The sequence below is a fragment of the Psychromonas arctica genome, assembly GCF_036697365.1.
GTDB lineage: Bacteria > Pseudomonadota > Gammaproteobacteria > Enterobacterales > Psychromonadaceae > Psychromonas > Psychromonas arctica_A.
In genome coordinates this window covers 57672-115342 of record NZ_JBAHZA010000001.1, presented here as the reverse complement: position 1 = coordinate 115342, position 57671 = coordinate 57672, and the positions used below count along the sequence as shown (strand labels likewise).

Genomic DNA, 57671 nt, shown 5'->3' with positions numbered 1-57671 from the left:
CACGTTAAGGCAATTAACCACTGGGTGGCTGTATGTCTATAACGACATTGATGCTTCATTGCATGAGTATTTGGTGGAAGGTAGTCAATTCAAAAAGTATAAATTTGGTAAGGATGAAAATAAGAAATCCGCAGAAGAACGTGGAACTCTTGAGTCAACAGGTAAGCACCATCTTGAATATAAAAAAGGTGACAAACTTTATCTTATGTTCTCTAAAGTTCGTTGGAGCTGGCAATTATTAGAAGCCTTTAGAAGAAAAACACCTACAGCTAAAAATCGTCGTGATAAGTGGGCAACAAAAGTAACTTGCTCAACATTAACCGAGCGTCATACTGGTTTAGCGACTGAAGTTTTGCACTCTGTAGCTGATATTGTGTTAGATGCTGATTTTGTTAAAGAAAACGATGCTGAGTCTAAGGATAATGAAAAATCTAAGGCTAATGCGATATTTCCGCTGGCTGTGCCATCTATACAAAAGCGAGAAATTCAGACCGAAGACGGAGTCGAAAGTATTGATGGACAACCACTCAAACCTGTTTCGGACTATTTAAACCCACTAAAATTTAAAGAGACTGCAAGAGTGGTCGCGGTAAGTGATGTTTGGTCTGATATCAATGATATGGTGTCCCAAATTGGGTATTTATCAGGTCTTTTATATGAGCATGACGAAGAAGAAATGGCTAAGCGCGGTGTCGCACAAGCAGTTGTTTCGTTGTGTAGTGGTATAAAAGAAGAAAGTTACCCTGATAATGTAGGAGCAGATGCAATATCAAAAGCTTTGTATAAAGACAAACTTACTGATTTCTACGAGGCTCATGAACAACATATCGAAAGATATATAAAAGGTAACGGCCAATTTAGCGTTGATGTTAGCTACCTTACAGGTGGTTTTATTGATAAATACAATAAAATGCTTAAAGAATTCATTAGCGATTATAACGTAGACCCAAGAGGTGAAGGTTTTAGAGAATGGCAGTCTAGGCAATATAACAGACGTCGCGAACAAGCCGATGCACAAAAAGCTGAAGATTTTGTTCTATCTCACTTAAGTCATGATAAAGAAATTATTAAGTTAATTGAGCCAAGAGTTAAAGAACTTTTAACTTGCCATTATAAAATAGAAGCGGATCCTGCATTTGTTGGAGCTGATAATACCAAACCAAGTAGCCATGAAGCTTTAATGGGATGGATGGGTAACTCTTTGCAAGTGATGCTGCCTTATCTTGACGACAGCCAACGGGAAAAACTACGCGACTCATTATTTGTTAAAACAAAAAGTGATTCTCTAATCTCTTTGACTTTCTTTGCTTTTAATCCAGATTTTCGAACAGACTTTCAAGGTTTAATCAATCAATTACCTGAAGATAAACCATTAAGTGAATATTTAAATGAAGATGGAAGCATATCAAGAGCTAATGCAGTTGCGCTTGCAGGTGGTATACAAGGAAGAATTCAAGACATATTAGCTTTATTTGGTAGTCTCCACCTTATTGAGAACGAGTGGGTTGGGAAAATAGATGCAATAGCCCAATCTAGCTTAAAGGCAATGAAGGACGCCATCTCTGGTGGAGCGGCAGATTCTTGGGCTTATTTGTTGAAATGTGCATTACCGCTTTACAGTAAAGTGCCAGGCAAGTCAGCTTCTAGCCGTTTATTAATTGGCAGTGCTTTGATTAATTCATTTGTTGATCCACTTCATTCTGCAGGGTTAAAAACGAATCCAAATTACCTAAATGATTATGAAGAATGGATAAAAGATTACGAAAAAGCATTACATTACAGCAAAGTTAAAAACCCTGCCGCAGCAAAGAAGGCAAATGCAGAGTTATTAGCGTTAAAAGCGAATAAACCTTGGGTTATTTTGTTAAATAGTGATGATACAATGTCAACGTATCGCATCAAACAAGTTGAGCAAATAAATCATTTGTTAAATAAAACCGGAGAGGTAGTGAAAACCGGTATTGTGTGGGGAGGCGTTGCTCTAAACCTTTGGAATGTGCTTGAAACTGAAGTTCCAAATGAATTTAGTTTTAGTTTTGAAGATGGAGAAGAGACTGCTAAAAAAACGTATGCTTATGTATCAAATATGGCCTATTTAGCTCAATCTATTACAGGCCTTTTTTCGAGCGCTGAAGACAGTCTTATTAAAATGGTTACTGAAACTGAAAGTATAAATAAAGGTAAAAGTTTTTATAATGTTACAGCTAAATTTGATAAGGAAGAAAAAATATTATTAAAACTGACATTAGCAGAAGCTGAGCTAGCGTATGGAAAAAAAACGGGTACTGCTCTTCTTAAACTGATAAAGAACTTTCGCTTCTTTATTGGGGTGTTAGGCGTATTCACTGTTATCGCAACTGCGCTTGAAGTAGTCCCTTTATACCATCAATTAACAGGCCCAAATAAACAACGTTTAAATAATATTGAATATGGTTTAACCACAATTAAAGCAGCTTCTGTTGGTGTTATGCTGCTAGGTGGCGTGTATCAGGGATTATTATATTTTAAAGTTTTTGCTGGTTTTGCTTGGGCAGGACCTGTTTTAGCGATTGCAGGGATTGTTTATTTGGCGGTGACTCTCGCTTTATTTTATTACTCTCGTACTGATATAGACTTATGGCTTAATAACTGTCGGTTTGGTAATGAACCTAACAGTAACTGGGTAAACGCCCCTTTATTAGAGTTACAAAAATTACAAGATGCTTTATTAGTGCCCAGTGTCTATGCAAAATCTCTCGTTGTATTAGATGCCCCTGAGAAAATAGACAAAAATACAAAGTCTGAAGATTTTAAGATGGATACAACGGGAACTTGGTTAGTCTTATATCTCCCTGGTGATGATTGGTCAATTGATATAGCAGAATTTAATAATGAAAAATTTGTCCTTAATAGAAAAATTATTAATAGTTTCCCTCGTTATCTAACCAAAGCACAATATGAGTCAATTCAAGAGAATGGCCTTCCTCAATCGTTTTCTGAGCCCATTCCTGGCGGAAGTAGTTCAGAGAATTCTGGGTTGTATTTATTTGGTTTACCCTTTGAAAAAAATAACAGTAAATTGTTAATTAAATTACAACAATTGAGTAGTGATAAATCTCGAGTTTATGAAGTTAAGATGAATTTAACTGGGAAAGTATTGACTGAAACAAAGATACCTTTTCCAGAAGGGGCGGGACCTATTAGTATGAATTTGATCCCAATCTCAGACAATCATAGTTAATCAATAATTAGATAAAAGAATTAATATAGGTAAAAATAATGTCCCATTTAATACAGCGACCAGATTACATTCAATATAGCCAAGTAGGTTTAGATGAAGGGTGGTACTCCGTTGAAGATAGAGAAAAACTGGAAAAAGAGCCTGCAGTATTTCAATGGGAGGTTCCTTATGCTTTTAAGTCTGAAATAGGACCTTGGAAACTACATTTAAAAGCTCTAAGTATTATGTGTGTGCCTTATTTACTTTGTTTTCTATATTCTATCTATAATTCTATCAATCATAATAGAAGCCCGTGGGAAGATAACGGTATATTTGTTTTTTTTGGTGTTTTTATTGTTTTTGCTTACAGCCTTTTTTGGTATATTTCACGCACTCAATATTACCATGTTGTATATAAAATAACGGAGTCTGGTGTTTTAAGGGATGAATTGAAACGTTATCCAAAGTTTCGTTACCGCAAACAAGATCCAGTTAAACTGATGTATTTTCTTCGTTTTTTGTCGATTCCTCTAATAATAATGGCCCTCATCATTGACCCTCTATTGTTAGCAGGGGCCGCAGGTGCTGTATTTTTATCCTTCATACGTTTTCCTGCAGATCCAGGAGAGAAAGCTAATTATATACCAGTATTCTGGGAGGAAAATGGGGCTCCTGAAGACATAATTTGTATTATCAATATTGTTTCTAAACGCAGAATTATCCATATTCTTAGTAGTAATGGTTCTAATGGAGCCCCGATATTTTGTACTGAAGAAAATTTTGAGGAAGTTAAAGCCTACATATTTAGTAAGCTACCAAATGCTCAACACGAAGTATGCCCTATTTATAGGTAATATGTGTTACTTTTATATATTGATAAAGGAAGTTCAATGGGTAAGCCTGCAGCAACAATTTCAAGTTATCACATGTGCCCCGACAAAACGGCTAAAAAACCTCACGTTGGTGGGCCGATTGTTGCTGGTGCAGCTAATGTTTTAATTGGCGGTTTACCGGTGGCGTTAATTGGTGATAAATGTTTATGTGAAGGACCGCCTGATGCGATTGCTTCAGGATCTGCAACAGTGACTGTTAATGGTAAAGGCATTGCGCGTTTAGGTGATGCTACTGTACATGGTGGTAAAATCATGGAAGGTGATCCCACCGTATTGGTAGGTTAAGCTAAATGATGACTACTGATACCTCCCAACATACCTCTATTTGTTGGAGCCCTGTTGTTTGGGTGTGCTTTCAATGAGCTTATTAACGGATTTGCTTGCGCAACGCGAGCAATTCATTAACGCTGATTATGCATATAAAAGTAACGTTGATAAAAACCGATTACAGTTATTAGCCTGTGCGCGTTTACTTGCTAAAAAAAATCATCCTTTCTTTGCTGAGGCTCAACCAAAAACGGTATTGTTAGCACTACAACAAGATAAATCGTTTTCTCCTAACCAACAATTTTTACTGTTGCAGTTGAATGCGACTATTCATGATAACGCAGGGATAATTCTTGAGCGGCTATATCAAGATAAAGAAAGTGAATTACACCCATTAGCCTCTAAGTTAGCATTGATAATGAAAGTGGATGATCTGCCTTTAAGTGTTAAATATTCACAGGCTACATTTAATAATCAATTGCTGACTTGTTATTACCGACAACAGTGGTCAACACTTCATCGTGTTCAAATGTCTAATCATAATGTATCTTCGCTTACCCAGCTTTATATCGCAGTGTTGCAGGAAAGTTTGCCAAGTGAAAGTGAACTGACGACTGACTTTATTACCTTAGATTACATAAACAGCGAGTTATTTGAATTATATGTGGTGCGTTTGCCTTTTGAACAGGTTAATAAAGTCATTGAGTTATTATCCATTGATAAACAAAATACTAAATTGATCATTAAAGTGATGGCATTGAGTGGTTATAGTCAGTTTATTCCGTTGTTGGCTCGTTATTTACAAGATAAAAATCATACAGTTGATGCTTATAATAGTTTGAATATTTTATTAGGAGATCAATTAGCCTTGATTATTCCTGACAAAGTGCAATCTAATAGCGACCAATCTGAGCGAATTGAAGATTTAACTTATTATGGTGCTAAAATACTTCATCTTTATGAATCATCGCTCATTGATTCACTGGCTCCTCGTATTTTGATGGGAAAAAATATTATAAAAGGTCAGTTAGTGCATGTGTTTCAATTTGGTAGCCAAAGTCATCGCCGAGTTGCATCATTACACTTCACGCACTGTAAAACGCGACTTCAATCGCAAAATACAACTCAATCTCCATTAAGTCATGTTGATGTTGAATATTACGCTCAACCGGAGATAGTGCTGTGAGTTTCATACTATCTGACTCAATTTTAAAGCTTGGTATAACAGCAGACCTTGATAGTGCGCTTGCTATTGATTTGTTACCTATTAATTTACCCATTCATACAACCGATAATGGTTTACAAATTCCAGCTGCGTTCAATGAGCTACAAAGTAATAGTAAAATTGACCGTATCATTCAACTTCTCAAACCTGTTATTAAACAAACGTTAGCAGAAGGATCTGTGGATTTTAATACCACACCTGTGTTCTGGTTACTGCCTGAGCTTGCCATTGAAGACAATCAAGTATTAATTGATTGGGCTAGCCAATTGAAAACTCAATTTCCTGAACTGTTTAGTCATGCTAAAACGCAGTTTTTTCCCTTTGGCAGTAGTGCCATTGTCATGGCGCTTTCTGCAGTGCAAGCGTTAACGACATCATCGGATATGACTAAAGTATGCCTAATAGCAGTAGACAGTTACTATCATGCCCTAGATAACTTGTTAGAAAATAATGCGTGTATTACGCCTGAAACGGGGAGAGGAATGATGCCTTCTGAGGGCGTAGCGTTGACTTGTGTTAATTCATCTAGAGAAGGGCTTAATATTGAATATGCAAAAACCGACCGCGCCACTGAATGGCAACTAAATAAATCGGTAGATGCATTACTTTATGATGTTGCTGGCTACTTAAAATCTAATATGAAAAGTAGCAACATTGATCAATTTTATACACCTTCTAATGGTTTAGATAATACATCAGACGCATGGATTGAAGCCTACGGTCGACTTTCAGGTCATCTTTCACGGACAACACAATTAAAGCAAATTGGATTACTTTCTGGAGAGGTTGGTTGTGTTTCAGGGCTTTATCATTTTATGCACCTCTATCATGCTTATCAGCATGGTTATATCACTGGTAATACATTGCAGCTTGCAATCTCTGAGAGATTGTATCAAGGCGTTCACTTGTATTCATGGACAGGTAAGGATTAAACGTTAATGGCTCAAATGCATATTTTTAATGTCGTAGGCAAGGGTAACTACCTTTTAAATTTAAAAGGCAGTGCAATTCCTAATGGATATGTAGTTTTATCATTAAGCAATGATAATGATATAAAAATGTTTGTTGAGATGCTGATAGCACCGCTTTATAAATCAGCTAATTTACTGGGTTATGCTAAGTCATTAGTTGGTATCAACTATCCCGTTGATATGAAAGTGTTAGCGGTTGCACTACAAAGCGCCATTAAGCAAAAAAACGTTGCTGTGTTTAAAGAGATAGCAAACGATAATACCCCTGAATCAGCCGATACTTGGAGCCAAATAGTTGGAGCCGCTATGGTGGTAGCTGCAGGTACATCCAGTGAAGGTAAAGAAACAGAAGAGAAAAAAGTTACGGGTAGTGCAGTAAGTGAAGAAAAGTCAGCAGTGCCGACAGATGCGCAAGCCAAATGTGGCGACCCTGTGTCTATGTTATCAGGCGAAGAAATACTATCCTTACAAGATTTTGAGTTACCTGGCTTATTACCATTAGTATGGCGCCGAATTTATCGTTCATCAAAAACAACGTTAAATACAGGGCTTGGTTACGGTTGGCGACATAGCTTTAGTTTGCAGTTAATTGATTGTTATCAAGCACCCCCTAAAGTAGGGCCGAAACAACAAGGTACTCATTGGTTTGAATTGATTGATGAAGAGGGAACTACTCATCATTTTAATAAAGTACAACGAGGGCAAACTAGCTATCAACCTAGTGCTGGCCTTGCACTGTTAAATGATGGTGAATCAAAGCAGATATTAATTCGTCCTGATGGCACTCATTGGTGTTTTACCAAAGAAGAAGATGTATGGCTGCTAACGAGCATCAATAATGAGTTGGGGCACGGTTTTAGCCTTATTTACGATCATAAAAACCGCTTAGTTAGTATCATGGTCACCTCTAAAAGAGGAGTCATGATTAGGTATAATAGCGATAATAATATAAGCAAAATTATCCCTTACCTAATGAATGAGGAAGAGATATTAACAGTCCAAACACAGATTTTAGCGAGCTATCAATATAATGAACAACAATCGCTAATATCAGCCACTGATAGCAAAGGGGCTACTGAAGCATACCAATATCACAAAGGTTCATTACTTAAACAACGAACACGTGCTTCAGGCTTTAATCATTATTTTGAATGGTCTGGCGAGGGTGAAACGGCTAGATGTTCTCGTCAATGGGGGGATGACGATACTTATGATTATCGTTTTACATTTGAAGGTAATAAAAGTACCAGTACCGATAGCCTAGGAAATACTGAGCAGTATTTTCATAATGAGCAAGATTTATTAACGTTGTTCATTGATGCTAATGGCAATAAAACAGCGCACCAATATGACGATTTTGGCAGAAAGGTAAGTACTACTGATGCCATGGGGCAGACAACGGCATTTAACTACAATGAAGTGGGCCAATTAATACAAGAAACTGCACCTGACAATAGTACTACCCGTTATGTTTATAATGCCTTTGGCAAGCGTGTTGTGACCATTGATGCACTGGGACGTCAATTCAAACGTCAGTTCAATGCAACAGGGCGTTTACTCACTGAAACAACGCCTGATGGGCAAGTTACTGAGTACAAATACAACAGTAAAGGGCAGCTTACTGAAAAAATAATGCCTGATGGTCAACGTACTTTATACCAATGGAATGATAGTGGTGAGTTATTAGCCGAGAAAACAGGCGAAGCTTTAACACGTTATAGCTATGATAAATTAGGGCACCTCAATGCCATTTGTGATGCACAAAATTTAATTACAGAATACCAACGTAATGAGCAAGGGCAAGTCACGCAACAAGTGTCTTACCCACAAGCAGAAGCAACAGCAGACAAAACCTTTCCTGAGAGTGCTGTTATTACCCGTTATGTTTACGATAAGGCAGGTCGTTTAACCAATATTGTGAGCCCAAATGGTGACAGTACTCACTATGGTTACGGTGGCCTTGCTCAACCGACTAAAAAGACCTTTGCTGATGGGAGTTGGTTAAACTATCAATACGATAAAGAGCGTAACTTAATCGGCATTGAACGCAGCGATGAAGCGACTTACAAAATTGAATATAGTCCAACAGAGAAACCGACCAAACTTATTGGTTTTGATGGACGCGTGCAAACTTATCAGTATGATAATAACGATAAACTGATTGCAGTGAATGATGCTGACGAACGCATGATTCAGCTTAAGCGTGATAGCTTAGGCAACATTGTTGACCAACATAGCTTTACCACGCATAGTAACAAGCAACTCAACTTCAATAGTCATAACCTTTATCAATATGATGCCATCGGGTGTGTTACGTTAGCACATAACAGTGACCGCGTTGTCCAGCAGCAATATCACCTTAATGGGCAGATTAATCAAAGCAAGCAGGGTGATTGGACGCTTAATTATCAGTTTAATAATAAAGGGCAACGTAGCCAATTAACCTTACCTGATGGTAAGCAGCTTGATTATCAATATAACGAGTTAGGACAACTCAGCCGTTTAAATTTACAAAGTGAGTCTGAGGAAACAACGTTACTTGCATTACAGTATAGTGTAGTGGGGCAAATAACCGAACAAGCGCTAGGTAATGGCATTACTCTTGAGCAAGATTATGATGTACAGTCGCGATTAACACGACAGTCTTGGGTTGGTAAAAAAGGATATCATCAACATTGTGATTATCAATACGATAAACAAAATCAGCTCATTAAATGTAATGAAAGTACGCAGTCTGATGAAAGCGCACAACATACCCAGGCTGAGCAGCTGGCTAATACAGAGCAGAAAAATGCACAGCAAACCGAACGTACGTTTACTTATAATAAATTAAGTCAACTAGTCGGTAGTGTGTGTGAATTCTCACAGCCTTCAAAACACCAAACAGAGTACTATAACTGGGATGCTTTTGGTAACCCAGAAGTAGACTACAGCGTTGCAAAAGCCGATCGTGACACGCGCATAGAAAATGATCGCCTATTATGTTCTGGCGGTGTTGATTATCGCTATGATAAATCAGGCAATCAGATTAGTAGTATTGCTACTGGGCTGATTCAAAAACGTAGTTTTGATGGATTGAACCAACTACGTCAAATTAATAATAATGGTAAGGTCTACCAGTACCAATACGATGCACTAGGCAGACGCAGCGCTAAAATAACAGAGACAGGCCGTACTGATTTTATTTGGGATGGTAATCAACTCATCGGTGAAGTCAGTCACGGTGAATATACGTGGTATATCTATTTACCTGATAGTTTCGAACCAATTGCACTGATTAAAGACAATCAAATTTATTACTACCACCTTGACCAACTTGGCACACCGATTTGCTTAACGGACGTTGAACAGAAAATTGTTTGGGAAAACCAAGGCGATTTGTTTGGTTGTGAAGATAAAAAAGAGCAAGATAGCCTTGAACCAGAAAAGAAAAATAACATAGAAAACCCATTACGCTTTCAAGGTCAATATTTTGATGGTGAATCAGGCTTACATTACAACCGTTTTAGATATTACTGCCCAAAACAAGGTCGTTTTATTCATCAAGATCCTATAGGGTTAAATGGTGGCATTAATCACTATCAATATGCTCCTAATCCGGTTAATTGGATTGATCCTTTTGGGTTGTGTGCTAAAGAGGATGTTACTGCAGGTGATAGGTTATACGCATCGTTTGGATATATTGGAGGCGTCACTAAAAAAGCGGGTGATACTATTACGGGAGCAGTTGAATATTCAATTGCTAACCCTCAACAAGCTTTATATGCGGTAGACAGTGCAATAGGAAGTGCATTTGATGTGGTTGTTGATGCTGTTAACTACTTTCCAGATGCATTAATACTAAAACCACTTGGTATAAGTGTAGGCTCAGCAGATCAAATGAATGCTCGGCTTAATGGGATAGCAGACGGAGTAAGTAGCGATTGGGCTCAACATAATGAATTATTATCAAATGCATGGGAAACTGCAGATGTTCAGAAATTTGTTGAAGCAGGAGAGGTTGGTAGTGATTATGTCTTAGCTGGGGTTGGTGGTGTTGCTTCAATTCCCATGAAAGCTAGATCAATGACCACCAAAGCGTTTCATGTAGTGGATGAAGGATGGAAGGCAGATAGTATTCTCGAGGGGATTAATCCTAAATATTTTAACCCTGATAGCAGATTTGGTGGCGGGTTCTATATTGGTAATGATGGAACAACAGTGGTTAAAGAATTGGCTGAACATGGTTTTGATGCAAAATATGCGATTAGATATGATGTAGATTTTACTGGAAGTAAAGTGTTAGATTTAACGGATCCTCATATAGCTAACAATTGGGGATTTATTCCAAAAGGTACATCAACAGAAGCTTCACAAGTAATTGGTCAATTAGCACGAGATAATGGATATGATGCGATTACTTTTTCATCGTATAGAGGTTCAGGTACCAATACGGTTATTTTCGATAAATTTGATGAAATATTAACGCCAATGATGGTCACTCCAATAAAATAATGAGGTTCAATTGGAAAATTTAATAACTTTAAAGGTAAGAGCTGCTGAAGGAATGTGCAGGGTATGTGGTACAATAAGAGAAGTTTATTATTTAAATGACAGCTCTTATGGTGAAAGATTACTACTTACGTCTGATGGTAAGTATTACGCTTATGTAAACTTGTTTAAAGATGAAGTTTATGATGAAGTCGAATTAATTATTAAAGATATATTTTGTGTTAAAGGTAAAAAATTATCTTTGAAAGAAAGTGCAGATTATTTAAATTTAACCTTTGGTGTTGCATGTGATGATATTAATTATCAAGTTATTGATGCCTCAAAGAATATTAAAAGCTGTCTAAATTGTGGATCGAAGGATTTAGATTTTGAAATAAGTAACAATGAATATGTGAAGCAAGTTGAAGTACCATTGATCACTCATTTTAAATGGAAAGAGTTAGAAAAAGAGGAAAAAAAGAAATTGATAGCGAAAAAATTAAATCTTTAATGTTTTGATGTGCAAAGTAATGAACAGCCATAAACTTTGACGACTAATATTTTCAGTTCTATCTTTTAATTATGTAGTTTTTTACATACTAAAAGGTGATTGTTATGGCGCAATCTCGCCAATCACAAGTATCATTATCTGATACCCCTTATTACCACTGTATTTCGCGTTGTGTTCGTCGAGCTTATTTGTGCGGCGAACAAAAAAAGATCTGGACACCCAACAATTTGAATAATTGCCATCGTTAAACTATCTTTTATAAATGCGTGTTTTTGCATTTAGGAGGTAGTTTATTATGACTCAATCTCGCCAATCACAAGTCTCGCTATCAGATACACCTTATTACCACTGTATTTCGCGTTGTGTTCGCAGAGCTTACTTGTGTGGTGAAGATAAATACACCGAAAAATCCTTTGAACATCGCCGCCAGTGGGTTGTTGAGCGAATGCATTACCTCGCTTCTCTTTTTAATATTGATATCTGCGCTTACGCTATCATGTCCAACCATTATCACCTCGTACTGCACATAGACGAGCGACCTAATGAAAGCTTAACGCATGAAGAAGTTTGTGAGCGTTGGTGTCTGCTTTATTCAAAACCTGTATTAGTTGAGCGTTGGCAATCCGAGCCAACCACCTCAGAAGCAGAAAATAAAGCCGCATTAACTATTATTAATGGGTGGAGAGGACGATTAGCTGATATCTCATGGTTTATGCGCTGTTTAAATGAATTCATTGCGCGCAAAGCGAATAAAGAAGATAACTGCTCAGGAAGGTTCTGGGAAGGACGCTTTAAATCGCAAGCGCTATTAGATGAAGATGCACTATTAACCTGCATGGCTTATGTCGACCTAAATCCAATCCGCGCTAAAATGGCAGCTAGCGTTGAAAGCTCAGAATACACATCAGCTTATGAACGCCTATTACCTTGCAAAAATGTTGGTGTTGCTCAACCACAAGAAAAACCGTCAGATTTATATCATAAGAAACCATTGTTTGGCTTTATTGGTGATGACAATCAAAATGAGACGCAGGGTATTCCATTTTCACTATTAGATTACATCGAGCTTGTCGATTGGAGTGGCCGTATTATTCGAGAAGATAAACGGGGGGCTATTTCAAGCCAGCGGCCTAGGTTATTATCAACATTAGGCTTAGAAAATGATATTTGGTTATCACTGGCGAGTCGTTTTGGAAAAGATTATCACGGTGCAGTGGGCTCTTTAGAAGCATTAGCGGCTTACGCAGGTAATACCGGCAAACGTTGGATAGCCAGTAAAAACCAATTACGGCTGCATTAAGCCGTATATTTATTATTTAATACAAAATCAACACATTATTAGCAGCGGCTAACATCAGTCATACCTGAAAAAGCCATTATTTGCGTAAAACCCCTCTTAATTTATGATTTTCTACTATCAAAATTTTTAGATTACCGTTTTAATAATGGGAATAGGGTTATGTTTGATGATTTAAGTCGGTGGATGTCCGCTTTTTGTTTTTTAGCTTTTTGTTTTTTTCTTGAATTAATTTAATACGAGCTGGTTACGAAGCCATTTTTAAAACGTAAACTATTACTTTCAGTACTCCATAATATGAGGGTTGTATTAAATCAATATAACCCTCATTCGTTTTCTTTCGGTACTTTTGACTACCAGCTTCCGCCGCCGCCTCCTCCTGAGCCGCCGCCAGAAGAACCACCTGATGAAGAGCTGCCACTTGATCCACCTGAGCTAATCGATGAACTTGTTATGGTGGATATCATAGATGAATGCATCGTCGAAAAGCTATTGCTCAGCGAATCATTAAAGGTTGTTGAGTTGAATGTATTTGAGTGGTTATTACCATACCAATTAGGTGGATTAACGGCTAGGTCATTGAAATGGGCTGACCATTTAGAGCTTAGATCTAATACCATTGCGTAGGGTAGTATTTTGTAATAATAAGTTGGATTTGAATCCAACATCATTTGTATTTTGTCTTTTTCTGCGGTCATTATAAACTCGCGAAACCCAAGTACTTTACTAAGCATTTTATCGCCATTGACAGTACGTTTCGACATCACATGAGTAAAAATACAAGCAACTAAGCTAGTCATAAGTGCAATAGAATACTGGAAAATTGAAATGTCAGCTTGAACAGCCATGAAACCAAACATAGTTGTACTTACGCCCCCAACAACAAGAGCAGCTAATATTGATTTAATATCCAACTTACTCCCTGATATGCTTTTATATTTGATTATTAAAGAACCAAAGTAATGAATAGGTAAAAATATAAATAATCCAAATAATGAGGCTATAAATAATGGAATAATCATTGTTTTATCAACTAACACAAAGAGCACGTTTGTAATAACGGCAACAATTGGTAGATAAGCAAGCAACCCTGTTAATAGCTGGTATTTGGTGTTGCCTTTGGTATATATCCTTTGTTCAGGATTGTCTGTAAAGTTTTTTGTCAGTTCTGATTGTGCTGAATCAACATCTACATGAAATTTATAGCGTAGATCTTTGGTTGAAACAGTATCGCCATCTCCATAAGAAAATAATTTATCGAATAATTTAACTTCATAAGATTTAGCATTATCATCAAGATTTTTTAATTTGGCCAGTATTAGGTATTCATGTTTGAAAAATAGAGTCGTTTCTTCTACTTCTTCAATGGCCAATGCACCTTGATCTGCCCAATAGATAATAAGTGACGTGATATCTAAGTTATCAACAGTCCCATCAATAATGTAACCTAGTTCTGACGGTGTCATACCCTCAGGTGGATTGAATTCAACTGAAGTAAATAGTTTATTATCACGGCCTTTAAAGTACCAAATACTTGCTACAATAATCAGAGTTAATAGATAGAAAGGGTAACCAAACAGTAAAAAGTATAACCAGCCATCTTGTCTATGGCGTTGTGGGTTAACCCAGTAACCTTCAGGTAAAGGAAGTGCGGCAGTTAGACCTTGGTAGTTTTCCAATGGAGATAATGTATGACCAGTTATTGTTGTGCCATTAACCTGCCATTCAACATTGCTGTTATCTGTTGAGCCTCTATTGCCTGACGTGAAGTTAACGTCTTCTGGTTTAAATGGCTTTGGAAGGGTGATTGTAAAGTCAACACGCTTAATAACGGTGTCCCATTGAGTACCAATTAAATTATGGTTAAATTCATCCATGTTATCTAAGAGGTCTGCCCCTACGTCAAATGTATAATTTATTTTATATTTTACTTTTCCATTAACTAACTTATCTTCTTCCCCGATTTGTATTGTGACGCTATCACGATTAGTAAACAAAGAACCATTGCTTCCCGGTATTTGAATATCACTAATTTTAATTAACTGTTGATCAAATTTGAGGGGGATTTTTCGATAAATACCATGGCGAGGCTTACTGAAGTCCACGTCGATGACTTCTTTGATGTGGTAAACATTATTATCCATCACATCAATATTGACTTGGTAATGGTCAATAACAAAAGCTTCATCTGCGAATGCATTAAATGCAGTACTTACTGTTAATAATAAAAACGTTAAAATATAACTACATTTTTTCATTAGAGTTTAACCTTAATATTTTTTCGCTCTGATGCGTCAATGTCAAAATAATCTTTCTTCTTGAGTTTCATCATGTTAGCAATGATCGACGAAGGGAAAAGCTCACGTTTAGTATTGAAGGTTTTCACTACGGCATTAAAGTATTTACGTGCTTGAAGAATATCGTTTTCTACCGCTTCTAATTGTTTTTGAAGAGTGATGAAATTATTATTCGCTTTAAGGTCTGGGTAAGCTTCGCTCAAAGCAAACAGGCTTTTTAAGCTAGAAGTAAGGGCATTTTCATTATTTTTAAGTTCTGATATTCCGCCAGAATTCATCGCCATATTGCGGGCTTGAATAACTCTATCAAGTGTTTCTTGTTCATGGGTTGCATAACCTTTAACGATTTCAACAAGATTTGGGATGAGGTCCCAGCGCTTCTTGAGGTAAACATCCATTGTCGAAAACGATTCTTCTACTTTGTTGCGCAATCTGATGAATGCATTGTAGGTTGAAACAAAATAACACAACGCTAGCACAGCGCTAACGAGCAAAATAATTTCGATCGGGGTCATGGAGTAGTTATCCTTGTAATTTTCATCTATTAATAAATTATATTTAAATGATGCTACCATCTAAAACTAAAACCTTAACGTAATAAGTATTTTAAATACTCTCATAACTTATTACGCTATATGGTGATTTTAGCGATTGAGATTATAACGGTTGTTGTGATTTTTGTTTTTATTTTTTTTTGATTAAATGGGTGGTAATGTAATAATTATAAAAATAAACAGGATAATTTCTGCTTGTTGGCATCCCGATCTCAATCGAAAGTTAGTTTTTATTAATTTTATTTAATGGCGCTCAATGGAGTAAATCTTAAGATTGGAATTATGATGAATCTGTTTTGATTACATAAATTTTAATTAAGTTGTGGTATGTGTATTTAAAAACGAATTAAAAGGTAAGAGTTAATGGCTCAAGATAAAAATTTAGAACTGCTCGAAGTGATGCACTCAATTCAAGAAGATCCAACTGAGATAGAAACACAGTGGGACATTGCGTTACCTTTACTAAACCAACTAGTTGATACTGCTCCGGATGGCTTTGAAGGTATGGTGAATATGATCAATACACATTTCAATAATGCGCTTAAGTTTGACAGTGTGAAAGTACAACAGTTTGAACTAGAGTCAGGTTTAATTAAATTGAAAGCTTATTTACAAAAACTAAGCACATTGGGGGAGCCCTACTAAATAACGTCTCACAACTCAGGAATTATTTCAATAATTGTAAAATATCCCTTTTGGTTTGTTACCTCTGTTTCTGCAGGCTAATTGGAACTATTTTGTAAAAGATCCGGACAGGCATCTATTTTAATGATTACCAAAGTTATACTACCTTCTATCGATCTGTATTTTTACATTAGCCTAGAAAGCTCCTTATATTTTTAAATATGCAATTAAATATGAAAATAGATACATTAATTTGGAACTCGAAATTAGGGCAAGAAGCAGAATTAACTATTAATGATGGTGAATTTACATGTATCGCTTTCAGTTAACCCTGTAGTTATAGTGAAGAGGAAGTCACCTATGAAGTACTTCATTGCTTTTATGTCGAAAATTATTATGTTGTCTTATAATGAAAGCATGAATATCAAGCCCTTGATTGATAAAACCTTAGCACATAAGTTTACTGCTATCGTTGAAAATTTTTTGGAAGGAGCTGTACGTGTCGGTTCAATTTTGATTGAACTTGATTCATTAATTCCTGCAGGTATCGAGGATGGTATGTTAATTGATTTTGAATGCTCAAGGTTAGACTTGTGGTAATAATAAACTATGGCAAGAAAGAATTTGGTTGTTCAAGTGTTTGGATTTCCAGAGTCAGAAAAAGTCAAATTTTATAATCTAATTCTTGATCGACTTAGGGCTGAATTATAGGAGGTATATTTTGATTAACGAAAGTAATGGTCAATTCTCAGTATCAATCAATAATGTAGATATTAATTTAATAAAAGTATGCCCTGGAAAATTTGAGATGGGCTCTGAATTTGGTTTACCTCTTGAGTTACCTGTACATAATGCGGTAATAGATAAAACTTTGTATATTTCATCATATTTGGTGACTCAAAAACTATGGGAAACATTAATTGGGTCAAGTCCTTCATTTAACCAGACTTTAGAAGATAACCCTGTGGAAAGTATTAGCTGGTATGAAGCTAAAGAGTTTTGTAAAAAGTTAAGCGATAGCCTGGGAGTTTTAGTTCGTTTGCCAACAGAAACTGAGTGGGAATATTATTGTAGAGCGGGTACGAACAGTGAGTATTTTTTTGGGGATACATCTAAACAGCTTAGGAATTATGCTTGGTATGACCTAAATGCAATGGGTAAAAGTCAGCCTGTTGGCATGAAGTCTCCAAACCCTTGGGGACTTTATGATGTGGTTGGTAATGTATGGGAATGGTGCGAGAGTAATTGGGCTGACTCTTATGAGCATAAGTTAGATGAAAGTTTTAGGGGGATAGCAAGCTCAAAAAATAGAAATATTAGAAAAGTTATACGAGGTGGCTCTTATGATTTGGATGATTACCGGTGCCGTTCGTCATATCGCAGTTATGAACATGCAGATTTTCCATCACGAAAGATTGGTTTTAGATTCGTAATTGAAATATAAAGTAGTGAGTCGATATAAGCTTTGATGACTAATACTTTCAGTTCTAAATTTTAGGCATGTAGCTTTTTGATTCTAACAGCTAATTGTCATTTGACAGTCTTGCCAGTCACAAGTTTCAATATTAGATATCTCTTATCATCATTGTTTTTTGAGATGTTTTCGCCAGAGCTTATCTATGGGAGCGAAGGCATATACAATGAAAAATTCTTTAAATACTGTTATCAGTAGATTATTAGACGAATGCAATAGCTCGCTTCTTTTTTTAATATTGATATCTGCGCTTACGCTATCATGTCGAACCATTATCTTCAGGTATTACACCTATATGAACAACGTAAAGAGTGTGCATATAGGTCATAGTTTTTATTTTTAAATAAAATGAATAACCTTATCCCGAAAATTGCCTCTTAAGGGTTGGTTAAAGTTTTCCCATTTTCCATTTGGTAATGCTTCGCAAGCATCTCGCTTTGAAGGCATATCTCTTAATTTAGTAAATGAGAAAAATGAAAAAATTTACAGGTGCTAAAACTTAGTTATTTGGAAATAGATTTAGTGATTATAAAAGTGAGTAACACCATTTTTATTATTGGTTGTATTGGGGGGTAGGAAAAATTAAATAGTGAGTTGGTTTTTAAATTAGTCATTTTCTTCATGCTTAGTAATATAAGGCGGGTACTTTGCCTATTCTTTAAATTCAGTTAACCAATATAAAAAGGCAATTGCGCCAAAAGATCCGCCTAACAGCGAAACACCTATCCATCCAGCTATTTCAAACATATATCCAGCAGACGCTGAGCCCACTACGCCACCGAAGAAAAAACTGGTCATATAAGCTGTTGTAATGCGACTTCTTGCCGCGGGATTCAACGTGTAAATAACACTTTGATTTAATATATGCGACCCTTGTTGCCCGATATCTAATAGTATGACTCCAATCATGACCGCAAATATGTGATTACTAAATAAGCCCATTACTGTGAATGAAATAATAATTAGCGACAGTAATAAGCCGGTTCCAATACGGGTATGTCCTTTATCATGAAGTTTACCTGCAAAACTCGCACTGAGCGCACCTGCTGCGCCAAGCAACCCAAATAGTCCAATTACTGAGTCACTATAATTATAGGGTGGGCGAGCAAGTAAAAACGCTAAAGAGGTCCAAAATACACTAAAGGACGCAAACCCGAGCGTTCCATAAACAATTCTACGTCTTAATAAAGGTTCATCGCGTAATAAGTGCAGTATTGAGCCAATTAATGCTGGATAAGATAAACGCATTTCACCACGGCTTTGCGGGAGCATTTTCCATAGTACGGCTGTTTGAACCAGCATACTAAATGTTGCAAACCAAAAGACGGCCTGCCAACCATAAGCATCTGCAATTAACCCTGATACTGTTCTTGCTAATAAAATCCCTAGTAATAAACCTGACATTACGCGTCCAATGACTGCGCCTCGTTGTCCTTCTTCTGCTAAAACAGCTGCAAAAGGGACTAATATTTGTGCAGCAACAGCAGTTAAGCCAATCGCTAAACAGGAGAATAGAAATATCCCAATGCTACTCGACATTGCTGCACCTGCTAGACCAATCGCTGTACCAGCGGTCACAATGGTAATTAAGCGTCGGCGTTCAAGTAAATCACCCAATGGGACAATCAAAACCAATCCCAATACATATCCGAATTGGGTCATGGTAATAATTAACCCTGTGGTGCCGATTGAAGTGCCAAATACATTGGCTAAGGTATGCAGTAAAGGTTGTGCATAATAAAGGTTTGCTACTGCCATGCCACAAGCAATGGCCATGACATAGACCAATAAATTATTTGGCTTTAATGATGGTAAACTCTTTGAAGATTGATCATTGCTAGCATTTAATGGATTAGACAAACTCAGTTAACCTCAATGTATTTTGATGAAATTGTAATTAAAGCTGGGAGTCAATAATTAACATAGGAGTATTATCTGACCATCATAACGTGCCAGTTTATAAAGTAAACCTGCTGTTAGTTGCCTCTCTCTATATTTTTAGGCTGACACATTGGATTCGATAGGGCATATGATTAGAGCAGTCATGCTAATTAACCTCTTTCTGTTAATTTTCCGATAAGTTATCACGAAGTTAATTGTGAAAGGCTTAGATTACGTCTTGTACCTATTAACTTAGCTACTCAAAAATTTAGGTTACTTATTAAATGTAATTGGTATTATTTCGATCTCATAAAGTGTTTGTTTCGTAGGTAGAAATATTAATTTATATTTTACTTACCCATTTTCAATAGGATTTTAATTTGATTTCTTCTTTCTTACGTCATGCTATTCTCAGTTCAGTTGTGTTACTTACGGCATGTAGCCAAGCGAACCTTGACGCTAATTATCAAGTTGCAGAGTCTTTACCTAGTTATTCTCAAGATAACTTTGAACAATATATCGATGAAACTAGAGAATGGTTATTGGCCAATCGAGTTTTTAAGACTGACGATATAGAAAAAGAGCTACAAGCAAATCTACCTTTTGAGTTAACACCAAAAAATCCGAATGGTGATGCAGTACTTTTAGTACATGGTTTGGGAGATTCTCCTTATTCATTTATTGATATTGCTGAGCATTTGGCATCGCAAGGCTATTTGGTGAGAACGGTTTTGTTGCCTGGGCACGGTAGTAAATCTGGCGATTTAATGTTGCCTAGTTTAGAAGATTGGCAAGGTGTGGTGCATCACCATATTGAGTTATTAAAAGTTAAGTCTAATAAATTGTGGTTAGGAGGGTATTCTACCGGAGCAAATTTGGTGACATCGGAAGCATTAAATGATCAAAGTATTGCTGGTTTATTGTTGTTTTCACCAGCCTTTAAGCCTGAAAAGTCGGTCGTAAAGTGGGCTGGTTTAGCGAGTTATTTTGTGACATGGGCAGATCAAGATCCTGAAGTTAACTATATTCGTTATAACTCATTACCCATGCATGGCGCTGCTGTTTATTACGATACAGCTGCAGCAGTACAAAAAGATCTGAAAGATATCACTTATAACAAACCTGTGTTTATGATGATGAGTGAAGGTGATCGAGTTATCGATAGAGCTTTTCCTACCGCTGTTTTCGAGCAGCAATTTGTTAATTCACGTAACCATTTAGTGTGGCTAGGGGAGGAGGATTTATCTTCTTCAAAAAGTACTCGCTTTAGTATGGATCGTCCTGATTTACATATCGTTAATGGTTCTCACATGGGGCTGTTATATTCCCCCGATAATGCTGAGTATGGTGAAAAGGCCAATATCACTATTTGTAACAATGGGCAGTCTGAAGAACAAGAAAAAGCTTGTGAGGCTGGTGAAGATATTTGGTTTTCTTCTTACGGTTGGCGAGTTGAAGGTAAAACTTTAGCGCGCCTAACTTATAATCCTTATTTTAAGGAAAGTATGACAGAACTTGATCGTGTGATGGCTTCTCAATAAATTAATACAGCTCTGAGCCATATTTTCTAGCTTAGCGCTGTTATTATTTTCATGAATATCAACTAAATATATTTTATTACATCATTTAATGAAATAATAAGGTATTTAAATAACTTATGTTTTTAAGGATTGATAATGAAAAGACTTATTTTAGTGACCTCTCCGCCAGCAAGTGGCAAAACCTATATTTCTAAAAAGCTAGCTAAAGCACTTAAGCATGTTGTGTATTTAGATAAAGATACATTGATTGTTTTATCACATCAGATTTTTAAAGTGATGAATGAGGAGGTTAATCGAAGTTCTGAATTCTTCGAAGAACATATTCGTAACTATGAATACGACGCTGTGCTAGCGTTAGCAATGGAAGCCCTAGAATACGACGATATAGTATTAATCAATGCACCGTTCACCCGTGAAATTAGAGATACTGCTTTTATTGATAATCTAAAGAATCAACTCATTGAAAAAGATGCCCGCTTAACGGTTGTTTGGGTAATGACTGACGTCAATGTCGTTAAAGAGCGTATGGTCGAAAGAAACTCGCCAAGAGATACCTGGAAGTTGGAAAATTGGGATGAATATATTAAAGATGTGGATTTCTCTATTCCAGTAAGTATTGATAATCCAGATATCGTTGATGATTTATTACTCTTTAAGAATTCTAATCAAGAGGAATATGAAACTTCATTAAAAGAGCTTGTTTCAGTCTTAGAAAAAATGGACTAACTAAATACTTAACAATTTAGTATTGGTCTTAATTATTTTTTTGAATATTAAAAATTATAAAGTAATTATTATTATTTGATATTATACTCCGCAATAAATGATGCTTTTAATTTCACTGAACCTTCCAAGGTCATAATACCCATAAGCAACACATAATTTTTTGTAACTTGTACATTTAGTTATGTGTTTTTTGAACCAGTAATAAATGCTGCGGCAATTTAAATTGGGTATTTCAACGTACTTATATAATCGATAATATTTTTTGAATTAGTGTGATTCGCTTCTATTGGATTTTAATTCATGAGTGGGTCTATTACTGTATTTAAATAAAAAGCGAGGGAAGGCGTATTAAAATTATTCATTCATAACGATAGCCAAATAAATAATGAATTAATAGAGGCTGGTATTGAGATTAGTGCATTATTAAATATTCAAGGGAAGTAAAATGCAAAACTGTCCAAGTTGTAATAGTAATTCAATACTTAAACATGAGTTTCACCGACAAGAAGTCGAAAAGTGCCAAGATTGCCACGGCATCTGGCTGGAGTTGGGTGAGCTCGATGGTGCATTATCCATTGCTGATAACGGTCATTCACAAGTTTACATGGAAGAGACTTTAGGTGAGTGCCTTGGTAAATCTGATCGTCACTGTCATGTTTGTGATACGAAGTTGCTTAGATATCATTTAATGTCAGGTTTTGAAGTCGAAGTGGATACTTGCCCTAGTTGTTTCGGCGTATGGTTAGATCACGATGAGTTAGATAAAGTCGTGCAATCACCAGCTATCGCTAAGGCTTTATTAGAGTTAGATAAACCTACACATAAACGCACTTGGTTATTTCAATTTTTATCGCAAATGCCGGTTGAATACAATTTAAAGCCGAAAAGAACACCCTGGGCAATGTACTCTTTGCTACTTTTAAATATCATTTTCTTTATGAGTTATAGTGTGGGAATAGTTGATGAGTCATTTGTTTTTAATAACTTTGCTTTGCACTCAGACCAAGTTAGCCATGGCCAACAATTGTGGACACTATTAACACATATGTATATGCATGGTGGACTGATGCATTTAGTCGGCAATATGTATTTCTTGTATATTATTGGCGATAACTTAGAAGACACGCTAGGTCGCGGTAAGTTTCTACTTTATTACACTTTGTGTGGACTTGGTGCAGCAGCTGCACAAATTATAGCTGATCCAAATTCATACATCCCAATGGTAGGAGCAAGTGGTGCAATTGCTGGCTTATTTGGAATGTATTTGTTGTGGTTTAGACATGCTAGTTTGACACTAATGATTATTGTATATCAGAAAAAAGTGAGTCCAATGATCTTTTTTGGCTTTTGGATTATAACTAATATTGTGGGCTTATATTTAGCAAATGAAAGCGGTGGAGGGGTTGCTTATTGGGCTCATATTGGCGGTTTTATTGTGGGAATTGTCATTGGTTTGTTGGTTAAAAAGCAAGTGTTTACTGCAAATCCTTTGTTGGCGATGCTTAATAGCGCCGAAGTGAAAGTTAAACGTTAAATCTAGTTTATACCGACACCTTTTCATAAGGTGCCGGTATAAATTGTCCTATTGTTACGCAGCACTTTAATAAAGCTGTAAGATAAGTAAACCAATAATATCTTATGCTTTTTCTATAAAACTCTTTCCTTAAATTGCACTGTTTTGATCCATTATTTATTCGCTATTATTTTATTTTTAAACACCAAATAGGCTTAGATTGTCTTGATCTTAGAGTTAACAGTGTTCTTTCTCTAGCCTTACTTATTGCTGCTCTATGAAGTTATGAGTTTTATTTGTGTTTAAGCTATTATTTAATCCATTAAAATATGGACGTATTGTATAAAGTTGGGAAGAAAATCTAATGCCGAGTAACAAACATAGTTTTATTGAAGATGTGCAAGCTATTATTATTGCCACTTTATTAGCCTCATTAGGTGTCATGCTGTTTAAAACAACTGGACTATTAATTGGTGGTACGGCTGGGTTGTCTTTTTTAGGTCAATACGCAACTCAGTTTAGTTTTAGTGAGATATTTTTTATTATTAATCTGCCATTTTATATTCTTTCTTATAAACAATTAGGCTGGAAGTTTACATTAAAGACTTTTGCGGCTGTTCTGTTGTTATCCGTCTTTGTTGAATTTACACCTAGCTTTATCACTGTGAGCTTTTTAGAGCCTGTCTACTCAGCTGTAGTGGGAGGATTATTAATTGGCTTTGGTTTACTGATGTTATTTAGACACGGTGCAAGCCTAGGAGGCTTGATGATCCTAGCGCAATTTTTAAACCAAAAATACAATATTTCTATTGGTAAGTTTCAAATGTCAGTGGATTTTGTTGTATTGTTATTGGCTATTTTTATTGTAGATTGGCGAGCTATTCTGCTATCAATTATTGGTGCAACAGCTTGTAATTTAATATTAGTGATAAACCATAAACCAGGGCGTTATAGTGGTAAGTAGTTCGGGGCTCAGTCAGTTACTTAAAAGCCTAAACATTAAACAATGTAGTTTTAAAATTTATTATTGTGATGCTGGGGGAGATATTATTTCAGCTCGTTAAGCTGATGCTGGAGGGCTTTGTATTATACGTGCAGCAAATTCAAGTTATAAGCCACTTTGAAAATGGGTTATACAGTGATCGTGTTGTATTAGATCCACAATATTAATATTGCATTGATAAAAATGTAAATGATTTAAATGGCTTTGGCTTTTATTAATTTTTAGGATTTATATTAATAAAAAGCCACTTGTTAAAGTGGCTTTTCCGAGAGAAATAAGCAGCTATTCTCCTTTCGCTACCCCCTCACGACGAGGATCTGCACCACCAACTAAGTTTTCACCATCAACCACGATGGTAGCAATCCCACTTGTTTTAGAAGAAACGTCAACAACATGGTTCATTGCCTCAAGTTCACTAACGATAGTTGCTTCATCAGTTAATCTTTCTGATTCTATGAATGTAGAGCCGTTAGTTGAACCAAAGTTAGTTAATGATGTTGCTTGTTGAGCATCAAGTCCCCAATCAATCACACCTACCAATGTTTTAGCAACATAGGTAATAATAGTAGAGCCACCTGGCGAACCAGTTGCCATGAAGAATTTTCCATCTTCATCCAATACAATTGTTGGTGCCATTGAACTACGTGGCCTCTTACCCCCTTGTACACGGTTCGCAATCAGCGTTCCGTCATCATTTTGGTATTCAGTTGAGAAATCAGTCAATTGGTTATTTAATAGGTAACCATCAACCATTTGGTGAGATCCAAAACCTGTTTCAACTGAACTTGTCATAGATACAACATTACCGTCTTTATCAGTAATGGTTATCTGTGTCGTTGATGGTAAGTTTGGCGATTGATCTGGTGACCAGGTTTCAGCACCTTCTGGTGTACCTGCTTCTGCTATACCCATACTACTTTGTGGATCAATTAGACTAAATCTTTCTGCTAAGTAAGTTTTATCGATCATGCTATCCCAGCTACCGCCTGGTAGAGCAACAAAGTTGGTATCTGCAATGTACAGGCCGCGATCTGCATAGGCGAGTCTAGCCGCTTCAGAAAACCAATGAATACCTTGGGAAGTTAGCTGTCCACCATTAAGGTCAATATCAGTTGGAGCCCATTGGCTAAGATTAGTATTTTCTAAAATCCCTAACATTTGAGCAACGGTGATACCACCTGAAGAGGGTGGTGGTGTACCACAAACAGTATAATCGCGATATGTGCTACATACTGGTTCATTCATATAAGCTTGGTAGTCGGCAATATCAGCTGTTGTTAAAATACCTGGAATCGGGTTTTGAGAAAGTTTTTCAACAATATTTTCTGCATATTTTCCTGTATAAAATAGCTCAACGTCACTTGCTACATCTTTTAACGTGTCTGCTAACGCTTGATTTTTTAGCAGGTAACCACTAGGCAAAGGAATGGTATATTCGCCGTTATCATCAGTTAAACAAAAATAACTATTAGCATCAGGATCTGCATAAAAACCGGATGAATTATCATCACTTTTACAAAATACTGAATCACCTGAAATCGATGAAGATAAACGGTCAGATACTTCAAATCCCTCTTCTGCTAGTGATATTGCTGGTTCAAATAAATCTCCCCACTCTTCAGTCCCGAATTCATCATGTGCTTTTTTTAACATTTTTAATACGCCGGGAACTCCTGTCGATTTCCCACCAAGAACACTTTGAAAAAAGCCGTTATAACCAGATGGTGCTACACCATCTACATAAAACATATCTCCAGTTGCAGCTGATGGTGCGGTTTCACGACCATCAAAGTGCGTAACTTCTTTGGTTTCTGCATCATAATAAAGTAGGAAAGCGCCACCACCGATACCTGATGATTGCGGCTCAACAAGCGTTAGTACCATCTGAGCAGCTATAGCTGCATCAATGGCACTGCCGCCAGCTTTTAAAACGTTGTATGCAGCGTCAGTCGCTAACGGATTATTAGTTACTGCCATATAATCGCTGGTTACAACAGCTGATTTTTCTTCAAAGCCTGAAGCACATTCTGGATTAGCTTGATCAATCTCGCAGTTGATTGTTAGATCTGTGGTTTCTTCATTATCATCATTGCACCCAACTAAAGCGAGTGCGATTGAGGTCGCTAAAAACATTCTGGAGAAGTTTTTTTTCATTTTATTTCCTTATAAAAAATAGTAAGTTAGTCGTTAATGCTTGATTAACTTACTACTTGTTATCAACTAAATGCAACAAATTTATCAATTAAATGGAGTTTAATGTTGTTATAAAGTTTATGTTAGTTTTGATTTGGTTATGAATTTATCTTGAAATATTAACTTCTTAAAGGAAAGAATTAATGAGTTAAGCATTGTTTATTAATCATCATGTTAATGTTTGAAGCACTATTAATGAATAAATTAATTTATAGAAAATTTTGTTGTTATGTATGCTATTTAATACCAATCACACTAAGTAACTGATCTATTTTACTTGTTAAAATAACTTATTTCTTCGTTGTAACTTTCGTAAATAGAACAACTATTTAACTTAAGTTACGCCTTAAACTAAGTCATTTTTCCTGCGCAAAATTTAGATCACTTATTTAATGCAATTGGTATAACCTCAACAATATCGAAGAATCACTTTATTATTGGGCATGTTATATTTGAAATGGGGTTTGTATAATTCCTATATTTTAATCATTTAAGGAGTACTGGTGGATAACAAAAATGAATTTGACCTAGATATAGGGCAGCGCCACATCGTAATACAACGTCGATATGAAGCCTTAGGCGCACTTAACGATCTGTTTATTGCTATTTGGTTTCTAATCGGTAGTTTCTTCTTTCTCAATGATGCGTTAGTGGAAAGTGGCACTTGGTTATTTATTGTGGGAAGCGCTCAATTAATCATTAAACCTTTACTTAAATTATTGAGCTTAATTCACGTTAGTAAGGCCTTTCAAGAATCTGAAAGTTAAGTGTGATGAGCTTTATAAAATAATTTCTCGACGACAATCAAGGACTTCAACACCCAAAAATAATCCCAGTAAATGTCCATCATGCATTAATTGGATGAGGTCGTTATGATTTAAAATATTAATTCGTCGCCCATGTTCCGTCAATAGGTTTAATTCATAGCAAGCATAACTAATGGTATGTTTTCGTTGAATCATTTTGTTATTGATTTGCAAAGAGACAATATGATGTAATTTTACGTTGCGGTCTTTATGGTTGTTAAAAACACCTGTGACTCTATTGAAGGTCGCACGACTTAAAAAGGGTTGAATAAGTGAAATACCAAAGGTTCCTATCGCCACTCCAAACCCACCAACAAAAATAGCAAGGTCATACTTAGTTGAAATAATCAGTTGGTATGTCGCTAATCCTATTAAGAAAATACCTACCACGATGTAAACGACACAGAATAACATTGCCGTGACAGTGGGGCGTAAATAAGCGATATCACCATTTACAATGATTTTATGAGATAAAAATTTTGGTCCATCTTTGAGCAGAGTACGCGTCAAATCGATGGTGAACGTGTCGTTAGGGGTCATATACTATCCTTGTATATTCTACAAATTACTATAAATAGTTTATCTACTTTATCCCGATCACACTAATTAACTGATCTATTTTACTTGTTAAAATAACTTATTTCTTCGTTGCAATTTTTCGAAAATAGAACAACTATTAAACAATTAACATCTTATTGTTAATTCTCCGATAGACTATTAACGAAGTTAATCGACGAAAGGCTTAAATTACGCCTTGAACTCAGTCATTTTTCCTGCGTAAAATTTAGATCTCTTATTTAATGTATTTGGTATCATTCTCAATCCTTGAATTAACCATCATATACAAAAAAACTCACCGAAGTGAGTTTTTTATTAAGCGCGACGAGTTTGTCGCACATTTAGTTTATGTAATAATTATTTTGTATCGTAAGTTTTTATCTCACCTGACTTAACTCGTGCAATAAATGATTGTAATTCTTTCTTAACAACTGGCATTAAGAAGTATAAGCCGATGATATTAAAGATAGACATTGCGAAAATAGCTGCATCTGAGAAATCGATTACCGCACCAAATTGAATCGTCGCACCAATTACTACAAATACACAGAACATAACTTTAAATACTAATTCAGTGCCTTTACCTTCGCCGAATAAGTAAGTCCATGCTTTTAGACCGTAGTATGACCATGAGATCATAGTAGAGAAAGCAAACATAACTACAGCTAATGCTAGTAGGTATTTAAATACACCTGCTGTTTCAGTAAATGAAGCCGCTGTTAGTGTTACACCTGTTAAGCCACTACCGTCAAATGGTGCCACGTTTAGGCCTGCAATAGTGATAACTAATGCTGTCATAGTACAAATAACAACAGTGTCAACAAATGGTTCTAATAATGATACTAGTCCCTCAGTAACAGGCTCTTTAGTTTTTACTGCTGAATGGGCAATTGCGGCAGAACCTACACCTGCTTCATTAGAGAAGGTCGCACGTTTTAAACCTTGGATTAACGCACCAACAAAACCACCAACAACACCAGCGCCAGTGAATGCACCTTCAAAGATAGCGGCGAATGCTGGACCAACTTGACCGATGTTTACACCAATAACGATTAAAGCCATACCAACGTATAACGCTGCCATCCAAGGAACAACTTTTTCAGTAACAGAAGCGATTGAAGGCATACCACCTACGATTACAGAGAATACTAATGCTGCTAATACTACACCTGTAATAATGCCGTATTCACTTGGCACATCAAATGCGTAAGTTAACATTGCGTGTGCTTGGTTAGCTTGGAACATGTTACCGCCACCAAGTGAGCCTAAAATACACATTAATGCAAAACCAATTGCTAATGCTTTTCCTAAACCACCTAATCCTTTCTCACCTAAACCTTGACTCAAGTAGTACATTGGACCACCTGAAACTGCGCCTGATGGTAAGATAGTTCTGTATTTTACACCTAATGTACATTCACAGAATTTAGAAGCCATACCTAGCAGGCCACATAAAATCATCCAGAATGTTGCACCAGGTCCACCGATAGCAAGTGCAGCACCTACACCAGCAATGTTACCAAGACCAACAGTACCTGATAATGCCGTTGTTAATGCTTGGAAGTGAGATACTTCACCTTCTTCTTTTGAATTAGGATCTGTATATTTACCTTTAACAATATCGATGGCCATACCAGCTTTTCTAAACTGTATAAAACCAAAATAAAGAGTAAAAATGATAGCTGCAATTAATAACCAGCCTACGATAAGAGGAAAGTTTGCGTCGCCAACTGGAACGCTTTTAAAAATTAAGCCGACAAACCAGCCTGTATAATCATTAAAAAATCCATCAACTGATTCGCTAAAGCTAGCAATGGATTGTCCAAATGAACTAACTTCTTCAGCAAAAGCGGTAGTGCTAAATGCTAATAAAAAGGTAGATAAAAGATTACGTGTTTTTTTCATATTTACTTCCTTGTGGTTTTATTGTTTTAAAACAAATCCTTATACATCTAAATAGTGTATGTGCTTTTGTTTAGTTTCATTAACTAAAATTAACGTTTTTTAATTAGCTATTAAGTGGATTATATTGTTTATCACCGTAAAACAGTATAAAAAACTAAATTATTAAAAGTGCTAAGTGAAACTGACTTAAATCAACTTGCTATAAAGTAGATCATATTTATATGTTATAAATTTTCGTCTTTTTCATCATACGAGTTTTTATTGAATATTATGTGATGTAGATCACGTGAATGTATTAGAGGTTGTTGATATTTCTTCAGGCTGGTTGTTATTTATTCGAAATACTTTTTATTTTTAATTGTTGCCTATTAATTCGCCACTATAAACTTTTTAAGTAATTTGTTCGTATTGCCAGGTGATGTGTGAACGTTTGTGTCTCAGATTGAATCTATCAATGTTTAATTTAAATCGGTATTTACCTTAAAGGTTTAAGTGCGAATGAACTTCACATTTACACTTATGTGTTAAGGGGGATAAAAATTCAGAATTACAAAGCTCAAATTAACTAGCCAATTTCAAAGGGAATATCATGAATATTAAAATACAAAAGCGTATTACATTACCATTAATATTGGGCTTAAGTATCCAACTTTCGGGGTGTGGGACAATCCTAAAGCCAGAAAGAAAAGGGCAGAGTGCCGGCCAGCTTGATGCCAGTATAGTTGCGTTAAATGCTGTTGGTTTATTGTTTTTTCTAGTACCTGGAGTGATTGCCTTTGCTGTTGACTTTAATAACGGCACTATTTATCTTCCGGGTGGCTCAGCTTCTAATGGGCTAGATAAAAACAATTTAGTTAAAATTGAAGGTGAAGTGACTAATGAAAAGATCCAACAAGCTATTTTTGAACATACAGGCAATAAGGTCGATTTAAATGATGATGGTGTTCAAACGATTGCTAGTACAGGTGACGATGTAAAAAACCAATTAGTTTTAATGTAACGGTGTAAACAAAACACCAATCGGACATTTAATTTGTGTGATTGGTGTTGATTGATGCAGGTTATTAACCTTGATTTTTCTTTCTTAGTTTAACTAACCCAAGTAAACCTAACCCTAATAAGCCAATTTGTAACGGCTCTGGTACGGAAGTCGTTTCCGTGAAAGAAATACTGCCAGATAATTGGTTAATAGTACCGCAACAATTGACGCTTGAACTTGCATCAAAAGAGAAGTCTAGAAAACCATCACTGATTAGCGATGAGAAAATAGATTCAGAGATTGTAGCGATACCTGTTGAAGTTGACTGTGATTGGTTACCTGTATCACCAGTAAAATTAAATAGATCATTACTGCTATTACCATCCAGGATACGACCTAAACTAAAACCATCTAACAGTAAGTCCGCATACTCATAGCTTGAATTAAAGTCTCCATTTACATTTAACGTGAAAATAGCATCACCAGTAATTGTCGTCGGTGTGACTACATCATCATAAGAAATTAGTGCGCCACTATTACTTGCACTCGTAGTTTCAAAGGTAATTAGTGCAGCATTACAGTTAACTGCAAATAATAAAGAGGCTAATCCAAGAATTTTTTTCATTTTAAAGTCCTTTTTAAATCGATATTGATTTTATTTACTATTACTCATAGCGCTTTGCTAAAGCAAATAATATACCAGTTTATAAGTCATTGTTATTCAATGTATTGTTTTTGGATAAAACCAGTGTGTAAATTTAATCGACATTAAAATTTGTAATTTATTTTTGCTTTAAATTTTATAAAAACACCCCTGAATGGTTATATCTATAGGCAGAGTTAAATGCAGTTTTTGTTAATCTAATTTATTGATTAAATTGAACAATGTTATTTAGTGTAAACTTATTCGACACAAGGTGTTTGTCATCTAACTAAATATAAAATTATACTTTGATTAATTATATAAATTTTTTGCTCTACTTTAGTGCGATTTTCTATTTCATTGGTATTAAAGTGCCTAATTTACACTTTAAATTGTCCTGTAATTTAACAAATCCATTATAAATCAATGACTTATACATTGGCATTCTTTGTGCTTTCACTTAATGTAAGTGTTTGTTTTTAAATTAATCTAAGGAAGGATAATTATGTCGTATTTAGAGCCAAGTGAATTTGTTACTAAAATGGTTGATGCTGGTGAGTCTAAAGTTTATATGTCAACGAAGGATACGTTAATTAGGGCTTTTATGGCGGGAGCTATTTTAGCGTTAGCTGCAGTTTTTGCGATAACTGTCGCTACCAAAACAGGCAGTGCAATATTAGGTGCTTGTCTTTTCCCGGTTGGGTTTATCATGTTGTACCTCATGAAGTTTGATCTATTAACCGGGGTATTTACTTTAGTACCTTTGTCATTACTCGATAAACGTCCAGGGGTTACTTTTTCTGGCGTCATGCGTAACTGGGGGCTAGTCTTTATAGGTAATTTTTTTGGGGCAATTACCGTTGCTTTTTTAATGTCATTTATTTTAACGCTTGGTTACGGTACAGACGGTGGCGTCATTGCTGCAAAAGTTGCAACTATTGGTGAATCAAGAACTTTGGGTTACCAAGAACATGGTGCTGGTGGTTGGTTCACTATTTTCATTCGTGGAATGTTATGTAACTGGATGGTATCAATGGGGGTAGTGGGGGCAATGATTTCTACTTCAGCTGGCAGTAAAATGGCTGCGATGTGGATGCCTATCATGTTGTTCTTTTACATGGGGTTCGAGCATTCTATTGTGAATATGTTCCTATTCCCTTTTTCAATGATCATGGGTGGGGATTTTACAGTCACTGATTATCTTTTATGGAACGAATTACCGACAGTATTAGGTAATTTAGTTGGCGGATTATGTCTAGTGGGCTTACCGCTTTATTACACACATGTTAAAACTTCAGCTGCGCGTACACTTCGTTAATTAATGAGTACTTTGGGACGTCTAATTCGGGAGATCTTGTGAGTTTACCATTAAGTGTTTCTATTGGTAGTACAACCAATAAAGGTATTAAACCAATCAATCAAGATTATATTGATTATTGCGTACCCAAAGAACCATTATTAAGTACAAAAGGGATTGTACTTGCTATTGCTGATGGCATCAGCTCAAGTCAAGTAAGTCAAATAGCCAGTGAAACTGCGGTAACCAACTTTTTAACTGACTACTACTGCACTGCAGATACCTGGTCAGTGAAAAGTGCAGGCCAAACAGTCCTTAAATCTATTAACTCATGGTTACATGCACAAACTTTAGATAGCCCTAATCGTTTTGATAAAAATAAGGGTTATGTATGCACCTTTAGTGCATTAATATTGAAGTCTAATACTGCGCATATATTCCATTCTGGTGATAGCCGGATATATCGTCTGGTCGGTGATAGTCTAGAGCAGTTAACGGAGGATCATCGTTTACATGTATCTGATGATGTTAGCTATTTGACTCGTGCTTTAGGTATTGATAAAACCTTGCCGATTGATTATTCAACCGTCGCTGTAGAACAAGGAGATTTGTTTATTCTTGCAACAGATGGCGTGTTTGAATTCATTGATGGACGCAGAATATCAACTATTGTTAGCAATAAGGAAACGTTAAATGAAGCTGCAGCAGACATCGTTGTTGAAGCGATGGCTGCTGGAAGTGACGATAATTTAAGTATTCAGCTTGTTAGTGTTAATAGTATACCCGATTATCAATTAGATGAAGTTCATCAATTAACACAGCTACCAATGCCACCACTTTTAGCGCCAAGAATGCACTTTGATGGATATGAAATTTTACGTGAATTATATGTCAGTAGTCGAAGCCATGTTTTTCTTGCAAAAGATCTCGTTAGTCATTCAAATGTAGTGATTAAAACACCTTCTATGGATATGCGTAATGATGAGCAATATCTTGAACATTTTATGTTAGAGCAATGGGTTGCAAAGCGTATTAATAATCCGCATGTAGCCAAAGCAATTACTCCTAATCGTAAACAAAATTTTGTCTACTTAGTGAGTGAATATATAGAAGGAGTTTCACTCAATCAGTGGATGTTTGATAACCCTAATCCAAGTTTAGAGCAAGTGCGTACTGTTATTGAGCAAGTCGTTAAAGGTGTGCAGGCATTTCACCGACAGGAGATGATTCATCAAGATTTACGCCCACAAAATATTATGATTGATAGCAACAATACCGTGAAAATTATTGATTTTGGCTCTACTTATATTGCTGGTGTTAGTTATGTTGAGCATGAGCAAGTACTTCGCGGCACGATGCGTTATTCAGCTCCTGAATATTTTTTAGGTGAGTGGGGAACGTCTGCCTCTGATATTTTTTCTATTGCTGTTATCACCTACCAGATGTTGTCAGGAGAATTTCCTTACAAAACAGACATTGCTCAAGCTAGGAGTATATCGGCTCAAAGAAAATTAACTTACCGAAGTATTATCAATGCAGACTCAGAATTACCATTATGGGTTGATGACACTCTACAACGGGCATTACAAGTTGAGCCCAAAAATCGTTATAAGGTACTTTCTGAATTTATATACGATTTAAGACATCCCAGTAAACAATTTTTGGCTAAAGGAAGAGCTCCTTTAATAGAGCGTAAGCCAGTTGTATTTTGGCAGGGCGTTAGCGCATTGTTAATGTGTATTATTATTGGTTTATTGTTAAGTCGATGAATAGAAACTATATTTTTAATGATGCTTGTGAACCATTTTTATACAAGTATATATGAACTTAAAAAGTGAAAATTATTATGCGATTTTTAATATTGTTAGTAGTTATGTTAACAACGACTAGTTACGCTTCAGAAGTAGAAAAGTTAAATGATATTAATGAGTTGAGATGGAAAAATCGAGTGATTCTATTGCTATCAACTGAAGATGATAAACGTAATAAAGCGTTGTTATCTGAATTTGATGAAGCGGTTATTGATCGGGATCTTGTGTGGTTTATTGTCAACGATAAACAAGTTTTCAGTAATTATGCTGGTGGAGTCTCTGAGCAGTTTACTACTAATATAAATAAAGCTTTCTCACTTGAAGAATACCCGGTTTTACTGATCGGCAAGGATGGTGGCATTAAAAATAAGGCACAAAAGTTCGAATTAGAATTGTTATTCTCAAGCATTGACCGAATGCCAATGAGACAACAAGAAATGCTTCAAAAAAATGAAAAATAATTACAGGTGGATAAATATCTAGTTATTGTTAATGCAATAGGGAGCACTATGCAATTGAAAGGAAAACCTAATATTATTGATATAGAAGCCTCTGGTTTTGGAGGTGAAAGCTACCCCATAGAGGTTGGCTTAGTGTTAAGTGATGACACTAAGTTTTGTACCTTGATTTTACCTTCAAAAGACTGGGATTATTGGAATGATGAAGCAGAGCAAATTCATCATATTTCAAGGGAAACATTAAAGCGTCACGGTAAGCCTGTTGTTGAGGTCGCTCATGAACTTAATAAAATTTTAGCTGGAATGACATTGTATTCAGATGGATGGGTAGTTGATAAGCCTTGGTTAATTCGTTTGTTTCATGCATCAGGTATTGATATGAAGTTTGACGTTAGCCCATTGGAACTGATTTTATCTGAGCAACAAATGAAAATTTGGCATGAAACAAAAGATAAAATTCTTTTTCAAACTAACATTCAACGACATAGAGCAACCAATGATGCTTGGGTAATTCAAGAAACTTATCGTCAAACAAATGCGTTAATAAAAGAGGCTAATCATAGTTAAAAAATGAGCGTTTAAATAAACATTCGAGTTTTAAGCTAATTTAGGAGGAATGTCTGTTAGTAATGGTTATGTTTATCTATTGAAACACCCAATACGGAAATACCGTATCGGATGCTTTTAGGTATATTATAATTTAGATTATTTTGCGTCAGCTTCTAACTGTTTTGCAATTTCAATTAAATCTTTACCTGTTAAGTCTGGTTTATCCGCCAATGGGTATAACGCTTTTCCTGGACGAAGAATATAAGCTGTTTTCCAACCAACTTTATCTGCACCAGCAATATCCCAAGCATGAGCAGCGATTAACATTGCATCTTCAGGTGCAACTTTCATCTCTTTTTCCGCCCATTGATATACCTTTAAATCAGGTTTAAACGTTTGTAGATTTTGTACCGTTAAAGAACCATCAAAATATTGTGCTAAATTTGAGTTTTTAAGTTGTGCTGCAATACCTGCATCTGATGAATTAGTTAATGTAATCATCTTATAACCTAATGCTCGGATCCTTTTTAAACCTTCAACTACATCAGAGTGCGGTGCTAAATCTCTAAATGGAGTTAATACTGCGGTTTTTGCTTGCTCAGGTGTTAAGTCGATATTCTGTTGTTTTGCTATCATTTCTAATGAAGCAATTCCGATCTCAGCGAAACTATGGTATTCGCCTGTTTCATTACTTACTAGAGAATAGTGCAGCATAGTTGTGAACCAGAATGGTACTAATTCATCTCTGCCACCAAGGGCTTTAGAAACAGATTTTCCAACGTTATCTAAATTTAATAGTGTTTCATTAACATCAAAGAAAATAACTTTAGGTGTAATTTTTTCGTGCGTCTCTGTTGACGAAGCATGCACTAGTGGAGAAATGAAACTGGTCGAAATGACCAAGCTGAGTATAAAGGACTTAAGTTTTATCATTAAATAATTACCTATTAGGTTGAAAGTTTTAAAAAAGCAGTGAGCGATTAAATTGATTACTTTAAATATGTAGCCTGTACTTTAAGGTGCAGAGCGTCGATTTAAATATGTATCTAAACAATAGAGAAATACTCACTACCCAATAAAGACCGTAAAATATTTTATAAATTTCATTAATAAAGGAAACTTGGTAAAAATTTCAGGTAAACAGGTAATTTATGAACAATATTCATGTTCATTTCATGATTTAAGTTGAATGATTAATATCGGCTACTTAATAGGGTGAGTTCTATTAAATAGCCATATGTAAGTTATTTTAAAACGATAGTTAGCTATTGTGTTTTTACTGTTGAAAATCTCGCTGTTCACGTGCTTCTTTTATTGCTTCTGAACGTTTCTTTTTGCGAACAAGTGCAGCTGCAAAACGAGCTTGCTCCCGATCAGATTCACAAATGATTTTAGGGATGTGACGCGGTTTCCCATCAGGGCCTAAAGAGACAAACGTTAAATAAGCGGAAGCTGTGTGACGAACTTCACCGGTTAATACGGCTTCAGCTTCAACGCGAGCACCAATTTCCATTGATGTTGAGCCTACATAATTGACGCTTGCTTTGATACGTAAAATATCGCCTACATAGACAGGAGAGTGGAAATCAAGACGGTCTAAAGAAGCTGTTACAGCGTTACCGCCTGTATGACGCATTCCCACCATACAAGCCGTGTTATCAACCAATTTCATGATTGACCCACCATGAACATTTCCTGCAATATTAGCATCGGCATCCATCATTTGTTGCACCACCGTGATGCTGCTGAAGGCGATTGATTTTGGCTCCATATTGTCTTCAACGTAAGCATCTGTAGGTCTGACTTGTTTTCTATTAATGGGTTTGACTGACTTCATCGTAATCTCCAAGTGAGAATACACCATTCATGAATTTATCCTGTGATGAATGATATTAGTTGAGTGATAAAATATCCCTATCAATATCAAGTGAATTATAAATAAAAATATAATTTTAGAATATCTTACAGAACTGAAATGTATTCTGCTATTGGGGTTACGTAAATAGCCAAAATAATTAAGTTAGTATGTAATTTTATTTACAATATTTGTAAGTTAAATCGATAGTAGAATGTTTACTTGTTGATTGGATCTAACCTGGTTAATAAGCCGTCAGCTAGTCTCTATATGATTCTCAGAGGTTGATTTCACATTTTATTAACACTACCATAGTTGTATGTTTGTAATTTATTGTTTTTCTGTGCGATGTTTGTTTAAGTTTTCTATTTGATCACTTCCTTTTTACAACAAACATTGAAAACATTAATGGCTAATGTGCGGTATTTCTGGACAAAATATCGATAACATTATTGCTGTCTTACAAAGCCAAACAGGGAGAGTGCGCTTGAAAATTAACTCCTTATCACTATCAAATTCAAAAAAAGGCTGTGCATTATGTTGAAACGCATCGTAGTAGGTGTATGCGGCGTATCACTCGTGGGTCTGGGCTTATTCAGTTTATACGCTTGGAATCCATCAATTGATCCGGTTAATCCCTCCCTAACTAAGGATTATTCCCCAGAAGTAATCGCTCAAGGTAAAATGCTTGCTTCAGCCGGGTATTGTAGTACTTGTCATACACCTCCTGGTGGAGAAGAGTATGCAGGAAATTATGAAATGCATACTGAATTTGGCACCATTTATTCGAGTAATATTACACCTGATGCTAAAACTGGTATTGGTAGCTGGTCCGAAGAGGCATTTATGCGTGCGATGCGTACTGGTGTGAGTCGTGATGGGCATCATCTATTACCTGCTTTCCCTTATGAACACTTCAACAAAATGAGTGATCAAGATATCAATGCTATTTATGCATATATCATGACCTCAATACCTGGTGTAGAACAAGTCAAAAAAGAGAATGGCATTCCATTTCCGTTAAATATCCGTGCATTACAAGCTGGCTGGAAATTACTATTTGCTGATACTGAGCCATTTGTTGAGGACAGTGCTCAGTCTGAACAATGGAATCGAGGCGCTTATCTTGCTGAAGGAGTTGCACACTGTGGTGCTTGCCATACGCCTCGTAACGCATTAGGCGGCGAAAAATATGATGAAATGTATCAAGGCGCTGCTATTGATGGGTGGATTGCACCATCTTTAACTGACACGAGTACTTCGCCGATCCCTTGGCGAGCACAAGATTTTTACGAATATCTCACGACGGGTAATTCACGTTATCATGGTAGCGCTGCAGGACCAATGGCTCCTGTGATGCATAAAGGATTATCTGCTTTACCTGAGAGTGATATTGAGGCAATAAGTGTCTATTTTGCTGCTAAAAATGGAACCGATCAAAATATTGACCCAAGTACTAGTGAAGCATTAAAGTCCGCCATTGCCGCACAGCATGAACAAGCAGATCTCCGTATTAATGAAGGCGCTCGACTATACGCAACAACCTGTCAGGCTTGTCATTACAGTAGTGAAACCGTTGTTAAAGGTCGTCCTTTAATTACATTGGGATCATCTACTCACCTCGATGAACCTAATAATTTAGTGAATATTATGTTAGATGGCGTACGCAGTGATCAAGGTATCCATGGAGTCGTTATGCCCGGTTTCAGAGAGGCGTTAAGTGATCAAGATATAGCATCAATAGCGGCTTATCTACGTCAAGCAGCAGGGGAAGAGAGTTGGCCTAAATTGCTTGAGCAAGTAGGTGACATTCGTAATCAACCTCGATTTGAGCATTAATTCACTGGAGAAGTCATCATGGCAAAATTTATATTAAACGGCGAAGTAAAAAGCGCCGATGTTGAAAGCGATACTCCTCTATTGTGGGTTATACGTGACGAATTAGAGATGACCGGCACTAAGTTCGGTTGTGGTATTGGTACCTGTGGTGCCTGTACGGTACATGTGGGCGGACGTGCAACACGCTCTTGTATTACACCAGTTTCTTCTGTTGAAGGTGCAGAAATCACGACTATCGAAGGGTTAGCTGAAAAAGATGATCATCCATTACAAATATCTTGGAAGAAAATTCAAGTGCCACAGTGTGGCTATTGTCAATCTGGGCAAATCATGCAGGCAGCCGCTTTATTAAAGGATATTCCAAATCCATCGGATAAAGATATCGATGCGGTGATGGGCGGTAATTTATGTCGCTGTATGACCTATATTCGTATCCGCGATGCGATTCATGAAGCAGCAAATACAATTAAGGAGCATAGTGATGAGCAGAATATCTAGAGGTAAATCTGGAGGTATTACTCGTCGTGGTTTTTTAATTGCGATGACTTCCGTGGGAATGAGTTTTGGTTTTCCGCGTCATTTATTAGCTGCGATGAACCCTGCGTCTCCTGACGGTAAAGTATTGCCTAGTGAAGGTGATGTTTACGAGCCATCTTTATGGTATTCCATTGATACTGCAGGCAAAATCAAAGTAAACATTATCCGTTCTGAAATGGGACAGCATGTCGGGACTGCTATCGCGCGTATTTTAGCTGATGAGCTTGAAGCGCCATGGGATGATATTGAAATTATTCATGTTGATAGTGATCCTCGCTGGGGCTTTATGGCGACTGGTGGAAGTTGGTCAGTGTCGCAAAGTTGGCCTGTCTATCGTAAAGCGGGCGCGGCAGGGCGTATTGCCTTGATCGAATCCGCAGCTAAAAAATGGGGAATTCCTGCAGCACAATGTAAAGCAATAGACGGTAAAATTGTTTCTAACAAAGGTGAAATAAGTTACGGAAAATTAGTCGAGCTAGGTTTAACAAGACAATTCACTGAAGATGAATTAAAAACTTTGCCACTTAAACCTAACCAAGATCTTAAATTGGTTGGTAAGCAAGTTACCTCATTAGATATTGCCAACAAAACCAATGGTAAATCTATTTATGGTATTGACGCAAAAGTTGAAGGAATGGTTTATGCCAATCCTATTTTGCCACCTACGCGATACGGCTCTAAAGTCGTAAATGTAGATGATACAGATGCACAACAAGTTAAAGGTTATCAAAAGACTATTACTTTAGATGATCCTAGTGACAGTGTTACAGGTTGGTTGATGGTTATTGCAAGTAGCTTTGTCGCTGCTCAAAAAGCATCAAAGCTTGTTAAAGTGACTTGGGATGCAGGTGCTTCAACGAAGGTTTCAGAAGCAGATATTATTAACCATGGTAAAGCTTTGATTGAAGATCAAAGCAAAGGCAGTATTTTAGATACTGGCAATGTAGATACCGACAGCGCGTTTGCTAATGCTAGTAGTGATATCTCAGAGGAATATATCACTGATACAGTGTTGCATGCGCAAATGGAACCTCTCAACGCTTTAGTCTTTAAAAATCCAGATGGTATTTGGGAAGTACATTCAGGTTGTCAATGGCAGTCATTAACTTTACCCGTTTTGGCTAAAGCTTTAGCTGAAGATGAAGCAAATATTGTGCTTCGTTCTTATATGTTAGGCGGTGGCTTTGGACGTCGCTTAAATGGTGACTATACCGTACCTGCTGCATTAGCTTCAAAGGCAATGGGCGGAGCGCCAGTTAAAATGGTATTAACTCGTGCACAAGATACGCAATTTGATAGTGCACGTTCAGCATCAGTACAGCAATTGAAAATGGCTTTCGATGATAGTAAATCTGTGATTGGTATGGAGCACCATGCTGCTGCAGGTTGGCCAACTCAGGCTTTAGCACCAGGGTTTATGCCTAAAGGTGTTAATGATGAACCTTATGATCCTTTCTCGATTGCGGGGGCAGACCATTGGTATAAAGTGGGGGCTCAAAAAGTACGTGCTATTTCTAATGACTTAGCCATGTCAACATTTCGACCTGGTTGGCTACGTTCAGTAGGTCCAGGTTGGACTGGCTGGGCAGTTGAAAGCTTTATGGATGAAGCTGCACATCATGCAGGTAGAGATCCATTACAATTTCGTTTAGATATGTTAATTGCAGAAGGTCGAAATGCTGGCTCAACACCCGTCGCAGAAGGTGGTGCAGCTCGACAAGCAGCTGTATTGAAAAAAGCTGGTGAGATGATTGGCTGGGGAACTAAACAACCTGAAAATAGTGGTTTAGGTATTGCTTCTACATTTGGGCAAGAGCGAGATATGCCTACTTGGGTGGCTTGCGGAGTACAAGTTAAAGTTGATAAAACAAATGGTTTAGTCGATGTACAAAAGTTAGTTATTGCAATCGATGCAGGTATTATTGTTGATCCAAATGGTGCTGAAGCACAATGTCAAGGCGCTGCTTTATGGGGCCTTTCAATGGCTTTATATGAAGGCACTGAGCTACTCAATGGACAATATAAAGATGCTAACTTTGATACCTATACTCCATTACGTTTAGCTCAAGCTCCAGAAGTGAAGATTGAGTTTATTGTTAATCAATATCCGCCTTCAGGCTTAGGTGAGCCAGCAGTAACGCCTGTTGCTCCGGCAATTGCTAATGCTATTTATAATGCAGTTGGGGTGCGATTACGCAAACTACCAATGAAGCCTAAAGATTTAAGAACTGCTTTAACTCAAGCTTAAAACAAAGATTAATACGTTATTAACTATTATCACTATATAGTTAATAACGTATATTTTAAACTTCTCAATTTTTAAGTTTTGCATTGATAGATGAAAATGCCTGTTGCCATGCTATCAGATCTTCTTTTGTATCAATGTCATAAACTCCATTCACTAACGTTAACGTTTTTAATTGTTTAGTTTTAGCCAACTCTAGTAATAGAGGCTTAGCACCTTGATCTCCTTGTAATTTATTTAATTTATTAAAGTGTATCTGATTAAAAATAGCCGGTGCAGCGAGTTGATTTTGGTAATACGAGCAAACATTAACTTGAGTTTGTAACCAAAGTTCGACCAACTGTTGGTAATCATCAATATCTACTCCTATATGATCACCCAAGGTCAGTAACATATCAGTTGCAGCAATTTTATGAGTTGCTTTAACGGCAACTTTAATCGATGACGATAAGCCTTCACTACTGTTTTCATTGATTATTACCTCCGTTGAGCTAGGTAATAACCTCTGTATTTGTGTTTGATTAGTGCCTAAAACAACAATAACTTGGCTTTCAACGTTTAAATTGCACAGGTATTTAGAGAGGGCATTGAGTTTATCTAGCCCATGTAATAATAATGGTTGAGTAACTTGTTTTCCATTTGGATTTGTTGCAGTAATCGGCTGAATCAGTTTGATACCATTGAAGCGGCGACTTTGACCTGCTGCCAACAATATTAGACTGATTTTTTTATTCGTTTGGTCATTCATCTTTTTTAGTTAGCTTTCCATGTAACACCGCATGGGACTCCGCTAAGATACTTAACGCAATGGACTCGGGTAACTCACCGCCGATATCAAAACCAGCAGGAGCGGAAAAGAAACCTGAAAAGTTTGATAAATCAACTTGTGCTCTAGTAAATACTTGGTCTCTTCGATGGCATGGTCCAAGCAAAGCAACGTAGGCTGGATTATTACTTGCGATTAATTTCAATGCTGATGCATCTAACTCTAAGTTATGTTGCATCACAACAACTGCATCGACTTTATCAAGATGAGTTGATTGCAATGATGAAATAAGGTCTTTGTTTATTGTTGTACCAACAAAATTAATCGGGTGTGCATAGCTACTTCGTTGGTCAAATACAGATACCCTCCACCCCAATTGCAACGCTAATTTAGCGAGAGGTTGAGCATCTAATCCACCGCCAAAAATAGCTAAGTGAAAACGCGGTCTAAAGACTATTTGAATTTCCTTACATGTTGATTTTGTGACGTTATTGAAAGAATGTTTCGATTGGCTTTGTTTCATGTGAATAGTTGAAACTTGCGTATTGATCGTAGTAGCAGGTGTGCCTGTCTCAACAAGAGGAATACGATATTCACAATGATTATTTTGTATTTGCTGTCGAAGTGTTTCTAAATGTAAGTAGTTATTATCTGATGTCACTGGAATTAATAATAAATCAACAATGCCACCACAGCCTAATTGATGACTCGCATCGGTTTCATCACTTGCGTCATAAGTGACATTAATGGCTTGATCTTGTTGAATTGAACGCTGTGCATGGCGGAGTAAATCACCTTCTAGGCAGCCTCCACTGACGAGACCAATACTTTTGCCTAACCCATGAAACAGCATCATTGCACCTTCCTTACGGTAGGACGAGCCTTGGATATTTGTGATCACTGCAAGTACCCAATTATCATTAGGAAACTGTTTCCATTGTGTTAATAAATCTTCAATATGATGCGCCATTAAACCCCAGTACAATATTACTTTTGATGTTATTTTGTTAGATACCTATCGGTTATAGCCAGTAGAGTAGGTTATTTTATGCTACCTATTCGTTAATCTTATGAAAAACTTACATTGTGACTAAATACGCTTAGTAATTGTTAATGCTACGGTAATTTGGCATTTTATCATGCTTTTTAATATAGTAATTAAACATCTTATTATTCATTATGTTTACATGTTGGATATGATTAATGGAGATTTTTATGTGAATACTAGTTAAACATTTATAGGTGATACGTAACAAATTTTTTATTGTTTTTTATAATAGGAATTACTTTCATATATAATATTTAATACTACTATTTATATAGAAAATGTTAATTAAGTAGGATTCTAAAAGACAATCAGGAAGGGTACTATTATTTATACTTTATATTGGGATAAAGGCGGAGCCAATATGGCTAGTCACGCCATTTTTGAAGAATTAAATATTGACTACAAAATGGTCGAAATAGACTTATCAAAAAAAATGCAAAAGTCAGCGGAGTATTTAGCCATTAACCCTAATGGTAAAGTGCCTACCTTAATACATGATGGGCAAATTATTTATGAGTCTGCGGCCATCTTAATGTACATATTGGATCAACATCCAGAAGGAAACCTAGCACCTCAGTTTAGTTCTCCGTTACGTGGTGCTTTTTATCAATATATGTCTTGGATGTCTAATACGTTACAAGAGGCAGCTAATCGCTGGTCTCACCCTGAAAATTATACAAGTGATATAAGCTCTCACCAATCAATCGTTGATAAAGCGGCAATTGATTTGTCTTTCTGTTGGGAGGTTATCGATAAAGAATTAGCAGACAATGGGCCTTGGATATTGGGTGATACATTAAGTGGTGTAGATTTTCATTTGTTTATGATCGCATATTGGAGTCGACGTTATACTAGCTCAGCCCAAAATTGGCCAAACCTAAATAAGCATTATCAAACAATGTTAAAGCGAGAGTCTGTGAAGACGATGATGTCGCAGGAAGGCCTTTAATACTTTGTTGAGATACCTCTAATAATAGGTTTCATTTATTGTACACAGTTTCTATTTAATGGCATTTTTAGTCCTACCGATAACATGGAACAGTTAATCGTAAGCTTAGTAATTAAGGTATATTTATGGATGATGATAAAAAAAATGATGGGTATAAAGGCTCATCTAATAGGTTTGATTTCAAATCAAATGTGTTGCAGCTGACTTTATTAACTGAAATGTTTGATAGTTTTTCTGAAGCGGTCGTAGTTGCAAATATAGACAGAAAAATCATCTATATGAATGACACCTTTGCAGAGTTGTTTGGTTACCAAAAACAAGAATTATATGGTCAGCAAACAAAGATACTTTATGCTAATGAGGTGGATTTTTCAGAGCAAGGTAACAAACGCTTTAACATAAACGCAAAATCAACGCCTGATTCTTACAGAGTAAGTTACCAGCGCAAGGGAGGAGCCCAGTTCTTAGGGGTTACTTCTGGAACGACAATGCGCAACGCTTCAGGGGAAGTTGTCGGGTATATTGCATTTATTCGCTCTGCAAGGTCTGCCGAGCAGTCTCTAGATACATTACAACACATTCATAATATAACCTCTAATGTAGGTTTAACTTATGATCAACGAGTACAAGATCTTCTGCAAGTTGGTTTAAATCACTTTGGTTTTGAAATCGCAATTATCTCCCATATCACTGGTAGTGATTATGTTGTCGAAAGTTGCGTTGATATAAACAGCGAATTAAAACCTGCGACTTGTTTTGATATTTCGGGTACTTATTGCGTCCATACGCTAAAAGCCAATAAAACATTAGGATTTCACTTTACCGGTAAAAGTGAAATTAAAAACCATCCTTGTTATCAGAATTTTAAGCTTGAGTCTTATATTGGAACGCCTATTAAAGTAGATGGGAAGTTATATGGTACGGTCAATTTTTCTAGCCATTTTCCTACAGAGCCTTTTTGTAAAGATGATTATACTTTAATGGGAATATTAGCTGATACATTAAGCTTTATAATTTACAAAAAAATCTCAGAGCAAGAGCTGTTGTTATTAGCAACTACCGATGAATTAACTGGGTTATTGAATAGAAGGGCGACTTTAGAAAGGCTTGATGAGCAAATGTTGATGTCCAAGCGAGTAAATTATAGTTTGTGTATTATTTCTATTGATATCGACCATTTTAAACAAATAAATGATATGTGGGGCCATGCAGCAGGCGATAAAGCATTAGTTGAATTTTCCAGAATAATGAGCACGCTGGGCAGAAAAACCGACTTTTGTGGACGAATAGGAGGTGAGGAGTTTATCTTTGTAATGCCTGGCTCCGACGAGACTGGTGCTATCCACATTGCCAACAGTTTGCGAGAAAAACTGCAAGAAAATAATATTAAATTAAATGAAGAAGATGCTGTTAAGTTGACATTTAGTGCTGGTTTAGCTGTTTATGAAAATAAAGAGTCTGTTGAAACTTTGTTAATGCGGGCGGATCAGGCTATGTATCAAGCAAAAAAACAGGGAAGAGACCAAGTTTGTTTAGCGGAGATTATCGAGAAATAACGCTATAAAGCTTAACCGAATATAAACCTCGTTTATATTATGGTTTCTTTTTTTATTCACTGCTCAGGTACTATATATGCAAAGAAATCTAACATTTTTATCTAGTATTGTTTTATTAAGTTTAGTTTTTGGTTGTACTGATGAGGACAAAAAAAGTCAACAAACAAGTTACACTGATGAAAAGCTTATCAATGCCTCTGTCGATCCTAGCTTGTTTGCTAACGGCGCCATTGTTGGCGACGTTGAAACCGTTCAATGCACGTTAAGTGGTGGTACTAAAACTAGCTGTTATCGTATTACCATTGCAGGAGCGCCAGCGGATCCAAAATCCTCTCCTGAAGGTCCATATTGTCCACCTACAATCGAGTCTAATGCTGAAGAAGGAGGCACATGGATTGATGGTGAAGGCACTGTATATAAAGTGGATGGTGAATTTATTAAAAATTTATCGACACTTTATAAAGATAAAAAATGGCAAATGTATGATATTAAAACCGGTGAAGTTACAGTTATAGATGGTGCTAGAGGCTGTGAAGTTGCTGGTGACCCTAGACCTATATCAGGCTTTAATAACTTCTGTTTGTCTTGCTCTTTAGAAGATTTAGATGGCGGAATTCAAAAAACTGTTTTAATACCGATAGTGCCTGTTCCTGCTTCTAAAGTTACTGCTATTAACGGCCGATCTAACATTGGTATTGCTTTGAATGGCGTATTATTTGGTCCTCCTGCACCATTAGATATGATCTTAAGTTCTTATACTCTCGGCGTATTAGATGATTGTGGAGCACACGCTAATCCACATGAAGGTTATCATTATCACTCAGCTAACGGGTGTTCTGAGATTGGTATTCAGGAAGATGGCCATTCAACAATGATTGGTTACGCATTAGATGGTTATGCGATTTACGCTAAAACAGATAAAAGTAGTATCGAATCAAAAGGATTAGATGCATGTGGTGGCGAAACAGATCCTATACGTGGTTATCATTATCATGCGTCAGCAGCAGGAACTAACCAAATATTTGGTTGCTTTATGGGAGAAACCGGCCATTTTGAAGGGAAAGATAAAAGATCGGAAGGTGTTCCTGATGGTCAGCCTGACCCTTTAAAAGAATAAGTAACCTGACTAATGGATAAAAAAGCGAGTCAATACCGCTATTTATACGGATTTCTGCGTTAAATTATTTCTCAATAATCCGTTATTGCTTTAATAATTTGACTTGAACTACGCACAACTAGCAGTATTGCCTATTAAGTGATTTAATTATCTGATTTTATATAATATTTCGCTTCTATTAAACAGAACTGAGGTTAAATAAGTAGATGTATTTTAAGGAGATATTTTCAATATGGAATTAGCGTTAGCAGATATCATTAACTTAGATAAAAACCCTTTGAATGATGGTGCCTTTAGGAAAGCATGTAAACGTACTTTAGATGAGACAGGTGCATTGGTTATAAAAGAATTTTTAAAACCAGCGTTGATTCCGTTACTGCAACAAGAAGGCAAAGATAACCAACATCTTGCTTATTATACGACCAATAAGCATAACGTATATTTAACCGAAAACGATGACAATCATAGTGATTCACATCCTAAGAACCGCACGGTTACTTCTTCTAAAGGTTGTATCACTACCGATCAAATACCAAACAACTCGGTGTTACATTCTCTTTATGATGCTAGTGAGTTTCGAGATTTTTTATGTGATGTATTAGGCGAGCAAGCTTTGTATGAATATGCCGACCCATTATCGTCAATTAACCTACATTATGCGGATGAAGGGCAGGAACTGGGGTGGCATTACGATAATTCATCCTTTGCCATTACGTTAATGGTGCAAAGTCCTAGGGAAGGCGGTATCTTTGAATATGTAAAAGATGCTCGAGATGCCGACAATGGCGATATGAATTATGCGATGACAGGAAATATTTTAGACGGAGATATCGATACAGAGAGCTTATCAATGGAGCCCGGTACATTGGTGTTGTTTAGAGGCAGAAACTCAATGCATAGAGTAACACCAACTATTGGCGAGCAAACAAGGATGTTAGTAGTTTTAGCTTATAATACACAGCCTAATGTTAGTTTATCCGAGTCTGCTCGTATGACCTTTTTCGGGCGTTTAAAGTAAGGCCTTAAATTTTTATTATGTATTGGTTACATTAATTGTAACCAATACAACAATGATACTCCCAAACTACAGGTGATTAATGAACCTATCGTGGTCATTGCAATGATATTTGCAGCTAGTTCTGCACTATGCCCCATTGCACGTGCCATTACATAACTTGCTGCAGCCGTGGGTGCTGCGGACATAAAGAACACTAGCCCCAGTGATTCACCTTGATATCCTAAATGATAAGCACCAGCAGTAATTAAAATTGGCCCGATTACAATTTTCAAAATAGTTGAAAATCGACAATTAAAGCTATTACTTTTTAATGTCTCTATACTTAAACTTGCTCCCGTGCATAGCAATGCAACAGGAAGTGTCATATCTGAAAAATACTGACCAGTATTGATAATGAGATCTGGGACTGGAATATTTAATAGGAAACATACTAAACCTAGTAAAATGCTGATTATTAATGGGTTTTTGAAAATTGATTTAAGCATGCTTGTAATTATAGCTAGATTAAATCCTTCTTTTTTTGGAGATAAGATAATTACCGATAAAATATTATAGAGTATTGTGTGCGAAGCTACATATACAGCAGCTAAGCCCAATGTCGCTTCCCCATAAACATTACTTACATAAGCTAAACCAATAATTGCAGTATTACTTCTAAATGCACCTTGAATGATCACGCCATGTTGAGTTTTGTCAGCAACCCAGAACTTAGTGGCGATAATACACAGTAAATAAAAGATAAAGTTAGCGCAAATACCATAAGTGATGAGGTGAAAATCAATTTCTGCTTGATGGTCCATTTTTACAATACTAAGAAATAATAATGTTGGTAAAGTAACTTTAAAGACTAGCTTAGATCCTACTTCAATAAAACTATCATTAATGGTACCTGTTTTATTTAAAAACCAGCCTAGAAAAAGTAATAAGCAAATAGGGCCGACAATAGAAAAGGAAAATTGTAAGGATTCAAAAAACATAGTTTACCACTCAAAGGAATAAAAATTGATCGGCAATGAATCGTTTAAAATTAGAGTTGCAATCCATTGCTATTAGCTGATGTCGGTCTTCTAACTAAAGATACTGTCGCCCATTTGGTCAATGGCAATTTTAGCTTTTCTAATGGTCATCTCAATACAATCGTCGCGGCTAGCAACAACATCAGAACGGATGAAAGTATGTGTTTGTTGCTGTCCATTAGTTTGTTTAGTAATTGCAGCTGATAAACGGTATTGACCACCTTCGCTCATAGGAGAGGGAGTAATTATAAAACCTTTGTACTCGGTACTTTCTTCAACGGGTGCTGCTTCTGGTGCGTTATTGTTATCACTCGAAAAGAGTGATGTTAGTGTTGATAGAAATCCCATTACTTTAAATCCTTATAAAAATACGTTTATTAAGGTATTGTAAATCAAACTGCTTTCAATGTGTCATATATATTACATTCAGGTATGTTTGAATTTTAGATATAAAAAAAGCAACTAAAATAGTTGCTTTTTTGTTAAGTAAACCGAATTAAATAATTCAATATTTAGCGTTCTTTACATGCTTATAATAAACCTACAGCATTAGCGAATACCAATAAAATACCAATCGGTGCAACAAAGCGTAAAAGAATTAAGATTATTGCAAATGGTGTGCCGGTAAGGTTTAGCTCTTCTTGTAAAATGTTCGGTTTCATTACCCAACCAGCAAAGATAGAGATAAAGATACCGCCTAATGGTAATAGAATGTTAGCCGTTAAATAGTCTAAGAATTCAAAGATATCACCACCCATACCAAAAGATAATTTAGTCCAATCTGCACCTGCGAATGAGTAAATTGAACATAAACTTAATAACCAAATACCTACACCTGCAACAACAGCTGCTTTAGTTCGGCTCATTTTTTGACGTTCAACTAAGTATGCTGTTGGAGACTCTAGCAGTGCAATTACCGATGTAAATGCAGCAAATACAATCATGATGAAGAATAATGTACCAACAAAGTCACCAAACGGCATTGACCCGAATGCTAAAGGAATTGATTGAAATAATAAACCAGGGCCGGCACTTGGCTCTAAACCATTTGCAAATACAATCGGGTAGATAGCTAGACCTGCGATTAAAGCAACAATCGTATCTGCAATAGCGATAGTGATTGACGTCTTAACAATAGACACACCTTTAGGCAGGTATGCGCCGTATGTCATCATAATCCCCATTGCTAAGCTAAGCGTGAAAAAGGCGTGGCCTAGTGCTACTAAAGCACCTTCAATGGTTAATTGAGAGAAATCAACATGGAACATAAAATCAAAAGCGGCTGCAAAATCACCTACAACGGCAGAATAGAGCATGATGCCAACTAGCAATACAAGCAGTGCTGGCATTAGGTAGGTAATCGCTGTTTCTAGACCTTTTTTAACACCCTTAGAGATAACGTAAATAGCTGCAATAAGTGTTAAAGTAGACCAAACCATTAACTGAGATACACTAGTGATTAACTCAGTAAAGAGCGCACCAATCACATCCGCATTGGTTACTGGATTTGCAGCTGCTGCACTGAATTCGCCTGAACCAGAAAAGAACACGTAAGCCGCGGCCCAACCTGCAATCACAGCATAGAAGCTTAGAATAAGGAAACCAGCAATAACACCAATGGTACCGATTAAAGACCAGTGAGTAGAGCGTCCTGATTCTGCTGCAACGTGAGCGATGGCATTTGCTGGCGTAGAACGGCCTCGTTTACCGATAATCACTTCCGCCATCATGACAGGAATACCAATTAACAAAATACATAATAAGTAAACTAGTACAAATGCACCACCACCATTCTCTCCCATTATGTATGGGAATTTCCAGATATTACCTAGACCAACAGCTGCACCAGTTGCAGCCAAAACATACGCGTATCGACTTGACCATCGATTAGACACTTGTGTATCAGTACTCATTTAAATCCTTGAATGTAAAAAATAGGTATATTTATGCCTTTTACGACATAAAAATACCTATTGTGTAAATAATGCCGTAAGAATAATAAAAGTTGGTCAAAGAGGCTACTGAAACAGGCATAAAAACTAATTTAAGTCATAAATGAGAGGATTTTTGACATACTATGGTCATTTTATGAACGTATGGGCATTAATTACTAAGTTCTTTACTGCTCTCAGTTGACAGTAGTGGCTACTATAGGGTTATCTACAGTTGTTTTATTAAGTTTTTATATTCCTCTTTCATAATCATTTTAAATTGGAGAAAAAAATGGTCAAAGTTGAGAAATCTATTACTGCAAGTTTTGATGTTGATCCACAATGTGGCTTCACCCCACTTTGTCCAGATGAGTTACCTGTTGCAGAAGGGCATCTTATTGCAGAACAATTAAATGAACAGGCAAAATTTACGAATTGCCGGGTAGTCAGCAAAGATTGTCATCCATCTGAAGCGCCTTGGATTGCAGCATCGGCTGATCAAGTCATGACACCGGTAGAAGGTGATTATCCAAATTTAGATATAAAGTGGCCAGCACATTGTATTGTAGGAACAAAAGGTAACTCACTTATCCCTACCTTACCTAGTGAAGCGGAATATGACTTTGTCGTAGAAAAAGGCATCGAGCCAGAAATGCATCCCTATGGCGCTTGTTATCATGATTTAAATGAAGAGATAAGTACTGGTGTCATTGAATGGTTAAAAGAAAACAATATTAGCCAAGTTATTGTTGGCGGATTAGCCACAGATTATTGTGTGAAAACGACGGTTTTACAGCTAGTAAAAGCCGGCTTTAAAGTGATTTTAAATATGGCGGCTTGTCGAGGAATTGCAGATGATTCGATTCAGTTAGCTTATCAAGAAATGAAAGATATTGGCGTAACATTAATCGCCAGTAGTCAGGAGTTAGTATCGTAATGCAAAACACAAAAATAGATCGATGGTTGATTGATAGTTTAATGGATATCGATTTTTATAAGATAAGTATGTTACAAGCATTTTATCATGCCGCAGAATTTCGTCTCGTTAATGTGCAATGGAAATTCGCATGTCGGAATCAAGAGGGGTTAGATTTAACCGTATTAATTCCTGAAATACAGCGCCAACTCGAACACCTTTGTACTTTGTCTTTTACCGATGAAGAGTTAGATTATTTAAGTAAGATGCATTTCATTAAGCCTGATTTTATTGAGTTTTTACGCATTTTCAAACTTAATATGAAATTCATCCATTTGCATTCTGATGGTGAAAATATCAATCTGCGTTTTGATGGGCCTTTGTTACATGTCAGCCTATTAGAGATTTATGCTCTGTCCATAATTAGTGAACTACACACCTTTATTAATTGTGGTGGGTTTGATTTGTTTGTTGCTAGAGAAAGACTCGCAGACAAAATTAAATTATTAAAAGAAGAAAAAGACTTAACTGGATTAACCTTTATTGATTTCGGTACGCGACGCCGTGCAAGTAAAGCATGGCAAGAAGAAGTACTCGGGACACTAAAATCTGAATTTCCAAACGAGTTTTTGGGGACAAGTTGCGTGCACTTTGCGAGAAAACTTGATTTACCTGCGATGGGCACCATGGCACATGAGTGGTTCCAAAGTTGGCAAGCTGTTACGCGTCTAGCCGATGCGCAAAAAGCCGCTTTAGAAGGCTGGGTAAGAGAATATCGAGGGCGTTTAGGGATTGCATTAACTGATTGTTACTCAATGGATTCCTTTATGCGTGATTTTAATGACCCATACTTTGGTAAACTTTACGATGGTTTACGACACGATAGTGGTTGTCCATTTGAATGGGGTGAGAAAGCGATTAGTCTGTATCACACCATGGAAATAGACCCGTTAAGCAAAACTCTGGTGTTTAGCGACTCATTAGATTTCCCAAGAATGATCGAAATTTGGAAACGCTTTAGAGGCCGAATAAAAGTCTCATTTGGTATTGGCACTAATTTAATGAATGATGTTGGTAATCGTCCCTTAAGCATTGTGATCAAAATGGTCACGGTTAATGGCAAACCTGTGGCTAAAATATCTGATGAGCCGGGGAAAAGTATGTGTGAAGATTTAGGTTATTTACAATATTTAGCAAGCCAATATGGGATTGACCCGAGTATCGTGAAAGTCTCTAAATAGCTTTAATTAAAGTATCTAAAGTAAAAAGCCGGTAAGGTCGATGTTTTATCATCTACTTTTATCGGCTTTTTCATATACGTAACGTGCTTTATGCAGGAGCCTTGGAGGCCTCTACCTAATTATTTTTGATTAAAACGTCTTAATTTAGATAATACATCAATTAGTAAAGTGATATTCGATGCATCACTGTCAGCATTTTGTTCAATATAATTACCTCTCCTTTCAATGCCTTATATTATAAATATGAAAAAATGTATTTATTAAGCCATTAGACCACCCCTTTAGTAATATTTTAATAATAATACAAAAGAAGTTAATGACAATGATTATCAATTAAAATACTATTTAAGCTTAATGATACTCATTATTATATGGGTTGGTGCATAAAGGAAAAACAATGCAAGGGATGGCTATTTTATCATGCTGGGTGCTAGGTGCACTTCAAGGGGCGATCCTAATATTAATCCCTGAAATAATGTTAAAGGGAGAATTAACTGCATTTCAACTAGCAATTCCTCTTTCTTTAGGCACTTTTATCTTCATGTTTTGCTCCGGACGTTGGGGACATTTATTAGATAAACGCGCCTCTGAAAATAAACCTTCCATATTTATTCTACGTTGTGTGTTATTTGGCTTTTTAATATCACAATTGAGTTTTATCACCTTTCTACAGTTTACTTATTTTCAAGGTTTAATATTAGTTATTGCTCTATGTCTTACTCGTGTTGTTCATGGTGTTTTTTGTAGTGCTATTATCCCGAGTGCTCAATTAACTTTATTTGATGGAGATCAGAAAGGTGAAAGGTTAGTTTGGTCTACTATCTCTATAAATATAGGCCGATTAACAGCGCCATTACTCACTTTTGTTCCTATTGAAATCTCCTATTTTAGTTTATGGTTTATTGCCATTGTAACTGCTATCGCGCTTATGTTGACTTGGTTTAATCAATATAATTTATCTAACCACGATACATATCCACCAACAAAAACTATCAAAAGCACAAGACTAAACCTTCCAGCATTTTCTTTATTTAATAACCGATTATTAATGATTATATGCACCACGGCAGTACTAATTACTTTATTTAGCTCACAACTCCAATTTAGTTTAGGTCCACTATTTTTAACGTATTTCTCTGATGCTAAGCAAGCAAGTGAAATGACCGCAACCTTGTTATTCTCGGCAAGCGCGAGTGCCTTAGTTTCTTTATTCATTTTATATCGACCATTAACTCGTTATCCCAAGTTGTTTTTGTCGGTGATTGTGTCTTCGTTATTAATAGGCTGTGTCTTATTTGTATTACAAAAACATTTTGTTATTAGCGTGGTGTTATTGAGTTCAGCATTATCAATGGCACCAGCTTGGTATACAGCAATCGCAATGCATTCAAATTTATATAATAAAGCAAGAATCTCTGCAGCCGTTTCCCAAAGCCATACATTAGGTAATGCCTTGGGTGGGTTGTTAGGAGGAGTACTTTTAACCGTTGGTGAATTAAGCCTGTTACTAAGCTTTATCTTGATAATGGTATTAATTCTTATTGCTTGGTTCATGTTGTATCAACAATCCAGTGAAGGAGGTGCTGACTAAACTACTAACCATTTTATCGCTAACACTGTAAATAGATTCTTTATAGAGGATCGCTTCTTAATCTATATAAACGCTAAAGAATTATACTTATAAATGGAATTACTTATGAAATTGTCTCAATTAAATCAAATAAAGTTTATGCTAAATCCGATCGTAATAGGAATGCTAGGATTATCATTACATGTTCAGGCACAAACAGATCACAATGAATACGCTATGGTAGTAACTGCGAATCGAAGTGCGCAAAGTATTAGTGATATTGCTGCTACTGTTCTGGTTATAGAAAAAGAACAAATCGAAGAACAAGCGAAATCTGGGGTTGAATTTAAAGATTTATTAGCCAACTTGATCCCTAGCTTAGATGTGGGCAGCCAATCTCGTTCAAATGCGGGACAAAATATGCGTGGTCGTTCAGCATTAGTTATGATCGATGGTATTTCTTTAAACTCTTCTCGCGCTATTAGTCGTCAATTTGACGCAATCAATCCTTTTAATATAGCACGTATCGAAGTCGTTTCTGGCGCTTCAGCTATGTACGGTGGCGGCAGTTTGGGTGGTATTATTAATATCATTACTAAAAAAGGGAGTGATGATGAAGAAGGTGCCCATTATGAAGCTTGGCTTGGTGCACAATCGGGTTTTAACAGTAGTGAGGATTCACAATATCAAGTAGCTCAAGCTTACTCATTTAATAAAGAAAAGTTAGATGCTCGTTTGTCTATTTCGTATGAAAAAACTGGCGGTATGTATGACTCGAATGGTGACATGATCTTACAAGATTCGACTCAAACTAGTTCTCAATATGTTTCGCAGTTCGATGTAATGGGGAGTATAGGATACGATATTTCTGATACAAAACGCTTAGAACTAACTGCACAATTATATAATAGTGGTCAGGATAGTGAATATGGCATTGATTATGGATATGGATATTCTAATTACTTTACAACCGATGAAATAGACATGGTTAAAGGCTATGAACTTGATGAGCAAGCTAAAACGACACGTTATATGTTAGCTGCAAACTATATAGACAGTAAATTTTATAATCAAACTATGAATATACAACTGTTTACCCGTTATGAGTCATTACGTTTTAATCCATTCTATGCTGGTACATTGAGTGCATCTGAACAAAATACCACCGTTGTTGGTTCTAAGTTTGTTTTTACAGCTAAACCAACTAATAAACTTAGTCTTGTATATGGTGCTGATGCCGAATTTGAACAGTTTGATGCAACCCAAACTTATTACGATACCACAACAGCGGCAATATCAAATGGTTTAGTATTAAATTCGGTTGGAGAAACGGATCGCTATCCAGGTATTGATACTCTTTCCCTTGCTGCATTTTTACAAGCTGATTATGATCTTAGTGATGCATTCAATGTACATGCTGGTGTGCGTTACCAATACTCATATATTTCAGTAGATGACTTTGTGGATGTGGAACAACAATATGCTTCATTAGCAGGCGATACGACTGATTATGATGCTATTGAAGGCGGTAGTAATAGTTATAGTAATACTTTGTTTAATGTTGGTGCGCTTTATAAACTAAATAAACAGCAACAAGTTTGGGTTAACTTTTCTCAAGGATTTGAAATTCCTGATAGTGCAAAATACTATGGCCAAGGTGACTACAATGATGATGGTAGCGTTGCGAGTAGTACTAATGTTTCTGATAACCCGCTTGAAGGTATTAAAACCAATTCTATAGAGCTAGGTTGGCGTTTAAGCAATGAGTCACTTTACACTCAATTAACGGCTTATTATTCTTTATCGGATAAGAAAATTGAAGCGCAAGATGACTATTCAATTGAAGTTGTTGATGACAAAGTGCGCATTTATGGTTTAGAAGCACAATTAGATTATTACTTAACAGATGCATTACATGCAGGTGGTAATTTTAATTATATTATGAGCGAAACTAAAGAAGATGGTAAGTGGGGGAATTTAGATGCAACAAGTGCAAGCCCTTCAAAATTAACTGCTTATATCAGCTGGCAACAAGATCTATATAATACACGCCTTCAAACATCTCAAATGTTTGATTACACCGATGCCGATGATAATGACTTAGAAGGTTATAATACGGTTGATTTATTAGCAGGTGTCCAATTACCTGTAGGAAAACTGCAATTTGGTATTACAAACTTATTAAATACCGAGTATCAAACTTTATGGTCTCAACGCGCTGTTTACTACTATGGTGGTTCAGTTAATGAGAACTTATTCAATTTTGAAGGCCAAGGCCGTACTTACTCAGTTAACTATAATGTGAAATTTTAACGTTGACTGAATTACTGACTGTGAAAAAATTAACTTGTCGCTTAGGTGGCAAGTTAATTCTAGATAATATCACCTGTGAATTCCAAGAAGGAAAAGTGACGGCATTAAT

General features: G+C 36.4%; 47 protein-coding genes and 1 pseudogene (2 of these 48 cut by a window edge). 34 read left to right on the top strand and 14 right to left on the bottom strand.

From position 1 onward, the window contains the following. From V5290_RS00480 to V5290_RS00440, 9 genes and pseudogenes are all read left to right on the top strand, one after another. A protein-coding gene (locus V5290_RS00480) for a toxin VasX (protein WP_333380630.1) crosses the window boundary here: on the top strand, positions 1-3220 show its 3' portion. It extends 599 nt beyond the left edge of the window; only the last 3220 of its 3819 coding nucleotides appear in the window; its start codon lies beyond the left edge, outside the window; it ends in the stop codon at positions 3218-3220. A 38-nt stretch (positions 3221-3258) separates the two neighbouring features. Then, on the top strand, positions 3259-4053 hold the full coding sequence (locus V5290_RS00475; protein WP_333380628.1) for a hypothetical protein: 795 nt from the start codon (positions 3259-3261) through the stop codon (positions 4051-4053). 36 nt (positions 4054-4089) lie between these two features. After that, positions 4090-4377: a PAAR domain-containing protein gene (locus V5290_RS00470; RefSeq protein ID WP_333380626.1), complete on the top strand. Its 288-nt coding sequence runs from the start codon at positions 4090-4092 to the stop codon at positions 4375-4377. A 73-nt stretch (positions 4378-4450) separates the two neighbouring features. Beyond that, entirely contained in the window at positions 4451-5545 is a 1095-nt protein-coding gene (locus V5290_RS00465; RefSeq protein WP_333380625.1) for a hypothetical protein, read from the top strand. Then, positions 5542-6516: a hypothetical protein gene (locus V5290_RS00460; RefSeq protein ID WP_333380623.1), complete on the top strand. Its 975-nt coding sequence runs from the start codon at positions 5542-5544 to the stop codon at positions 6514-6516. Before V5290_RS00465 ends, V5290_RS00460 begins: the two co-directional genes overlap by 4 nt. A 6-nt stretch (positions 6517-6522) precedes the next feature. After that, a complete protein-coding gene (locus tag V5290_RS00455) occupies positions 6523-11049 on the top strand; it encodes an RHS repeat-associated core domain-containing protein (RefSeq protein WP_333380621.1) in 4527 nt (1508 codons plus the stop codon). 10 nt (positions 11050-11059) lie between these two features. Continuing rightward, the gene (locus V5290_RS00450) at positions 11060-11536 is read left to right on the top strand and encodes a hypothetical protein (protein ID WP_333380619.1); all 477 of its coding nucleotides are present in this window, start codon (positions 11060-11062) and stop codon (positions 11534-11536) included. A 104-nt stretch (positions 11537-11640) separates the two neighbouring features. After that, positions 11641-11742: pseudogene (locus V5290_RS00445) on the top strand (transposase); the annotation flags it as partial. An 89-nt stretch (positions 11743-11831) separates the two neighbouring features. Then, complete coding sequence (locus tag V5290_RS00440; protein ID WP_333380617.1) at positions 11832-12836, top strand: transposase; 1005 nt, start codon at positions 11832-11834, stop codon at positions 12834-12836. 350 nt (positions 12837-13186) lie between these two features. On the opposite strand, the gene V5290_RS00435 is transcribed toward V5290_RS00440, so the two are convergent. Both V5290_RS00435 and V5290_RS00430 read right to left on the bottom strand, forming a co-directional pair. Then, positions 13187-15091: a DUF2207 domain-containing protein gene (locus tag V5290_RS00435; protein WP_333380615.1), complete on the bottom strand. Its 1905-nt coding sequence runs from the start codon at positions 15089-15091 to the stop codon at positions 13187-13189. Further along, positions 15091-15705, bottom strand: a complete 615-nt coding sequence (locus V5290_RS00430; protein ID WP_333380613.1) for a LemA family protein — start codon at positions 15703-15705, stop codon at positions 15091-15093. The genes V5290_RS00435 and V5290_RS00430 overlap by 1 nt, the downstream gene beginning before the upstream one ends. Positions 15706-16047: 342 nt before the next feature. On the opposite strand from V5290_RS00430, the gene V5290_RS00425 reads away from it, so the two are divergent. The 3 genes from V5290_RS00425 (at position 16048) to V5290_RS00415 (ending at position 17752) form a co-directional block, all read left to right on the top strand. Then, positions 16048-16329 (top strand): hypothetical protein, encoded by a 282-nt coding sequence (locus tag V5290_RS00425; RefSeq protein WP_333380611.1) that lies wholly within the window; start codon positions 16048-16050, stop codon positions 16327-16329. Between the two features lie 339 nt (positions 16330-16668). After that, positions 16669-16908 (top strand): hypothetical protein, encoded by a 240-nt coding sequence (locus tag V5290_RS00420; RefSeq protein ID WP_333380609.1) that lies wholly within the window; start codon positions 16669-16671, stop codon positions 16906-16908. Between the two features lie 121 nt (positions 16909-17029). Beyond that, positions 17030-17752: a formylglycine-generating enzyme family protein gene (locus V5290_RS00415; RefSeq protein ID WP_333380607.1), complete on the top strand. Its 723-nt coding sequence runs from the start codon at positions 17030-17032 to the stop codon at positions 17750-17752. Positions 17753-18433: 681 nt separating this feature from the next. On the opposite strand, the gene V5290_RS00410 is transcribed toward V5290_RS00415, so the two are convergent. Beyond that, a complete protein-coding gene (locus V5290_RS00410; protein ID WP_333380605.1) occupies positions 18434-19642 on the bottom strand; it encodes an MFS transporter in 1209 nt (402 codons plus the stop codon). A gap of 401 nt (positions 19643-20043) precedes the next feature. Between V5290_RS00410 and V5290_RS00405 the strand changes: the two genes are divergently transcribed. The 4 genes from V5290_RS00405 (at position 20044) to V5290_RS00390 (ending at position 24407) form a co-directional block, all read left to right on the top strand. Further along, complete coding sequence (locus V5290_RS00405) at positions 20044-21204, top strand: alpha/beta hydrolase (protein WP_333380604.1); 1161 nt, start codon at positions 20044-20046, stop codon at positions 21202-21204. A gap of 135 nt (positions 21205-21339) precedes the next feature. Next, positions 21340-21930: an AAA family ATPase gene (locus V5290_RS00400; protein ID WP_333380602.1), complete on the top strand. Its 591-nt coding sequence runs from the start codon at positions 21340-21342 to the stop codon at positions 21928-21930. A gap of 445 nt (positions 21931-22375) precedes the next feature. Continuing rightward, positions 22376-23464, top strand: a complete 1089-nt coding sequence (locus tag V5290_RS00395; protein ID WP_333380600.1) for a rhomboid family intramembrane serine protease — start codon at positions 22376-22378, stop codon at positions 23462-23464. Positions 23465-23807: 343 nt separating this feature from the next. Further along, a complete protein-coding gene (locus V5290_RS00390; protein ID WP_333380598.1) occupies positions 23808-24407 on the top strand; it encodes a YitT family protein in 600 nt (199 codons plus the stop codon). A gap of 321 nt (positions 24408-24728) precedes the next feature. On the opposite strand, the gene ggt is transcribed toward V5290_RS00390, so the two are convergent. Further along, positions 24729-26600, bottom strand: a complete 1872-nt coding sequence (gene ggt / locus V5290_RS00385; RefSeq protein ID WP_333380597.1) for a gamma-glutamyltransferase — start codon at positions 26598-26600, stop codon at positions 24729-24731. Between the two features lie 542 nt (positions 26601-27142). Between ggt and V5290_RS00380 the strand changes: the two genes are divergently transcribed. Beyond that, positions 27143-27406, top strand: a complete 264-nt coding sequence (locus V5290_RS00380) for a YrhK family protein (RefSeq protein WP_333380595.1) — start codon at positions 27143-27145, stop codon at positions 27404-27406. A 12-nt stretch (positions 27407-27418) separates the two neighbouring features. On the opposite strand, the gene V5290_RS00375 is transcribed toward V5290_RS00380, so the two are convergent. Together V5290_RS00375 and V5290_RS00370 are read right to left on the bottom strand one after the other, a co-directional pair. Continuing rightward, positions 27419-27985, bottom strand: coding sequence for a hypothetical protein (locus V5290_RS00375; RefSeq protein WP_333380593.1), 567 nt, complete (start codon positions 27983-27985; stop codon positions 27419-27421). A gap of 375 nt (positions 27986-28360) precedes the next feature. After that, positions 28361-29908 (bottom strand): alanine/glycine:cation symporter family protein, encoded by a 1548-nt coding sequence (locus V5290_RS00370; protein WP_333380591.1) that lies wholly within the window; start codon positions 29906-29908, stop codon positions 28361-28363. Positions 29909-30497: 589 nt separating this feature from the next. Between V5290_RS00370 and V5290_RS00365 the strand changes: the two genes are divergently transcribed. Next, complete coding sequence (locus V5290_RS00365) at positions 30498-30908, top strand: hypothetical protein (RefSeq protein WP_333380589.1); 411 nt, start codon at positions 30498-30500, stop codon at positions 30906-30908. Positions 30909-30972: 64 nt separating this feature from the next. Here V5290_RS00365 and V5290_RS00360 read toward each other — a convergent pair whose 3' ends face one another. Further along, positions 30973-31512, bottom strand: a complete 540-nt coding sequence (locus V5290_RS00360) for a PEP-CTERM sorting domain-containing protein (protein WP_333380587.1) — start codon at positions 31510-31512, stop codon at positions 30973-30975. Between the two features lie 523 nt (positions 31513-32035). Here V5290_RS00360 and V5290_RS00355 point away from each other — a divergent pair. The 4 genes from V5290_RS00355 to V5290_RS00340 all read left to right on the top strand — a co-directional run bounded on the left by V5290_RS00355 (position 32036) and on the right by V5290_RS00340 (position 35663). Then, positions 32036-32848: a formate/nitrite transporter family protein gene (locus V5290_RS00355; protein ID WP_333380585.1), complete on the top strand. Its 813-nt coding sequence runs from the start codon at positions 32036-32038 to the stop codon at positions 32846-32848. Positions 32849-32886: 38 nt separating this feature from the next. Continuing rightward, on the top strand, positions 32887-34596 hold the full coding sequence (locus tag V5290_RS00350; RefSeq protein WP_333380583.1) for a bifunctional protein-serine/threonine kinase/phosphatase: 1710 nt from the start codon (positions 32887-32889) through the stop codon (positions 34594-34596). A 77-nt stretch (positions 34597-34673) separates the two neighbouring features. After that, the gene (locus V5290_RS00345; RefSeq protein ID WP_333380581.1) at positions 34674-35099 is read left to right on the top strand and encodes a DUF4174 domain-containing protein; all 426 of its coding nucleotides are present in this window, start codon (positions 34674-34676) and stop codon (positions 35097-35099) included. Between the two features lie 48 nt (positions 35100-35147). Further along, complete coding sequence (locus V5290_RS00340; protein ID WP_333380579.1) at positions 35148-35663, top strand: hypothetical protein; 516 nt, start codon at positions 35148-35150, stop codon at positions 35661-35663. 138 nt (positions 35664-35801) lie between these two features. Here the strand turns inward: V5290_RS00340 and V5290_RS00335 are convergent, their stop codons facing one another. Next, positions 35802-36578: a haloacid dehalogenase type II gene (locus V5290_RS00335; RefSeq protein WP_333380577.1), complete on the bottom strand. Its 777-nt coding sequence runs from the start codon at positions 36576-36578 to the stop codon at positions 35802-35804. Positions 36579-36921: 343 nt separating this feature from the next. Continuing rightward, positions 36922-37482, bottom strand: a complete 561-nt coding sequence (locus tag V5290_RS00330; RefSeq protein WP_333380575.1) for an acyl-CoA thioesterase — start codon at positions 37480-37482, stop codon at positions 36922-36924. Between the two features lie 555 nt (positions 37483-38037). Between V5290_RS00330 and V5290_RS00325 the strand changes: the two genes are divergently transcribed. From V5290_RS00325 to V5290_RS00315, 3 genes are read left to right on the top strand one after another with little or no spacing between them, the layout of a single operon-like run. Then, positions 38038-39339, top strand: coding sequence for a cytochrome c (locus V5290_RS00325; RefSeq protein ID WP_333380573.1), 1302 nt, complete (start codon positions 38038-38040; stop codon positions 39337-39339). 18 nt (positions 39340-39357) lie between these two features. Beyond that, the gene (locus V5290_RS00320) at positions 39358-39837 is read left to right on the top strand and encodes a (2Fe-2S)-binding protein (RefSeq protein WP_333380571.1); all 480 of its coding nucleotides are present in this window, start codon (positions 39358-39360) and stop codon (positions 39835-39837) included. Next, positions 39821-42124, top strand: a complete 2304-nt coding sequence (locus tag V5290_RS00315) for a xanthine dehydrogenase family protein molybdopterin-binding subunit (protein WP_333380569.1) — start codon at positions 39821-39823, stop codon at positions 42122-42124. Before V5290_RS00320 ends, V5290_RS00315 begins: the two co-directional genes overlap by 17 nt. A gap of 64 nt (positions 42125-42188) precedes the next feature. Here V5290_RS00315 and V5290_RS00310 read toward each other — a convergent pair whose 3' ends face one another. Further along, a complete protein-coding gene (locus tag V5290_RS00310; protein WP_333380568.1) occupies positions 42189-42869 on the bottom strand; it encodes a nucleotidyltransferase family protein in 681 nt (226 codons plus the stop codon). After that, a complete protein-coding gene (locus V5290_RS00305; RefSeq protein WP_333380565.1) occupies positions 42862-43857 on the bottom strand; it encodes an XdhC family protein in 996 nt (331 codons plus the stop codon). The genes V5290_RS00310 and V5290_RS00305 overlap by 8 nt, the downstream gene beginning before the upstream one ends. Before the next feature lie 385 nt (positions 43858-44242). Here V5290_RS00305 and V5290_RS00300 point away from each other — a divergent pair, with 385 nt between their 5' ends. The 4 genes from V5290_RS00300 to V5290_RS00285 all read left to right on the top strand — a co-directional run bounded on the left by V5290_RS00300 (position 44243) and on the right by V5290_RS00285 (position 48575). Then, positions 44243-44884 (top strand): glutathione S-transferase family protein, encoded by a 642-nt coding sequence (locus V5290_RS00300; protein WP_333381271.1) that lies wholly within the window; start codon positions 44243-44245, stop codon positions 44882-44884. Positions 44885-45009: 125 nt separating this feature from the next. Continuing rightward, positions 45010-46440, top strand: a complete 1431-nt coding sequence (locus V5290_RS00295; protein WP_333380563.1) for a diguanylate cyclase — start codon at positions 45010-45012, stop codon at positions 46438-46440. Between the two features lie 76 nt (positions 46441-46516). After that, positions 46517-47557: a YHYH protein gene (locus tag V5290_RS00290; RefSeq protein ID WP_333380561.1), complete on the top strand. Its 1041-nt coding sequence runs from the start codon at positions 46517-46519 to the stop codon at positions 47555-47557. 232 nt (positions 47558-47789) lie between these two features. Further along, positions 47790-48575 carry a HalD/BesD family halogenase gene (locus V5290_RS00285; protein ID WP_333380559.1) on the top strand — a complete coding sequence of 262 codons (786 nt, stop codon included), beginning with the start codon at positions 47790-47792 and terminating at the stop codon, positions 48573-48575. A 26-nt stretch (positions 48576-48601) separates the two neighbouring features. Here the strand turns inward: V5290_RS00285 and V5290_RS00280 are convergent, their stop codons facing one another. The 3 genes from V5290_RS00280 to V5290_RS00270 form a co-directional block, all read right to left on the bottom strand. After that, on the bottom strand, positions 48602-49552 hold the full coding sequence (locus V5290_RS00280) for an AEC family transporter (RefSeq protein ID WP_333380557.1): 951 nt from the start codon (positions 49550-49552) through the stop codon (positions 48602-48604). Positions 49553-49642: 90 nt separating this feature from the next. Further along, entirely contained in the window at positions 49643-49939 is a 297-nt protein-coding gene (locus V5290_RS00275) for an HlyU family transcriptional regulator (RefSeq protein WP_333380556.1), read from the bottom strand. 182 nt (positions 49940-50121) lie between these two features. Further along, on the bottom strand, positions 50122-51504 hold the full coding sequence (locus tag V5290_RS00270) for a sodium-dependent transporter (RefSeq protein WP_333380554.1): 1383 nt from the start codon (positions 51502-51504) through the stop codon (positions 50122-50124). A gap of 310 nt (positions 51505-51814) precedes the next feature. Here V5290_RS00270 and V5290_RS00265 point away from each other — a divergent pair, with 310 nt between their 5' ends. From V5290_RS00265 to V5290_RS00245, 5 genes are all read left to right on the top strand, one after another. Continuing rightward, entirely contained in the window at positions 51815-52459 is a 645-nt protein-coding gene (locus V5290_RS00265; protein ID WP_333380552.1) for an isochorismatase family protein, read from the top strand. Beyond that, positions 52459-53679 carry a nicotinate phosphoribosyltransferase gene (gene pncB, locus V5290_RS00260; protein WP_333380550.1) on the top strand — a complete coding sequence of 407 codons (1221 nt, stop codon included), beginning with the start codon at positions 52459-52461 and terminating at the stop codon, positions 53677-53679. The genes V5290_RS00265 and pncB overlap by 1 nt, the downstream gene beginning before the upstream one ends. A 397-nt stretch (positions 53680-54076) precedes the next feature. After that, positions 54077-55270 (top strand): permease, encoded by a 1194-nt coding sequence (locus V5290_RS00255; RefSeq protein WP_333380548.1) that lies wholly within the window; start codon positions 54077-54079, stop codon positions 55268-55270. A 105-nt stretch (positions 55271-55375) separates the two neighbouring features. After that, positions 55376-57562 (top strand): TonB-dependent receptor, encoded by a 2187-nt coding sequence (locus tag V5290_RS00250; protein ID WP_333380546.1) that lies wholly within the window; start codon positions 55376-55378, stop codon positions 57560-57562. A 20-nt stretch (positions 57563-57582) separates the two neighbouring features. Further along, positions 57583-57671 carry the start of an ABC transporter ATP-binding protein gene (locus V5290_RS00245; protein WP_333380544.1) on the top strand. Its footprint extends 805 nt past the window's final position, so 89 of the gene's 894 nt are visible here — the first part of the coding sequence; it begins with the start codon at positions 57583-57585; its stop codon lies beyond the right edge, outside the window.

Coding starts and splice junctions, on each gene's coding strand:
- V5290_RS00250 (WP_333380546.1), top strand. CDS start 55,376: ATGAAATTGTCTCAATTAAATCAAATAAAGTTTATGCTAAATCCGATC.
- V5290_RS00375 (WP_333380593.1), bottom strand. CDS start 27,985: ATGACCCCTAACGACACGTTCACCATCGATTTGACGCGTACTCTGCTC.
- V5290_RS00455 (WP_333380621.1), top strand. CDS start 6,523: ATGGCTCAAATGCATATTTTTAATGTCGTAGGCAAGGGTAACTACCTT.
- V5290_RS00355 (WP_333380585.1), top strand. CDS start 32,036: ATGTCGTATTTAGAGCCAAGTGAATTTGTTACTAAAATGGTTGATGCT.
- ggt (WP_333380597.1), bottom strand. CDS start 26,600: ATGAAAAAAAACTTCTCCAGAATGTTTTTAGCGACCTCAATCGCACTC.
- V5290_RS00295 (WP_333380563.1), top strand. CDS start 45,010: ATGGATGATGATAAAAAAAATGATGGGTATAAAGGCTCATCTAATAGG.
- V5290_RS00345 (WP_333380581.1), top strand. CDS start 34,674: ATGCGATTTTTAATATTGTTAGTAGTTATGTTAACAACGACTAGTTAC.
- V5290_RS00340 (WP_333380579.1), top strand. CDS start 35,148: ATGCAATTGAAAGGAAAACCTAATATTATTGATATAGAAGCCTCTGGT.
- V5290_RS00270 (WP_333380554.1), bottom strand. CDS start 51,504: ATGAGTACTGATACACAAGTGTCTAATCGATGGTCAAGTCGATACGCG.
- V5290_RS00420 (WP_333380609.1), top strand. CDS start 16,669: ATGAAGTACTTCATTGCTTTTATGTCGAAAATTATTATGTTGTCTTAT.
- V5290_RS00315 (WP_333380569.1), top strand. CDS start 39,821: ATGAGCAGAATATCTAGAGGTAAATCTGGAGGTATTACTCGTCGTGGT.
- V5290_RS00275 (WP_333380556.1), bottom strand. CDS start 49,939: ATGGGATTTCTATCAACACTAACATCACTCTTTTCGAGTGATAACAAT.
- V5290_RS00265 (WP_333380552.1), top strand. CDS start 51,815: ATGGTCAAAGTTGAGAAATCTATTACTGCAAGTTTTGATGTTGATCCA.
- V5290_RS00285 (WP_333380559.1), top strand. CDS start 47,790: ATGGAATTAGCGTTAGCAGATATCATTAACTTAGATAAAAACCCTTTG.
- V5290_RS00255 (WP_333380548.1), top strand. CDS start 54,077: ATGCAAGGGATGGCTATTTTATCATGCTGGGTGCTAGGTGCACTTCAA.
- V5290_RS00370 (WP_333380591.1), bottom strand. CDS start 29,908: ATGAAAAAAACACGTAATCTTTTATCTACCTTTTTATTAGCATTTAGC.
- V5290_RS00470 (WP_333380626.1), top strand. CDS start 4,090: ATGGGTAAGCCTGCAGCAACAATTTCAAGTTATCACATGTGCCCCGAC.
- V5290_RS00390 (WP_333380598.1), top strand. CDS start 23,808: ATGCCGAGTAACAAACATAGTTTTATTGAAGATGTGCAAGCTATTATT.
- V5290_RS00395 (WP_333380600.1), top strand. CDS start 22,376: ATGCAAAACTGTCCAAGTTGTAATAGTAATTCAATACTTAAACATGAG.
- V5290_RS00435 (WP_333380615.1), bottom strand. CDS start 15,091: ATGAAAAAATGTAGTTATATTTTAACGTTTTTATTATTAACAGTAAGT.
- V5290_RS00365 (WP_333380589.1), top strand. CDS start 30,498: ATGAATATTAAAATACAAAAGCGTATTACATTACCATTAATATTGGGC.
- V5290_RS00360 (WP_333380587.1), bottom strand. CDS start 31,512: ATGAAAAAAATTCTTGGATTAGCCTCTTTATTATTTGCAGTTAACTGT.
- V5290_RS00305 (WP_333380565.1), bottom strand. CDS start 43,857: ATGGCGCATCATATTGAAGATTTATTAACACAATGGAAACAGTTTCCT.
- V5290_RS00475 (WP_333380628.1), top strand. CDS start 3,259: ATGTCCCATTTAATACAGCGACCAGATTACATTCAATATAGCCAAGTA.
- V5290_RS00325 (WP_333380573.1), top strand. CDS start 38,038: ATGTTGAAACGCATCGTAGTAGGTGTATGCGGCGTATCACTCGTGGGT.
- V5290_RS00330 (WP_333380575.1), bottom strand. CDS start 37,482: ATGAAGTCAGTCAAACCCATTAATAGAAAACAAGTCAGACCTACAGAT.
- V5290_RS00400 (WP_333380602.1), top strand. CDS start 21,340: ATGAAAAGACTTATTTTAGTGACCTCTCCGCCAGCAAGTGGCAAAACC.
- V5290_RS00320 (WP_333380571.1), top strand. CDS start 39,358: ATGGCAAAATTTATATTAAACGGCGAAGTAAAAAGCGCCGATGTTGAA.
- V5290_RS00280 (WP_333380557.1), bottom strand. CDS start 49,552: ATGTTTTTTGAATCCTTACAATTTTCCTTTTCTATTGTCGGCCCTATT.
- V5290_RS00430 (WP_333380613.1), bottom strand. CDS start 15,705: ATGGTAGCATCATTTAAATATAATTTATTAATAGATGAAAATTACAAG.
- V5290_RS00425 (WP_333380611.1), top strand. CDS start 16,048: ATGGCTCAAGATAAAAATTTAGAACTGCTCGAAGTGATGCACTCAATT.
- V5290_RS00465 (WP_333380625.1), top strand. CDS start 4,451: ATGAGCTTATTAACGGATTTGCTTGCGCAACGCGAGCAATTCATTAAC.
- V5290_RS00290 (WP_333380561.1), top strand. CDS start 46,517: ATGCAAAGAAATCTAACATTTTTATCTAGTATTGTTTTATTAAGTTTA.
- V5290_RS00335 (WP_333380577.1), bottom strand. CDS start 36,578: ATGATAAAACTTAAGTCCTTTATACTCAGCTTGGTCATTTCGACCAGT.
- V5290_RS00440 (WP_333380617.1), top strand. CDS start 11,832: ATGACTCAATCTCGCCAATCACAAGTCTCGCTATCAGATACACCTTAT.
- V5290_RS00310 (WP_333380568.1), bottom strand. CDS start 42,869: ATGAATGACCAAACGAATAAAAAAATCAGTCTAATATTGTTGGCAGCA.
- pncB (WP_333380550.1), top strand. CDS start 52,459: ATGCAAAACACAAAAATAGATCGATGGTTGATTGATAGTTTAATGGAT.